At 59.6% G+C, this 41,214-nt stretch carries 36 protein-coding genes; 21 read left to right on the top strand and 15 right to left on the bottom strand.

Annotated elements, in window-relative coordinates:
* Positions 1 to 145: 145 nt before the first annotated feature.
* The 6 genes from msrQ to EJA70_RS13645 form a co-directional block, all read right to left on the bottom strand.
* On the bottom strand, positions 146 to 769 hold the full coding sequence (gene msrQ, locus EJA70_RS13670; protein ID WP_158831331.1) for a protein-methionine-sulfoxide reductase heme-binding subunit MsrQ: 624 nt from the start codon (positions 767 to 769) through the stop codon (positions 146 to 148).
* Positions 769 to 1,782: a protein-methionine-sulfoxide reductase catalytic subunit MsrP gene (gene msrP / locus EJA70_RS13665; RefSeq protein ID WP_158831329.1), complete on the bottom strand. Its 1,014-nt coding sequence runs from the start codon at positions 1,780 to 1,782 to the stop codon at positions 769 to 771. The genes msrQ and msrP overlap by 1 nt, the downstream gene beginning before the upstream one ends.
* Before the next feature lie 63 nt (positions 1,783 to 1,845).
* Complete coding sequence (pssA, locus tag EJA70_RS13660; protein WP_008080822.1) at positions 1,846 to 2,703, bottom strand: CDP-diacylglycerol--serine O-phosphatidyltransferase; 858 nt, start codon at positions 2,701 to 2,703, stop codon at positions 1,846 to 1,848.
* 149 nt (positions 2,704 to 2,852) lie between these two features.
* The gene (gene ilvC / locus EJA70_RS13655; protein ID WP_053123857.1) at positions 2,853 to 3,869 is read right to left on the bottom strand and encodes a ketol-acid reductoisomerase; all 1,017 of its coding nucleotides are present in this window, start codon (positions 3,867 to 3,869) and stop codon (positions 2,853 to 2,855) included.
* Positions 3,870 to 3,917: 48 nt separating this feature from the next.
* Complete coding sequence (gene ilvN, locus EJA70_RS13650; RefSeq protein WP_003176102.1) at positions 3,918 to 4,409, bottom strand: acetolactate synthase small subunit; 492 nt, start codon at positions 4,407 to 4,409, stop codon at positions 3,918 to 3,920.
* Between the two features lie 2 nt (positions 4,410 to 4,411).
* Positions 4,412 to 6,136 carry an acetolactate synthase 3 large subunit gene (locus EJA70_RS13645; protein ID WP_158831327.1) on the bottom strand — a complete coding sequence of 575 codons (1,725 nt, stop codon included), beginning with the start codon at positions 6,134 to 6,136 and terminating at the stop codon, positions 4,412 to 4,414.
* A gap of 399 nt (positions 6,137 to 6,535) precedes the next feature.
* On the opposite strand from EJA70_RS13645, the gene EJA70_RS13640 reads away from it, so the two are divergent.
* Positions 6,536 to 6,952 carry a DUF4124 domain-containing protein gene (locus EJA70_RS13640; RefSeq protein ID WP_158831325.1) on the top strand — a complete coding sequence of 139 codons (417 nt, stop codon included), beginning with the start codon at positions 6,536 to 6,538 and terminating at the stop codon, positions 6,950 to 6,952.
* A 158-nt stretch (positions 6,953 to 7,110) separates the two neighbouring features.
* On the opposite strand, the gene EJA70_RS13635 is transcribed toward EJA70_RS13640, so the two are convergent.
* From EJA70_RS13635 to mrcB, 3 genes are read right to left on the bottom strand one after another with little or no spacing between them, the layout of a single operon-like run.
* A complete protein-coding gene (locus EJA70_RS13635) occupies positions 7,111 to 7,446 on the bottom strand; it encodes a YqcC family protein (protein ID WP_007909947.1) in 336 nt (111 codons plus the stop codon).
* Positions 7,446 to 8,201 (bottom strand): hypothetical protein, encoded by a 756-nt coding sequence (locus EJA70_RS13630; protein ID WP_158831323.1) that lies wholly within the window; start codon positions 8,199 to 8,201, stop codon positions 7,446 to 7,448. The genes EJA70_RS13635 and EJA70_RS13630 overlap by 1 nt, the downstream gene beginning before the upstream one ends.
* Before the next feature lie 16 nt (positions 8,202 to 8,217).
* The gene (mrcB, locus tag EJA70_RS13625; protein ID WP_158831321.1) at positions 8,218 to 10,542 is read right to left on the bottom strand and encodes a penicillin-binding protein 1B; all 2,325 of its coding nucleotides are present in this window, start codon (positions 10,540 to 10,542) and stop codon (positions 8,218 to 8,220) included.
* A 117-nt stretch (positions 10,543 to 10,659) separates the two neighbouring features.
* Between mrcB and EJA70_RS13620 the strand changes: the two genes are divergently transcribed.
* From EJA70_RS13620 to EJA70_RS13605, 4 genes are all read left to right on the top strand, one after another.
* Entirely contained in the window at positions 10,660 to 12,216 is a 1,557-nt protein-coding gene (locus EJA70_RS13620) for a bifunctional aminoglycoside phosphotransferase/ATP-binding protein (RefSeq protein WP_158831319.1), read from the top strand.
* Positions 12,217 to 12,307: 91 nt separating this feature from the next.
* Positions 12,308 to 12,652, top strand: coding sequence for a pentapeptide repeat-containing protein (locus tag EJA70_RS13615; RefSeq protein WP_008080829.1), 345 nt, complete (start codon positions 12,308 to 12,310; stop codon positions 12,650 to 12,652).
* A gap of 277 nt (positions 12,653 to 12,929) precedes the next feature.
* Positions 12,930 to 13,202 carry a TfoX/Sxy family protein gene (locus tag EJA70_RS13610; protein WP_003228231.1) on the top strand — a complete coding sequence of 91 codons (273 nt, stop codon included), beginning with the start codon at positions 12,930 to 12,932 and terminating at the stop codon, positions 13,200 to 13,202.
* Between the two features lie 16 nt (positions 13,203 to 13,218).
* Positions 13,219 to 14,013: a Crp/Fnr family transcriptional regulator gene (locus EJA70_RS13605; protein ID WP_158831317.1), complete on the top strand. Its 795-nt coding sequence runs from the start codon at positions 13,219 to 13,221 to the stop codon at positions 14,011 to 14,013.
* 233 nt (positions 14,014 to 14,246) lie between these two features.
* On the opposite strand, the gene EJA70_RS13600 is transcribed toward EJA70_RS13605, so the two are convergent.
* The 4 genes from EJA70_RS13600 to EJA70_RS13585 are packed head-to-tail and all read right to left on the bottom strand — an operon-like array spanning position 14,247 to position 17,793.
* Entirely contained in the window at positions 14,247 to 15,098 is an 852-nt protein-coding gene (locus EJA70_RS13600) for a ChaN family lipoprotein (RefSeq protein WP_158831315.1), read from the bottom strand.
* 21 nt (positions 15,099 to 15,119) lie between these two features.
* Complete coding sequence (locus tag EJA70_RS13595; RefSeq protein WP_158831313.1) at positions 15,120 to 15,887, bottom strand: heme ABC transporter ATP-binding protein; 768 nt, start codon at positions 15,885 to 15,887, stop codon at positions 15,120 to 15,122.
* On the bottom strand, positions 15,887 to 16,870 hold the full coding sequence (locus EJA70_RS13590; RefSeq protein ID WP_178116859.1) for an iron ABC transporter permease: 984 nt from the start codon (positions 16,868 to 16,870) through the stop codon (positions 15,887 to 15,889). Before EJA70_RS13590 ends, EJA70_RS13595 begins: the two co-directional genes overlap by 1 nt.
* 50 nt (positions 16,871 to 16,920) lie before the next feature.
* Entirely contained in the window at positions 16,921 to 17,793 is an 873-nt protein-coding gene (locus tag EJA70_RS13585; RefSeq protein WP_158831309.1) for a hemin ABC transporter substrate-binding protein, read from the bottom strand.
* Between the two features lie 166 nt (positions 17,794 to 17,959).
* On the opposite strand from EJA70_RS13585, the gene EJA70_RS13580 reads away from it, so the two are divergent.
* Entirely contained in the window at positions 17,960 to 18,277 is a 318-nt protein-coding gene (locus EJA70_RS13580; RefSeq protein WP_158831307.1) for a Rieske (2Fe-2S) protein, read from the top strand.
* Here the strand turns inward: EJA70_RS13580 and sfsA are convergent.
* Both sfsA and EJA70_RS13570 read right to left on the bottom strand, forming a co-directional pair.
* On the bottom strand, positions 18,274 to 18,987 hold the full coding sequence (gene sfsA / locus EJA70_RS13575) for a DNA/RNA nuclease SfsA (RefSeq protein WP_158831305.1): 714 nt from the start codon (positions 18,985 to 18,987) through the stop codon (positions 18,274 to 18,276). The genes EJA70_RS13580 and sfsA overlap by 4 nt on opposite strands.
* On the bottom strand, positions 18,987 to 20,159 hold the full coding sequence (locus EJA70_RS13570) for a pyridoxal phosphate-dependent aminotransferase (RefSeq protein ID WP_158831303.1): 1,173 nt from the start codon (positions 20,157 to 20,159) through the stop codon (positions 18,987 to 18,989). Before EJA70_RS13570 ends, sfsA begins: the two co-directional genes overlap by 1 nt.
* 334 nt (positions 20,160 to 20,493) lie before the next feature.
* Between EJA70_RS13570 and dksA the strand changes: the two genes are divergently transcribed.
* From dksA to EJA70_RS13495, 15 genes are all read left to right on the top strand, one after another.
* Positions 20,494 to 20,937 carry an RNA polymerase-binding protein DksA gene (dksA, locus tag EJA70_RS13565; RefSeq protein WP_008080850.1) on the top strand — a complete coding sequence of 148 codons (444 nt, stop codon included), beginning with the start codon at positions 20,494 to 20,496 and terminating at the stop codon, positions 20,935 to 20,937.
* Between the two features lie 205 nt (positions 20,938 to 21,142).
* Complete coding sequence (gluQRS, locus tag EJA70_RS13560) at positions 21,143 to 22,039, top strand: tRNA glutamyl-Q(34) synthetase GluQRS (protein WP_158831301.1); 897 nt, start codon at positions 21,143 to 21,145, stop codon at positions 22,037 to 22,039.
* A gap of 77 nt (positions 22,040 to 22,116) precedes the next feature.
* Complete coding sequence (locus tag EJA70_RS13555; RefSeq protein ID WP_003176118.1) at positions 22,117 to 22,293, top strand: hypothetical protein; 177 nt, start codon at positions 22,117 to 22,119, stop codon at positions 22,291 to 22,293.
* Entirely contained in the window at positions 22,277 to 25,231 is a 2,955-nt protein-coding gene (locus tag EJA70_RS13550; protein WP_178116858.1) for a sensor histidine kinase, read from the top strand. Before EJA70_RS13555 ends, EJA70_RS13550 begins: the two co-directional genes overlap by 17 nt.
* Before the next feature lie 22 nt (positions 25,232 to 25,253).
* The gene (locus EJA70_RS13545; RefSeq protein WP_158831299.1) at positions 25,254 to 26,690 is read left to right on the top strand and encodes a sigma-54 dependent transcriptional regulator; all 1,437 of its coding nucleotides are present in this window, start codon (positions 25,254 to 25,256) and stop codon (positions 26,688 to 26,690) included.
* Between the two features lie 734 nt (positions 26,691 to 27,424).
* Positions 27,425 to 28,828 (top strand): polynucleotide adenylyltransferase PcnB, encoded by a 1,404-nt coding sequence (locus EJA70_RS13540; RefSeq protein ID WP_008080858.1) that lies wholly within the window; start codon positions 27,425 to 27,427, stop codon positions 28,826 to 28,828.
* Positions 28,829 to 28,832: 4 nt separating this feature from the next.
* Positions 28,833 to 29,318: a 2-amino-4-hydroxy-6-hydroxymethyldihydropteridine diphosphokinase gene (gene folK / locus EJA70_RS13535; RefSeq protein WP_158831297.1), complete on the top strand. Its 486-nt coding sequence runs from the start codon at positions 28,833 to 28,835 to the stop codon at positions 29,316 to 29,318.
* 445 nt (positions 29,319 to 29,763) lie between these two features.
* Positions 29,764 to 30,564 (top strand): 3-methyl-2-oxobutanoate hydroxymethyltransferase, encoded by an 801-nt coding sequence (gene panB, locus EJA70_RS13530; RefSeq protein ID WP_158831295.1) that lies wholly within the window; start codon positions 29,764 to 29,766, stop codon positions 30,562 to 30,564.
* Complete coding sequence (gene panC / locus EJA70_RS13525) at positions 30,561 to 31,421, top strand: pantoate--beta-alanine ligase (protein WP_158831293.1); 861 nt, start codon at positions 30,561 to 30,563, stop codon at positions 31,419 to 31,421. Before panB ends, panC begins: the two co-directional genes overlap by 4 nt.
* Positions 31,422 to 31,795: 374 nt before the next feature.
* On the top strand, positions 31,796 to 33,460 hold the full coding sequence (pgi, locus tag EJA70_RS13520) for a glucose-6-phosphate isomerase (RefSeq protein WP_158831291.1): 1,665 nt from the start codon (positions 31,796 to 31,798) through the stop codon (positions 33,458 to 33,460).
* A gap of 230 nt (positions 33,461 to 33,690) precedes the next feature.
* Complete coding sequence (acs, locus tag EJA70_RS13515) at positions 33,691 to 35,628, top strand: acetate--CoA ligase (RefSeq protein WP_158831289.1); 1,938 nt, start codon at positions 33,691 to 33,693, stop codon at positions 35,626 to 35,628.
* Positions 35,629 to 35,679: 51 nt separating this feature from the next.
* Complete coding sequence (locus EJA70_RS13510) at positions 35,680 to 36,549, top strand: oxygenase MpaB family protein (RefSeq protein ID WP_158831287.1); 870 nt, start codon at positions 35,680 to 35,682, stop codon at positions 36,547 to 36,549.
* Positions 36,550 to 36,680: 131 nt separating this feature from the next.
* The gene (locus EJA70_RS13505) at positions 36,681 to 37,697 is read left to right on the top strand and encodes a class I SAM-dependent rRNA methyltransferase (RefSeq protein WP_158831285.1); all 1,017 of its coding nucleotides are present in this window, start codon (positions 36,681 to 36,683) and stop codon (positions 37,695 to 37,697) included.
* 199 nt (positions 37,698 to 37,896) lie between these two features.
* On the top strand, positions 37,897 to 40,848 hold the full coding sequence (locus EJA70_RS13500) for a DUF748 domain-containing protein (RefSeq protein ID WP_158831283.1): 2,952 nt from the start codon (positions 37,897 to 37,899) through the stop codon (positions 40,846 to 40,848).
* Entirely contained in the window at positions 40,848 to 41,144 is a 297-nt protein-coding gene (locus EJA70_RS13495; protein WP_158831281.1) for a DUF2845 domain-containing protein, read from the top strand. The genes EJA70_RS13500 and EJA70_RS13495 overlap by 1 nt, the downstream gene beginning before the upstream one ends.
* Positions 41,145 to 41,214: the final 70 nt, after the last annotated feature.

Raw genomic sequence — 41,214 nt, 5'->3', positions numbered from 1 at the left:
TCTTTTTCAACTTCTTTCTGCGCTTCGATGAACTGAAGCACCTGCTGCCGAAACCTACATAACTCATTGAATCTCAAGGAGTTTTCCGTTTCGACTGCGCCGGAAGTGGGGCGAATTATAGACATCTGAGATCTGCCGTCAACCGTTAATTTCGCTTTTCTTGCAAAACCGGCTTTTTGGCCAGCAAACGCGGGATACGCCGCGTCACGGGCGGTATACGCAGCAGCATAAGCACTGCACCTATAAAGGCATAGATCGCCCATTCCTCAAGATCAGCGCGCACGATCCACAGCATATGCAGCAAACCCAAACCCAAAATCACGTACGCCAGGCGATGCAGCTTCTTCCAGCGCGAGCCCAAACGACGCTGACTGTAGCGATTGGACGTCACGGCGAGCGCCAACAATCCGAGAAAGCCCAACGCCCCTACTATTATGTAAGGCCGCTTGCGCAACTCGACCGCCAGTTGCGACCAATCGAAACCGAGGATAAACGCCATATAGCTGCACAGATGCAAAACCACGTAGGCGAAACACCAAAGCCCCAACTGACGGCGCACAGCAATCCACCCTGCCCACCCGGTGAGTTTCTGCAGAGGCGTCATGCTCAAGGTGATCAACAGCAGCACTAACGTCCCCAGTCCCAGGCGGTCGACCAATACCTTGCCGGGATCCGGCCCGAGCAAATCCTCAAGCGCCTGATACAACCAGAGCATCGGCCAGACTGCCGCCGCAATAAAAACGCTAATACGCCATAACGGAAATCGCATCAGTAGTTCTTCCGCAGATCGAGCCCTGTATATAAAGAAGCAACTTCATCCGAGTAGCCGTTGAACATCTGCGTATCACGCACGTTCGGCTTGAACAGACTGTTCGGCAAGCGCCGCTCCCGCGCCTGCGTCCAGCGCGGGTGATCAACTGTTGGATTCACATTCGCGTAAAAGCCGTATTCATCCGCCGCGATGCTTTGCCAGGTTGTTTTCGGCTGCTCGCTGACCAGACTGATACGCACGATGGATTTGACGCTCTTGAAACCATACTTCCACGGCACCACCAAACGCAGCGGCGCGCCATTCTGATTCGGCAACTCGCGGCCATACATGCCCACCGCCAGAATCGCCAATGGGTTCATTGCTTCATCCAGTCGCAAGCCCTCTACATAAGGCCAATCGATCAAGGCAAACCCGGAGCGTTGGCCGGGCATGCTCTTGGGATCCTGCAAGGTTTCAAAGCGGATGTACTTGGCCTTGGCATTCGGCTCAACTTGTTTGAGCAAAGCCGATATCGGAAAACCGATCCACGGGATCACCATTGACCACGCCTCGACACAGCGCAGGCGATAGATACGCTCCTCCAACTGGTACGGCTTGATGAAGTCTTCCAGCGCATATCGCCCGGGCTTACCCACCTCCCCGTCTATCACCACACTCCAGGGCTCGGTTTTCAGCGAGCCAGCATTCGCCGCCGGATCGCCTTTGTCGGTACCGAACTCATAGAAGTTGTTGTAGTGGGTCGCGTCTTTATAAGGTGTAACCGCCTCATCCTTGACGTTGACCGCGCCCCATTTAGTAGAAGGCAGTTTTTCAGCGAACCAGGCAGGCGCCTTGCCCGGTTCAACATCGGCATACCGAGCAGCATCGTCGGCATTGGCCCAACGCGGCAGGCTACTGGCGGCGATGCCGGCAGCAGTGGCTCCGAGCAATTGGCGGCGCGAGATATAAATGGATTCAGGCGTGACATCCGACTCATGACAGTCAGACGCTTTGGGGATTTTGATCAGCATGACAACTCCGCAGCTTTGGAGGACAGATGCACCCATAGACTGCGGAGTATGCGGGAAATTACATCACTCGGCTTTTTTGTGCCGACGAAGGCGCAACAGGTACTGCACCGGGCCCGACGCCGCGTAGGCAAGGAACACCAGCAACAGAATGCGCGGTGGATCGCTGAACACCACGGCGAACACCAGCACTACCGCAAGGATCGCCACGAATGGCACGCGCCCTTTCAAGTCCAGCTCCTTGAAGCTGTTGTACTTGATGTTGCTCACCATCAGCATGCCGGCAGCCGCGACCATCAGCGCGACCAGGAAAGACATCTTCGAACCCTGAATACCGTAATCGCTGAACGCCCAGACAATCCCCGCGACAACACCGGCCGCTGCCGGACTGGCCAGACCGATGAAATAGCGCTTGTCCGCCGTACCCACCTGAGTATTGAAACGCGCCAGACGCAATGCCGCGCCCGCGACATAGATGAAGGCAACCATCCAGCCGACCTTGCCCATGTCACCCAGCGCCCAGCCGAAGGCCAGTAACGCCGGTGCAACACCGAACGCAACCATGTCCGACAGCGAGTCGTACTCGGCACCGAAGGCACTTTGCGTATTGGTCATGCGCGCCACACGGCCGTCGAGGCCGTCGAGCACCATGGCGACGAAAATCGCGATCGCGGCAAAGGCGAAATACTTGCTCGCGTTGGCGGAATCTCCCGCGCTCAATGCCGCCTGCGCGCTCATCGAGTTGATGATGGAGTAAAACCCTGCAAACAGGTTTGCAGTGGTGAACAGATTCGGCAGCAGATAGATACCACGATGCCGGACTTTACGACCTTCTGCGTCGTGCCCTTCTTCGATGTGTTCATCGATGGGCAGCAGGCTTTCGGCGTCAGAAGCCTTGTTCGGCTCTTCGGGACGTTCGCTCATGGACATTACCTTGCAACGGTTTGGAGAAAATTCAACAGGTGTCTGAGGACGACAGTTCGGCCACAAACGCTGCAGCTTTATACCAGAACCACCGGCTCAAACGAAAAAACGCGGCCGAGGCCGCGTTTTTTCATACAGAGGACGACGACTTAGTTTTTGGCTTTGTCGACGATCTTGTTGGCACCGATCCACGGCATCATGGAACGCAGTTGCTCGCCGATGATTTCGATACCGTGAGCGGCGTTGTTACGACGCTTGGCGGTCATCGAAGGGTAGCCGGTTGCGCCTTCGCTGATGAACATTTTGGCGTATTCGCCGTCCTGAATACGTTTCAGGGCGTTGCGCATGGCCTGACGGGACTCGGCGTTGATGACTTCCGGGCCAGTCACGTACTCGCCGTATTCGGCGTTGTTGGAGATCGAGTAGTTCATGTTGGCGATACCGCCTTCGTACATGAGGTCAACGATCAGCTTCAGTTCGTGCAGGCATTCGAAGTAGGCCATTTCCGGCGCGTAGCCAGCTTCGACCAGGGTTTCGAAACCGGCTTTAACCAGTTCAACGGTACCGCCGCACAGTACGGCTTGTTCGCCGAACAGGTCGGTTTCAGTCTCGTCCTTGAAGGTGGTTTCGATGATGCCGGTACGACCGCCACCAACGCCAGCAGCGTAGGACAGTGCAACGTTTTTGGCGTTGCCCGAGGCGTCCTGGTAGATCGCGATCAGGTCAGGGATACCGCCGCCTTTCACGAACTCGGAACGTACAGTGTGGCCCGGGGCTTTCGGCGCGATCATGATCACGTCGAGGTCGGCACGCGGAACAACCTGGTTGTAGTGGATCGCGAAGCCGTGGGAGAAGGCCAGGGTGGCGCCTTTCTTGATGTTCGGCTCGATTTCATTCTTGTACAGCGACGACTGGAACTCGTCCGGGGTCAGGATCATGACCAGGTCGGCAGCCGCAACAGCGGAAGCAACGTCGGTCACTTTCAGGCCGTGAGCTTCAGCTTTGGCAACAGTGGCCGAACCTTTACGCAGACCAACGGTAACGTCGACACCGGAATCTTTCAGGTTGCACGCTTGGGCGTGGCCCTGGGAACCGTAACCGATGATGGCAACTTTCTTGCCCTGGATGATCGACAGGTCGCAGTCTTTTTCGTAATAAACTTTCATGAAATTCCCCTATATATCCAGGCCGTTCAGGCCATTCACTAATTTGGTTTAGATGCTGAGTACTTTGTCGCCGCGGGCAATACCGGTTACGCCACTACGGACGGTTTCCAGAATCGATGCGGTGCCGATGGACTGAATGAAGCTGTCGAGCTTGTCGCTGGTACCGGTCAATTGAACGGTATACACGCTGGCGCTGACGTCGACGATCTGTCCACGGTAAATATCGGTGGTGCGTTTGATCTCGGCGCGTTGGGCGCCAGTGGCCTTGACCTTGACCAGCATCAGTTCGCGCTCGATGTGAGCGCTTTCCGACAGGTCCACCAGCTTGACCACTTCGATCAGCTTGTTCAGGTTTTTGGTGATCTGCTCGATGACTTCATCGTGACCAACGGTGGTCAGCGTCAGACGCGACAGGGTCGGGTCTTCGGTCGGGGCCACGGTCAGGCTTTCGATGTTGTAGTTGCGCTGCGAGAACAGGCCGACTACGCGAGACAAAGCGCCGGGTTCGTTTTCCAGAAGCAAGGAAATAATGTGCCGCATGATTAAGTACGCTCCGTCTTGCTCAGCCACATGTCGCGCATCGAGCCGTCTTTGATCTGCATCGGATAGACGTGCTCGCTGGTGTCGACCGAAACGTCGATGATCACCAGACGATCCTTCATGGCAAACGCTTCTGCCATCTTCGACTTCAGATCTTTCGATTCGGTGATGCGTACGCCAACGTGGCCGTAGGCTTCCGCCAACTTGACGAAGTCAGGCAGCGATTCCATGTAGGAGTGCGAGTGACGGCTGCCGTAGCTCATGTCTTGCCACTGACGAACCATCCCCAGAACACCGTTGTTGAGGATGACGATTTTCACTGGCAAACCGTATTGCAGGCAGGTCGACAGTTCCTGGATGTTCATCTGGATACTGCCTTCGCCGGTGACGCAGGCAACGTCGTCATCCGGGAAGCTCAATTTGATACCCATGGCCGCCGGGAAACCGAAGCCCATGGTGCCCAGACCACCGGAGTTGATCCAGCGATTCGGCTTGTTGAACGTGTAGTACTGCGCCGCGAACATCTGGTGCTGACCGACGTCGGAAGTGATGAAGGCATCGCCCTTGGTCACTTCGCAGAGGGTTTCGATCACGGTCTGCGGCTTGATCACGCTGCCGTCGCCCTTGTCGTAAGGGAACAGGCCGCGATCACCGCGCCATTCATCCACCTGCTTCCACCAGCTGGCCACGGACTCCTTGTTCGGGGTCTCGCCGATTTCCTTGAGGATCGCGACCATTTCGGTCAGGACGCTCTCAACCGGACCAACGATAGGCACGTCGGCCTTGATGGTTTTGGAAATCGAAGCCGGGTCGATGTCGATGTGGATGATCTTGGCGTTCGGGCAGAATTTCGCCGGGCCGTTGATCACGCGATCGTCGAAACGCGCGCCGACAGCGAGGATCACGTCAGCGTGGTGCATCGCCAGGTTGGCGGTGTAGCTGCCGTGCATGCCGAGCATGCCGATGAACTGACGATCAGTGCCGGGGAAACCGCCCAGGCCCATCAAAGTGTTGGTCACGGGCAGGTTAAGCATTTTTGCCAGTTCGGTCAGCGGTGCGGAACCGTTGCCGAGAATCACGCCGCCACCGGAATAGAGTACTGGGCGCTTGGCCGCCAGAAGCATTTCTGCTGCCTTGCGGATTTGCCCGGAGTGACCGCGAACGGCCGGGCTGTAGGAACGCAGCTTGGCTTTCTTCGGGAAGATGTATTCGAACTTCTCGGCCGGGTTGGTCATGTCTTTCGGGATATCGACCACGACCGGGCCCGGACGACCGGATTGCGCCAGGTAGAAGGCCTTCTTCATGACTTCCGGGATTTCCGAGGCGTGCTTGATCATGAAGCTGTGCTTCACGATCGGCCGGGAGATGCCGATCATGTCGGTTTCCTGGAACGCGTCGGTGCCGACCATGGTGCTTGGCACCTGACCGGAAATGATCACCATTGGAATCGAATCCATATAGGCCGTGGCGATACCGGTGATGGCGTTTGTGGCGCCTGGACCGGAAGTCACCAATACCACGCCGGCTTTACCGGTGGCACGGGCGTAGCCGTCAGCCATATGGGTTGCCGCTTGTTCGTGACGAACCAGGATGTGATTCACTTCCGGTTCTTTGAACAGGGCATCGTAAACATGCAGGAGAGCACCACCCGGGTACCCGTAGATATATTTGACGCCTTCGTCACGCAAAAAGCGGACGAGCATCTCACCGCCAGATAAAAGCTCCACGTTGTTCACCTCTAAAACGCCAGAATACCGTCCACAAAAAAGGGGCGGGTCTTAATAGGTTTACTTCTCGGCAGAGCATGAGCGACGGTGGTCGCCGACTACGTCAGCACTGACTGAGCAAGTATTGGGATCGTCCCAAGTGTTGCGGGCCTTTCCCACCCAGCGCGAGGTAACGCGTTGCGGGTGTAACAGGTCGGCGCGGATGTGCGCCTCATGATCTACCGAGTGGGTCTGCTTCTGGCAGTCCCTCTACAGCGGACTTTCGATTCTTCTGTTTCGCCCTCTCCAAGTCAAGTCGTCTGTGTGGTTAATTGTGGGTAAGCACATGAGAACGCAAGAAAAAACCTGGAAACCGCTACTCTGTTAGTGTCAATTGCGCAATTTTGCCAAGGAATCAGCATGCGAACGCTCATCCTTACTCTGCTGATCGGCCTCAGCCCATGGTGCATGGCCGCTCAAATCTACAAATGGGTCGATGCACAGGGGGTTACGCATTTCGATGCGCAGCCTCCACCGGGTCAATCTTCCACTACCGTGCAGAGGCCCTCCCCGGCCCCGCCGAAACCTGCGGCGATGTCGGGCAGTGGCGTACTCGGTGATCAGAAGGCAATTGATGACAAGGTGAAGAAACAGGTCGCGGATCAGCAGGCGCAGCTCAAGCAGTTTTGCGAGCAGGCGCGGACGAACCTGGCGCAATTGCAGAACAATCCGCGTTTGAGGGAGGAAGTAGAGGGACAGTTACGCCGGCTGGATGACGCGCAGCGGCAGGAGCGCATCGCTGAAGCGCAGAAACAAATCGCACAGAATTGCGAGTAGACACCTGTAGGAGCTGCCGCAGGCTGCGATCCTTTGATCCTGGTGTTAAAAACAAGATCAAAAGATCGCAGCCTTCGGCAGCTCCTACAGTTTCCGGTGTACACGCCGACAGGATCGGGGTTACCGGGAAAGGTGTCCGCCCCGAAAAGGATCGGGGGTTAGCGCGAGGCGGTGATCAGCAGGTCGAACTCTTTGAGCAGCACCTGCAGTTGACGATCCTTACCACCCAAGTTGCGCTGGGCGAAGACCATTTCTGCCATCTCCTGGATACCCGAAGCATTCGGCAACGGCAGATCCTGTTCGAGGATCATCTTCATGCGCGGCAGGAAGATCCATTGCAGCCATTGTTCGAAGTCCAGCGTATCGACCGAAAACGGCTCGACACTGCTCAGGGCTTCGGCCGACGGCGATACCTCGTCCCACCAGCCTTGTGTGCGCAATTCACGCTCGATCAGTAGCAACTGATCGGCGATTTTCGGGAAACGGGCATCCATCACAGCGAAACCTTGGCCTTCTGACGGGCCTGAGCGGCGCCGGCGGAATCGCCTTGTTTCTCGCGGGACTGAGCGATGATTTCCCACAGACTGGCTTGCAGGTCCGGGCGACCGTTGGCCATGGTCAGCGCACGACGGGCGAACTGCTCGGCTTGCGGCGCATCCCCTTGAGCCATGCGCACTTGCGCCAGACGATAAAGCACTTGCGGCTCACGTGGAGCGACGCGCTGTGCACGTTCCAGGCTGGAAGACGCGCCGTTGAGGTCGCCGCCCGCCTGTTGCTGCTGAGCGGTAGTCAGCAAGGCGAGCACCGGGCCGTCCAGCTGTTCGTCTGCCGACAAGCCGCCGCCACTGCTGGCGGAAGGAATCCCGCTCGGCGTCGAAGGCATGCTGTAGCTGCCGGAATTGATCGGTGCCGATTCAACGGACGGAGGTGTGTACGGCCCCGAGGTGATACCGCCGGACGCCGGGCCCGACTCGATAGGCGAAGAGCTGATCGGCGTCGACACGGCGGCACCGCCACCCGGCACCATCACCACCACGCCGGTATCGCCTTGCGGGATCGCTTGAGTCTGAGCCTGAGCCTGCGCAGGACGCTTTACGGTCGTTTGACGGAAACCGCCATTGGCCGAAATACGTTCGCTGTTGGACACAGCCGTACCGGAGTCGACCACCGGGATCGAACCACGCTGTACGGTAGAGCAGCCGCTGAGCAAAGCCACGGCGGTCACCGCTGGAATCAACCACTTGTTCACTTGAAACCCTCTTTGCTTAATTCATCCAGCCCTTGACCCAATCCATCACCGACTCGCCGGAAGCAGGCGTTTCGCTTGCACAGGCGGCGCCGGGTGGCGGTTCGCTGCCGCGAATATACGGCATCTGTACCGCCCCTGGGCAGTTGGCATCGGAGCCCTGCCCGGTGCGCGAATCGACCCAGGCCTGGACGATGTTGTCCGGCTGCGGCATGTCCAGCGGCAGCGGATCAGCCTTGCGCATGAAACTGGTCCAGACTTGCAACGCGCCGGTGGCCCCGGTGAACGGCGTCTTGCCGTTATCGTCGCGGCCCAGCCACACCACCGCCAGCAGGTCCTGACTGAAACCGGCGAACCAGCTGTCACGGGAATCGTTACTCGTGCCGGTCTTGCCGGCGAGTGTCAGGGTCTTGGGCAGCACGTTATAAACCGAACTGCCGGTACCTTCACGCATCACGCGCTGCATGGCGTTCTGGATCAGATAGATGGACGCCGGGTCGAAACGCTGCTCGATCTGGAACGGATAACGCTTGAGCGGTTCGCCCTCGGCGGTCAGCACGCTGCGAATCCCGCGCATCGGCGTGTTGAAACCACCGTTGGCGAGGGTCTGGTACATGGTCGCCACTTCGATCGGGGTCATGCCGCCGGCACCCAGCAGCATCGACGGGAAGGCCGGGAATTCACGCGTAACGCCCAGACGACCCAGTGTTTTCAACACATTCGGCACGCCCACTTCCAGACCCAGACGCGAGGTCGACAGGTTGTAGGAGTGCGCCAGGCCCTGATAGAGGAAGACCGTGCCGTGGGAGCGGCGATCATAATTCTGCGGTTTCCACACCTGACCGTTCGCGCCTTTGACCGACAACGGATCGTCGGACAGCCAACTGGTCAGCGTGTACTGGCTCGGTTTCTCCAGCGCGGTGAGATAAACCGCCGGTTTGATCAACGAACCCACCGGCCGCACCGCATCGAGTGCCCGGTTGAAGCCGGCAAAACTGGCCTGACGGCTGCCGATCATCGCCTGCACTTCGCCGGTTTCCGGGTTGGTCACGACCATCGCTGCTTCGACATCGTCGGAGCCCTTGCGCCCGGACAGACGCTTGAAGGTGTCGTTGACCGAGGCTTCGGCCTTCATCTGCAGAATCGGGTCGAAACTGGTGAAGATCCGCAGGCCTTCTTCGGTCAAGTCTTCGTCGCGGTAATCTTCGCGCAACTGCCGTTTGACCAGATCGATAAAGCCCGGGAAGGAACTGTCGGCGAGCTTGCCGCGCGTGGTCACGCCCAGCGGCATTTTCTTCGCTGCTTCGACCTGCTCGGCCGTCGCCACGCCCTGCTGCTCAAGCACGTCGAGCACCAGGTTACGCCGCTCCAACGCGCGCTCCGGGTTGCGTCGCGGGTTGTAGTAGGACGGACCTTTGACCATACCGACCAGTAACGCGACCTGATGCAGTTTCAATTCGGACAATGGCTGACCGAAGAAGAACTGGCTGGCCAGACCGAAACCGTGCACTGCGCGCTGACCGTCCTGCCCGACGAAGACTTCATTGAGGTAGGCCTCAAGGATTTCTTTCTTGTCGTAATGCATTTCCAGCAACAGCGCCATCATCGCTTCGGTGAGCTTGCGGGTCAGGCTGCGTTCGTTGGTCAGGTAGAAGTTTTTCACCAACTGCTGGGTCAGCGTACTGCCGCCCTGGGTCATCTTGCCGCCAGAGGTGTTGACCCAGATAGCCCGGGCAATCGACTTCGGCGACACGCCCCAGTGGCTGTAGTAATCGCGGTCTTCTACAGCGACCAGGGTCTCGAGCAGGTACGGCGGCACCTGATCGAGTTTGATCAGAATGCGGTCTTCGAGATTCTTTGGATAAATGCCGCCGATCATCAACGGTTCAAGGCGTACCACGGACAGTTTCGAACCGTTGGTCGCCGACAACTCAGCCACGTAATCGCCGGAGAAACGCACGCGCACCGGCTGCGGCTTCTCCAGGCCTTCATAGAACTGGAAGCCACGGGTATTCAGATCGACCGTATTACCGTTGACGGCTGCGGCGCCGGGACCATTGCTCACGGCTTCGCGGCGATAGCCAAGGGCATCGAGTTCGGTGAGGAAATCGTCCTTGCTGAGCTTTTGTCCGACGAACAGCTCAAGCGGCCGCGCGTAGACCTTCGCCGGGATGGTCCAGCGCTTGCCGGAGAACTTCTCCTGCACCACGGCATCGAGGTAAACGGCGAAGCCGGCCAGCACGACAAGGCCGACCAGACTGAGTTTAATGGCCCAGCTCAACCACGGGCTAAGGCCCTTGGAAGGTGGTTTTTTCTTGGTACGGGGGGATCGAGTTCGAGTCATGGCGGCGGATTATACGCACTTTATTCATACTCAACAGGAGCGCTCCGAGGTTTGCGTCAGGCTGGCGAGCGGCCATAATGGCCGCCTTGAATTTCCCCCCTCTCTGAAGGATCGCCCGTGAGCCAGTCACTGATCGCTGCCCTGCAAAACCCGGCCCTCTACCCGCACCCTGTCGAAGGGTTTCAGGTCATCGAAACCCATATCTCGTGGGTGATCCTCACCGGCCCCTTTGCTTATAAAGTAAAGAAACCGGTCAATTTCGGTTTCCTCGACTTCACCGGCCTCGAGTCGCGTGCACATTTCTGTGCAGAAGAACTGCGTCTGAACCAGCGCCTGACCGACGATTTGTACCTGGAAGTATTGCCAGTGACCGGCAGCGTCGAAGCACCGCAACTCGGCGGTGAAGGCCCGGCGATCGAATATCTGCTGAAAATGCGCCAATTCCCACAGACCGGTCTGCTCAGCACTTTGCAAGCCAACGGCGAACTCACCACCCAGCACATCGACGAGATGGCCGAGCAAATCGCCCGCTTCCACCTCACCGCGCCAAAAGTCCCGGCCGAACACGACGCCGGTACCCCGGACAGCGTGATGGCGCCGGTGTCGCAAAACTTTGAGCAGATCCTGCCGTTCCTCAGCGACAAAAACGATCTGCTGCAACTCGACGCACTGAAAGCCTGGGCCGAAAGCAGCTTCGAACGTCTCAAGCCACTGTTCGCCCAGCGCAAAACCGAAGGCTTTACCCGTGAATGCCACGGCGACATCCACTTGGGCAACGCCACGGTCATCGACGGCAAAGTGGTGATCTTCGACTGCATCGAGTTCAACGAACCGTTCCGTTTCACCGACGTCTGGGCCGACACCGGCTTCCTCGCGATGGACCTTGAAGACCGTGGCCTGAAATCCCTGGCGCGCCGCTTCATCAGCCAATACCTGGAATTGACCGGCGACTATCAAGGCCTCGAAGTGCTGAACTTCTATAAAGCCTACCGTGCACTGGTTCGCGCCAAGGTTGCGTTGTTCAGCATGCCCGCGGACGCGACGCCAGTGCAGCGCGCCACCACCCTGCGCCAGTACCGCAACTACGCCAACCTGGCCGAAAGCTACAGCACCATTCCTTCGCGCTTCATGGCGATTACCCACGGCGTTTCCGCGGTCGGCAAGAGCCACGTGGCCATGCGCCTGGTCGAAGCACTGGGCGCGATCCGCCTGCGTTCCGATGTTGAACGCAAGCGCCTGTTCGGTGAGCAAACCGTCGCCAACGACGTGCAGGCCGGCATCTATAGCGCCGACGCCAGTGTGGCGACCTACGCACGCCTGCATGAAATTGCTGAAATCATTCTGCACGCCGGTTTCCCGGTGGTGATCGACGCGACTTACCTTAAACGCGAGCAACGCGACAACGCGGCGAAAATTGCTGAAGCCACCGGCACACCGTTCCTGATCCTCGACTGCAACGCGCCACAAGCGGTGATCGAGAGCTGGCTGGCGATTCGTCAGGCGGATAAACAGGATCCGTCCGACGCCACGCTGGCCGTGATCGAAGCACAGCAAGCCAATCGTGAAGCGCTGACGCCGGAAGAAATTCTGCGCAGCAAACGCGTGCAGACCAACGAATCCGGCACGCTGGACACCGTGGTCGCGCAGATTCGTCAGCGCCTGCCAGGCCTGTAAGAAACTATTTCGGCCGTGAAGCCCTCGCTTGCTTCACGGCCGTCAAATAGTGGCACTATACTGGCGTCATAAAACCAACAGGTGATCTGACATGAGCCAGCCGAAACTGCTCGACTCCCCGCTGTATGCCTTGCTGCACAAGGATGACATCACAGGTTTCAACAACGAGCGCCCGCAAGACGGCCCGATCGACATGGTCGGTGGCGACTTCCGAGGCCTTGACCTGCGTGAATTGAACGCCGATGGCGTGGATTTCCGGGACGCGTATTTCCGCTCGGCCGATTTACGTGGCATCGATTTTCGTAATGCGTCGCTTGAAGGCGCCAGCCTGGCGCACGCGCAGATTTCCGGGGCGTACTTCCCGCCGGAGCTGAGTGCCGACGAGATTCTGATGTCGATGAATTTCGGTACGCGCCTGCGTTATCGCACCCGCTGAAATAACCATCCAGCGCCTACCCTGCAGGAGTGAGCCTGCTCGCGATAGCGGTTTAACATTCAACATATGTGTGCCTGCCAGCCCGCTATCGCGAGCAGGCTCACTCCTACATTGATATGTGTGTTTTCTCCCTCCCTTCTGCGCTCGCAGCCCGTTCAAGCTCCTTTTCTTAGAAGCATTTGCGTCGAATCCGACCAAACAACCACGCTTTTCCTACTGATGGCTACACTCCTGAGAAGCTCGCCCACGCACCATTCGGCCGTCGCAAGGAGGCTTGATGAATGATGAACTGCAACACCTGAAGAATCTTGGCAAGACGTCGGCGCAATGGCTGCATGCCGTGGGCATCCACAGCGCCTCGGACTTGCGTCGCCTGGGCGCGGTGGACGCCTACCGGGCCGTGCGTACCCGCGGGTTTCGCGCATCGAAGGTGTTGCTGTATGCGATCGAAGGCGCGCTGATGGACGTGCACTGGAACGACATCCCCGCCGAACGCAAGGACGCCCTGAACAAACAGCTCGAAGCCATTTCCTCGCGCCACAAGAACTGAACGGACGCTGACCGTCATGTATTTGCTGGGGGAACAATCGGCATATGCCGATGCACTGATCAATCGCCTACAGAGTTTGCCCGCGCAGTGGCTGCTCGGCCTGGTGCCGTGCGGGCCGGATCTGCAACTGGACGCGACGGATGATTTGCTCGCGCAGTTACCCGGCGATCAGTTGTTTCTGTTGGCTGAAGGTGTGATCAACGGCTGCATCGCTGCCCGTCCGCTGTTTTATTGGCAAGAAGGCGACCTGATCGGCCTGCAGCGTGGCGATGAATGGGACGATTGCCGCCTGTACAGTGACGGGCCACTGCGCTTGACGCCTTATCGACGCCATGAGGTGTTTCAGCATCTGTACGCCGACGCCGGCCGGGCGGATCAATTTCTTGCGTATCTGCTGGGGCAAATGGCAATTCTCGCCCACACCGTCGCCGAGCTGAAACCACGCGAGTTTCGCAGCACAAATGGTTTCAAACGGGTTGAGGCCGGCGAGATTCTAATCAAGCAGGGCGACGTCGCCGATCATGTGTTCGTGATCATCGACGGCCATGCCGAGGCCTTTGTCGAAGGGCACAAGGTCGGCGATGTGCCCAAGGACGAGATTTTCGGTGCCATGGCGGTCTTCACCGGCGAACCGCGCAATGCCACGGTCATCGCCCGAGAAGCGAGCACAGTGATGCTGATTCCCGGTGAGCAGTTTTTGAGCATGACCCGCACCAATCCGAAGATTGCCCACAGCCTGATCGAAAGCATGGCGCGGCGTATCGGCCAACTGAATAAACAAGTCAGCCAAATGACCGAAATCAGAAATTAATTCCCAGCCCCCTTTTTTTGGGGCATCCCGGCCATTTTTGAGCCTGAATCAAAGAAATGAGAAAACAGTTGTTGACGCGGTAATGAGAATCGCTATGATTATCACAACTGGTCGCGATATCAGTCGATATTCTGAAAAGCCCTTGGTTCGGACTCTCAGATTATCTCCTCATCAGGCTAATCACGGTTATTTGACCCGGTTTTTTACCGGGTCTTTTTTTGCCTGTGGAAAAGTCATTTGCCGAATTGTTCACGCATCTGTTCGCAGTAATCCTGCTTGGGCGTCGGGGCGGTGTACCAGACGAAATCGGCCATCGCGGCAGTCACCGCTGCGCCCCGCTCTGCCAGCATCAACACCGTTGGCTCTTGAGTGGCGCCCAGATCCACGACATGCAACGGCACTCCGACATCCTTGCGCGCATGCCACGCGCCAGCCAGCAAGATCGAAGGCGTGGGCGCCGCCAGCATGCGCTCAGCCATGCGTCGGTCACGCTGCTGCTGCACGGCCAGCATCGCGGGCATCTGTGCTGCGGGCAGCAACCCGCAATGGGATTCACTGATCTGCGCCAGCAACGTGCTTTTCACCGACGCCGCATTACTGCGCGCACCGCTCAGCACCGGCGGGTTGCGGTAGAAGGTACGGATTTCATTGTTTTCAAGATTGGCCGCCAGCAGCGGATATGGCTGGCTGAGAGCAAAGCGCACGATCGGCCCATAGAGATTCCAGTCCCAGCCATCCTGCCAGGTCAGCGCCTCTGAAAGATTGGCGGACGGCGACGTTGCCTGGCGAACGGCATCTACCTTGGGCTGCTGATCCGGCGTGAGCATTTCCAGCAACAGACTGCCCTGCGGCCGTTGCTCGCCGAGCGACTGCAACAGCCACAATTGCGCGGCGTGATGATCAGCATTGTCATGCTGCTCGCCAATGATCAGTCGCTCGGGTCCAGCAAGGCGTTTCACCAGTTGCTGCGCCGTCAGCTCCTCACCGCTGCGCAGGTCACGAATCTGGCCACTGATCGGCGGTGGCGCAACAACATGCTGACACCCCGCAAGCAACACCACTGCCAACAGCCACAACCCACGCATGCCATCACCTCGATGATTCAGTCAGCGGGCAATGATCAGCGGATGCCCGCGCTCCGGGTGCGGCTGCACCAACACTTCAAGACCGAACACAGCCTTCAGCGAGTCCGGCCGCAACACCTGCTCCGGGGTGTCCAGCGCTACCGGACGCCCGCCTTCGAGCAGCAGAATACGATCACAATAGCGCGCCGCCAGATTCAGATCATGCAGGATCACCAGCACCGCCGCCCCGCGATCGGCAAACTCACGCACCGCTTGCAGCGTGGTGTGTTGATGCAACGGATCAAGCATCGACGTCGGTTCGTCCAGCAGCAGCGTTTGCCCGGCTTGTCCCGGCCAGAGCTGCGCCAACACCCGCGCCAGATGCACGCGCTGGCGCTCACCACCGGACAGTGCCAGATAACTGCGACCGCTTAAATGCCCGGCATCCGCCGCCGCCAACGCTGCGGCGATGATTTCGTCATCACGCACGCGACCGCTTTGATAGGGCAGGCGGCCCATGCCGACCACTTCTTCGACACGAAAGGCAAAGTCCAGGGTCGACACTTGAGGCAACACAGCCAAGCGTTGCGCGCGCTGCTGTCCGGTCCAGTGACTCAACACTTGCCCGTCGAGCGAAACGCCGCCCGCGCTGGGCGCCAACTCACCGCACAGCGCACCGAGCAAGGTACTTTTGCCGGCACCGTTCGGCCCGAGTACGCCAAGCACTTCGCCCGGTTCGAGTTGCAGCGTGACATCGCTGAGCACTGCCTTGCGCCCGCGCTGAATGTGCAGATCTTGCGCACGCAGCATCAGGCACGTCCTCGCAACAGCAGAAATAGAAAGAACGGCGCACCGATAAACGCGGTGACAATACCGATCGGCAACTCGGCAGGCGCCAGCGCCAACCGCGCGACCAGGTCAGCCAAGAGCAAAAGGCTCGCCCCCGCCAACACCGATGCCGGCAGTAACACTTTGTGATCCGGGCCCGCCAGCAAACGCACCAGATGCGGAACCACCAAACCGACGAAGCCGATCATCCCCGCCGCTGCCACCGCAGCGCCGACACCCAGCGCGGTGCAAAACACCAACTCGCGCTTCAGTCGCTCGACATCGATGCCCAGATGCCCGGCTTCCGACTCACCGAGCAGCAAGGCATTCAGCGCCTTGGCCCGACGCGGTAACCACAACGCCACACCAACGCTGATGATCAGCAACGGCCACAACCGCGCGTAACTGGCGCCATTGAGGCTGCCAAGGTTCCAGAACGTCAGCGTCCGCAGGGTTGCGTCATCTGCCAGATAAGTGAACAGGCCGACGGCCGAACCGGCCAGCGCGGTCAGCGCGATACCCGCCAGCAACATGGTCGCGACATTGGTCTGGCCGTTGCGCCGACCGAGTCGATAGACCAGTGCCGTGACCCCGAGCCCGCCGAGAAACGCGCAGACCGACAACAGATAAGGCCCGAACCACTCCGGTAAACCGCCAAAAAACGAGCCCCCGACAATCGCGATCGCCGCACCCAACGCCGCGCCACTGGAAACACCCACCAGTCCGGGGTCTGCCAAGGGGTTACGAAACAATCCCTGCATCGCCACGCCAGACAATGCCAGCACACCGCCGACCGCCAACCCGAGCAAGGTACGCGGCAGACGAATCTGCCCGAGAATCAGCTCGGCCTGCTCCAGCCCTTCTGGCGCCAGCGGTACACCAAGCATGCGCAACGCTGCGCGCAACGTATCGATCAGCGGCAGGCTCACCGGCCCCAGCGCCAATGACAGCCAGATCGCCAGCAAACACAGGAGCGTCAGGCCGATGAACAAGGCACGGGGTTTGACCAGTGTGGTCATTGGCCGCTCTGGGCCGGATAGAAACCGTCAGACAGGGTTTTCAGCGCCGCAGGCAAACGTGGCCCGAGGCCGCCGACCAGCAGGGTCGGGTCCAGCTCGATCACCCGGCCTGCTTTGGCGGCGCGGCTTGAATCGAGAATCGGGTTTTCCTTGAACAGCGCGGCTTTCGCCGCCTCACCGGTCAGCGCACGGTCGGCGAATACCAACACTTCAGGGTCGAGACTGGCCAGAGATTCCACGGAAAAAGGTTTGTAACCGGTATGCGTCGCCAGGTTATGCCCACCCGCCTGTTGCAGCAGCCAATCGGCGGCGGTGTCCTTACCGGCAATCAACGGTTTGCCGCCAGCATGTCCGAGCAATAAAAGCACGCCTGGCGCTTTCTGTTGGGTCTGCGCATCGGTCACTCGTGCTTGCTGCGCATCGAGTTGTTGTTGATAACGTTGCAGCAGTTGCGCAGCCTGTGGCTCGGCGCCCAGCAACTGGCCCAAGTGAGTCACGTTTTTCTCCAGCGTCGGCAGATCCGGCTGCGCCGAGAACAACTCCACCTGAACCTTGGCCGCTTTCACCTGTGACAGCACCGGCGGCGGGCCCATTTCCTCGGTGCCGATCAGGATGTCCGGGCGCAGACTGAGAATGCCTTCAGCGGAAAGACTGCGCTGATAACCGATGCTCGGCAGCGCCTTCAGCGACTCGGGATGCTGGCTGGTGGTGTCGACGCCAACCAGCTTCGACTCGCCCCCCAAGGCGCTGACCCACTCCGACAGCGCGCCGCCGGCACTGACCCAACGTTGCGGCAAATCAGCCGCTGCCGCCTGGTGACTGACGAAAAGTCCGGCACACAGCACAGCAACGCGGGTACTCAGGCGCATATCCAGCTTCCTTGAATAAGGTTTTTCCCGGGCGTCAGAATGGCAGGCCAAGTATCCTCGGCATCTGCCAGCCGCCCTGCGGACGAAGGCCGTCATTTGATAATTGTTTGCATTTAAACGTCAAGCTCGGACATATCCGGACACGAGCGGACACTAGAGGATAGTCATGAAGTTTCTCTGCGCAGGCGCCGATCTGGCCGAAGCCGCCAGTCGTGGTTTTGAAGTCGACGGGAAAAAGCTCTTTGCCGTGCGCCGCAGCGGCCAGGCCTATGTCTACCTCAATCGCTGCCCGCACCGCGGCGTCGGGCTGGAATGGCAGCCCGACCAGTTTCTTGACCCCAGCAACAGTCTGATCCAGTGCGCCACCCACGGCGCACTGTTTCTCATCGAGGACGGCGAATGCGTGGCCGGGCCTTGCGCCGGGCAGTCACTCAACGCCATCCCCTGCCGCGAAGACGCGCAAGGCTTGTGGATCGATATTTAACCGTTGAGCAAGACGTCGAGACGCCGGTCGATGACCATTTCTTCATGACTCAAGCGCACGCCGTACGCCAGCACCTCAACGCCACAGGCAACGGCTTCGAGAAGCGCATCGGCGTACGCCGAATCGATTTCCTTCGCAGGCCGCACCGCTTCAATCCCGCCCAGATTGACGCAATACAACTGCACCGCCCGAATCCCGTCGCGAGCCAAATGCGCCAGCTCACGCAGATGCTTGGCGCCACGCTGGGTCACGGCATCCGGAAACGCCGCCACCGCCGTGCCATCGAAGCCCAGGGTGACGCTTTTCACTTCCACATACGCCGGGCCGCTCGGGTATTCGAGGCGGAAATCGATACGGCTTTTTTCCTGCCCATAGGCGACTTCTCGCTTCAACGCGGTAAACCCGTTCAACTCGCTGATCACGCCAGCCTGCAAGGCTTCCTCGACCAACCCGTTGGCGCGTCCGGTGTTCACACAAAACAGCCGCGCTTGCGGGGTTTCGCCAATCTCCCAAGTGCCGGGCAATTTGCGTTTGGGATCGTTGGAGCGGCTGAACCAGACCTGCCCGCCCTCGACCTGACAATTGAGCATGGAGCCGGTGTTCGGGCAGTGAATCGTTAGCAACTCGCCGCTAACGGTCTCGATATCGGCGAGAAAGCGTTTGTATCGACGAATCAACCGCGCTTCTTCAAGAGGGGGATAAAAGCGCATCAGCCTTGCCAACTCTTCAAGCCACGGGCGATGCGCTCCACCGCTTCTTGTAAGCGAGGGAGGTTTTGCGTGTAGGCAAAACGCACATGATGACTGGCTTGATAACGACCAAAATCCAGCCCCGGCGTAAAGGCGACGTGCTCGGTTTCGAGGAAATGACGGCAGAACGCGAAGGCATCGCCGCCGAACTGGCTGATATCGGCGTACAAATAGAACGCGCCTTCCGGCTCCACGGCGATGTTGAATCCGAGCGCGCGCAGGGCGGGCAGCAAGAAATCGCGACGACGACCAAATTCGGCGCGACGCTCCTCCAGAATGGCGATGGTGTCCGGCTCGAAACACGCCAATGCAGCGTATTGCGCCATGCTCGGGGCGCTGATGTAGAGATTTTGCGCGAGCTTTTCCAGATCACCGACCGCCGCTTCCGGCGCGACCAGCCAGCCCAGGCGCCAGCCGGTCATGCCGAAGTACTTGGAGAAACTGTTCAGGACAAAAGCGCTGTCATCGACTTCCAGCACGCTGGCGGCATCGGTGCCGTAAGTCAGACCGTGATAGATCTCATCCACCACCAGATGCCCGTGTTTCGCCTTGATGGCTGTGGATAACCCGGCCAGCTCATCGCGGGTCAGGATCGTCCCGGTCGGGTTGGCCGGCGAGGCAACCAGCGCGCCGACGCTGTCGTGGTCCCAATGACGCTGGACCAGATCCGGGGTCAGTTGATAGCGCACGTCCGGGCCCACTGGGACAAGCTGCGCGGCACCTTCGACCAATCGCAGGAAGTGCCGGTTGCACGGATAGCCTGGGTCCGCCAACAGCCAGTGTTTACCGGGGTCGACCAGCAGCGCACTGGCCAGCAACAGCGCACCAGAACCACCCGGCGTGATCAGAATCCGCCGCGGATCAATGTTCAAGCCGTAACGCGATTGGTAAAAACCGGCGATCGCCTCGCGCAACTCGGGAATCCCGCGCGCAGCGGTGTAACGGGTCTTGCCCGCCGTCAGCGCCGCTTGCCCGGCCCGAATGATCGGTTCGGCCGTGGTGAAGTCCGGCTCGCCGATCTCCAGATGGATCACGTCGTGGCCTTCAGCCTGCAATTCATTGGCCCGCGCCAGCAGCGCCATTACATGGAACGGTTCGATCGCACGACTGCGCGCACTGTACGGCTGAGCCATTGGTTTTCCTTCGAAAGGGAAAAAGAGACGATTCTACCCATCTGCCGGAACGAGCGAGAACCCGCAGCGGTCACAGCCTCAAGAACGCTGGACTGTAACGATATGAGCGTACGCTCCAGGATTGACTAAAATCAGTGATTGAACAGGTCTCCAACACCGCCAGACACGGCTTGTCAGACTTTTGCAAGCGCCACCCGCCGGGGCCTCGACATCCGGGAGTAGCGCAGGCTGAATTGATCTGGTAAGTTCGCCCGCTTGCAGCCGCAGGGCCGGCAGGTGTCGGTGATGGAGCAATCCTGCGCAATGGATTACAAGAGTAGAGGCGGTCCATTTCATGCCCACCCAAGCAAAGCAACAGCAGAATCAGACGATCAGCGGTTTCGAACCTTATGTTCCGGCGAAAGGTGAAGAGTACATGGGCGCCCCAATGCGCGCGCACTTCACCAAGGTCTTGAACAAGTGGAAACAGGAGTTGATGCAGGAAGTCGACCGCACCGTTGACCATATGAAGGACGAAGCTGCCAATTTCCCGGACCCGGCCGACCGTGCCAGCCAGGAAGAAGAATTCGCCCTCGAGCTGCGCGCCCGCGACCGCGAACGCAAGCTGATCAAGAAAATCGACAAGACACTGCAACTGATCGAAGACGAAGAGTACGGTTGGTGCGATTCGTGCGGCGTCGAGATTGGTGTGAAGCGCCTTGAAGCACGCCCTACAGCCGACATGTGCGTCGACTGCAAGACGCTGGCGGAAATCAAGGAAAAGCAGGTCGGCAAGTAATCTCGACCTGAACGAAAAACGGAGCGTGCGAACGCTCCGTTTTTGTTTCTGCCTTTTGTCGTTTGCCTTTGCCTTTTGTAGGAGTGAGCCTGCTCACGATAGCGGTGGGTCAGTCAATATCGGTGTTGAATGTCACACCGCTATCGCGAGCAGGCTCACTCCTACAGGTTGACCTGCGTATAGCCTGAAAAGTAGCTTCGTTTCCATGACTGCCAAAAAATCCCCCGCCTACATCGGCCGCTTCGCCCCAACCCCCAGTGGCCACCTGCACTTCGGCTCGTTGGTAGCCGCCCTCGCCTCCTACCTCGACGCCCGTTCGGTCGGCGGTCGCTGGCTGGTGCGCATGGAAGATCTCGATCCGCCCCGTGAAGAACCCGGTGCGCAAACCGCGATTCTCAAAGCGCTGGAAAGCTACGGCTTCGAATGGGACGGCGACATGGTGCGCCAGAGCGATCGGCACGACGCCTACGCCGACGTCCTCAATAGCCTGTTCAATCACGGCCTGGCCTACGCCTGTACCTGCTCGCGCAAACAGCTCGAAGCGTACAACGGCATTTATCCGGGTCTGTGCCGCAATCTCGGCCACGCTCAGCAAGACGCCGCCATTCGCCTACGCGTGCCGGAACTGGAATACCACTTCATCGACCGCGTGCAAGGCGAATACCGTCAGCACCTAGGCCGCGATGTCGGCGACTTCGTCATCCGTCGCCGTGACGGCCTCTACGCCTATCAACTGGCCGTGGTGCTCGATGATGCGTGGCAAGGCATCACCGATATCGTCCGTGGCGCCGACCTGCTCGACTCGACACCGCGCCAGCTCTACCTGCAAGAACTGTTGGGCATGCGCCAGCCGCGATATCTGCACTTGCCGCTGATTACCCAGCCAGACGGCAACAAACTCGGCAAGTCCTACCGCTCGCCGCCGCTTGAAGCGGATCAAGCCACGCCGTTGTTATTGCGCGCTTTGCGCGCTCTGGGGCAAAACCCCGGCGCCGAACTGGCCCACGCCTCACCTCAAGAGTTGCTCAACTGGGGCAGCGCGCACTGGGATGCCAGCAAGATCCCGCGCACACTGACCCTGCCCGAAGCGCAACTGCTATGACGACACTTGCAGTCGCGCGCCCATCCGTTACCATCGCCGCACGTTTTCGGGCACGCGCATAAAAAAGAGAGGCCGGGATGTACATCTATCGCTTGGTCCTGCTTTTAGTCGTCGGGATCTACCTGTTTTCCCCCGCCATCATGGATTGGTGGATCGACGCGACGGGCGCCTGGTATCGCCCTTATCTGCTCTGGCTGATCCTGATTGTTGTGACCTTCATCCTGCAGAGCCAAAAAGATGCCGATGAGCTTTAGCCTGACCCAGATGATCCTGATCAGCGCCGCGTACCTGGCGGTGCTATTCGGCGTTGCCTGGGTCAGCGAACGGGGCATGATCCCGCGCGCGATCATTCGCCACCCGCTGACGTACACCTTGTCGCTTGGGGTTTACGCCAGTGCGTGGGCGTTCTACGGCACGGTGGGCCTCGCGTATCAGTACGGCTACGGTTTTCTGTCCAGTTACCTCGGCGTTTCCGGCGCATTTCTGCTGGCGCCGGTGCTGCTCTATCCGATCCTGAAAATCACCCGCACCTATCAACTGTCGTCGCTGGCAGATCTGTTTGCGTTCCGTTTCCGCAGCACCTGGGCCGGCGCGCTGACCACGATTTTCATGCTGATTGGCGTGTTGCCGTTGCTGGCGTTGCAGATTCAAGCGGTGGCCGACTCCATCGGCATCCTCACCGGCGAACCGGTGCAGAGCCGCGTGGCGCTGGCGTTCTGTGCGCTGATCATTCTGTTCACGATTTTCTTCGGCTCCCGCCATATCGCCACCCGTGAGAAACACGAAGGGCTGGTGTTCGCGATTGCCTTTGAATCGGTGATCAAACTGGTTGCCCTCGGCGGCGTCGGTTTGTATGCGCTTTACGGCGTGTTCGACGGCCCGCAACAACTTGAGGTGTGGCTGCTGCAAAACCAGACCGCCCTCGCCGCGCTGCACACGCCATTGCAGGAAGGCCCGTGGCGCACGCTGTTGCTGGTGTTCTTCGCTTCGGCGATCGTGATGCCGCACATGTACCACATGACGTTTACCGAAAACCTCAACCCGCGCTCACTGGTCAGTGCGAGTTGGGGTTTGCCGCTGTTCCTGCTGCTGATGAGCTTGGCAGTGCCGCTGATCCTCTGGGCCGGCCTCAAGCTCGGCGCCACGACCAATCCGGAATATTTCACCCTCGGCATCGGCATCGCCGCCAACAGCAAGCCGCTGGCGTTGCTCGCCTACGTCGGTGGTCTATCGGCGGCCAGCGGCCTGATCATCGTCACCACGCTGGCGCTGTCGGGCATGGCGCTGAACCACCTGGTGCTGCCGCTTTATCAGCCGCCGGCCGAAGGCAATATCTACCGTTGGCTGAAGTGGACGCGCCGCGCGCTGATCGTCGCGATCATCATGGCCGGTTTCGGTTTCTATCTGATGCTCGGCGCCGAGCAGGATCTGGCCAACCTCGGCATTGTTGCTTTCGTGGCGACCCTGCAATTCCTCCCGGGCGTGCTGTCCGTACTGTACTGGCCAACCGCTAACCGCCGAGGCTTTATCGCCGGTCTGCTGGCGGGGATTCTGGTTTGGGTGGTGACCATGCTGTTGCCGCTGGTCGGCAATCTGCAGGGTTTCTACATCCCGCTGCTGAACATGATTTACGTGCTCGACGACACCAGCTGGCACATGGCGGCCATCGCCTCGCTCGCCGCCAACGTATTGATGTTCACGCTGATCTCGCTGTTCACCAACGCCAGTCCGGAAGAAGCCAGCGCCGCCGAAGCCTGCGCCGTGGATAACGTCCGTCGCCCGCAACGGCGCGAACTGCACGCTGCTTCTCCGCAGGAGTTCGCCACACAACTGGCGAAACCGCTAGGCGCCAAGGCTGCGCAGAAAGAAGTCGAGCAAGCCCTGCGTGACCTTTACCTTCCTTTCGACGAACGCCGCCCTTACGCCTTGCGCCGTTTGCGCGACCGCATCGAAGCCAACCTCTCCGGCCTGATGGGCCCGAGTGTGGCGCAGGACATGGTTGAAACTTTCCTGCCGTACAAGGCTGGCGGTGAAAACTATGTGACCGAAGACATCCACTTCATCGAAAGCCGCCTCGAGGATTACCACTCGCGCCTCACAGGTCTGGCTGCCGAACTCGATGCCCTGCGCCGTTACCACCGCCAGACCTTGCAGGAACTGCCGATGGGCGTCTGCTCGCTGGCCAAGGATCAAGAGATCCTGATGTGGAACAAAGCCATGGAAGAACTCACCGGGATTGCCGCGCAGCGCGTGGTCGGTTCGCGCCTGAGCACCATCGGCGAGCCGTGGAAAGAATTGCTCCAGGGCTTCATCAATCTGCCCGACGAGCATTTGCACAAACAGCATCTGGCCCTCGACGGCCAGACCCGCTGGCTGAACCTGCACAAAGCGGCCATCGATGAGCCGCTCGCTCCGGGTAACAGTGGTCTGGTGTTACTGGTCGAGGATTTGACCGAAACGCAGATGCTCGAAGACAAACTGGTGCACTCCGAGCGCCTGGCGAGCATTGGTCGCCTCGCGGCGGGTGTCGCCCACGAAATCGGCAACCCGGTCACCGGCATCGCCTGTCTGGCGCAAAACCTGCGCGAGGAGCGCGAAGAAGACGACGAGCTGACGGAAATCAGCGGGCAGATTCTCGAACAAACCAAACGCATATCGCGCATCGTCCAGTCGCTGATGAGTTTCGCCCACGCCGGCAGCCATCAGCACAGCGACGAGCCCGTGTGTCTGGCCGAAGTGGCGCAGGACGCGATTGGCCTGCTGGCGCTGAACCGACGCAATTTCGAAGTGCAGTTCTACAACCTGTGCGATCCCGATCACTGGGTCGAAGGCGATCCGCAGCGGCTCGCGCAGGTGTTGATCAATCTGCTCTCCAACGCCCGCGACGCCTCGCCGCCGCACAGCGCGGTACGGGTCAAGAGCGAAGCCGGCGAACACACGGTCGATCTGATCGTCGAAGACGAAGGCAGCGGTATTCCGAAGAACATCATGGACAGATTGTTCGAACCCTTCTTCACCACCAAGGATCCTGGCGAAGGCACCGGTCTGGGCCTTGCACTGGTCTATTCCATCGTTGAAGAGCATTATGGACAAATCACCATCGACAGCCCGGCTGATGTACAAAGCCAACGCGGCACCCGTATCCGGGTGACCTTACCGCGTCATGTCGAAGCGACGTCCGCTGTGAACTGAGACCGTCGAGAGTATCGAATCAATGCCGCACATTTTGATCGTCGAAGACGAAACAATTATCCGCTCCGCCTTGCGCCGCCTGCTGGAACGTAATCAGTACCAGGTCAGCGAAGCCGGTTCAGTGCAGGAAGCACAAGAACGCTTCACCATTCCTACGTTCGACCTGATCGTCAGCGATCTGCGTTTGCCGGGCGCTCCGGGCACCGAGCTGATCAAGCTCGGCCAGGGCACGCCGGTGCTGATCATGACCAGTTACGCCAGCCTGCGCTCGGCGGTCGACTCGATGAAGATGGGCGCGGTGGATTACATCGCCAAGCCTTTCGACCACGATGAAATGCTCCAGGCCGTCGCGCGGATCCTGCGTGATCGCCAATCGGCTCCGGCTGCCGGCGAAGCGGTTGCCAGCAAACCGGCCAATGGCAGCGGCAAACCCGCCGCTGACAACAGCAACGGCGAAATCGGCATCATTGGTTCGTGCCCGCCGATGCAGGATCTGTACAGCAAGATCCGCAAAGTCGCGCCGACCGATTCCAATGTCCTGATCCAGGGCGAGTCTGGCACCGGTAAAGAACTCGTGGCCCGCGCCCTGCACAACCTGTCGAAACGCGCCAAGGCACCGATGATCTCGGTGAACTGTGCAGCTATCCCGGAAAGCCTGATCGAGTCCGAACTGTTCGGCCACGAGAAAGGCGCATTCACTGGCGCCAGCGCCGGGCGTGCCGGGCTGGTCGAAGCGGCGGATGGCGGCACCTTGTTCCTCGACGAAATCGGCGAACTGCCGCTGGAAGCTCAGGCCCGCCTGCTGCGCGTGTTGCAGGAAGGTGAAATTCGCCGTGTTGGTTCCGTGCAGTCGCAGAAGGTCGATGTGCGCCTGATCGCGGCCACGCACCGGGACCTGAAAAGTCTGGCGAAAATCGGCCAGTTCCGTGAAGACCTTTATTACCGTCTGCACGTGATCGCCCTGAAACTGCCGGCTCTGCGCGAGCGCGGTGCCGACGTCAACGAAATCGCCACGGCTTTCCTCGCTCGCCAGAGCGCGCGCATCAATCGTACCGACCTCAAGTTTGCTGCGGATGCCGAACAGGCCATTCGTCACTATTCCTGGCCGGGTAACGTGCGGGAGCTGGAGAACGCAGTCGAGCGCGCAGTGATTCTCAGCGAAAGCCCGGAAATCTCCGCCGATTTGCTGGGCATCGACATCGAGCTGAGCGATCTGGAAGACGACGAGTTCATCGGTCTGCCGCCGCAAACGGGCGGTAACGCCAGCAACAGCAGCCACGAGCCGACCGAAGACTTGTCGCTGGAAGACTATTTCCAGCACTTCGTCCTTGAGCATCAGGACCACATGACCGAGACCGAACTGGCGCGCAAATTGGGCGTCAGCCGTAAATGTCTGTGGGAGCGTCGTCAGCGTCTGGGCATTCCACGGCGCAAGACCGGGGTCGCCAGCGAGAGCTGAACGTTACCTGTCGAGTGTGCGGGTAACGCTTGAAGATGTGAAAAAACTGTTACCTCAGTCGATTCACGTAACAGAAGCCGGGGTTATCGGTAACGAAACCCCGGCTTTTTTTCGCCCCGAGAAAACGGTTATATCGACCTAACCCTTTGTTTTACGGGGCTTCGCAAAAGTTGGCACGCCCCCTGCTATATGTTTGGTACAAGAACAATAACAAGCAATGCACAAGACAATAAAAATAAGACGAATCGACTCACGCACAATAAAAACAAGACGGCGAGAGGCGCAGCTAACTGATTCTTTTGGAGAGGCGTTGTATTTGGGGCTTGCCCCACGACCAGGCCGAGAACAACAAAAACTGTCCTAAGACAGAGCCTGTACTGGTTGGATCGTAAGATCACTGCAATTCAGCGACCAAAGCAATCCGTTTGCTCTTGGCTCCCGATTGGGAGGGTCACGAAGGAAACGCTTCGTGGCGAGGGCACTCAACAAAAACAAGAAGCCCGAATCAATAATAAAAAGAGCACGCAACTACTTCTTGGGGAGCTTCGGCTCCCCTTGTAGTTTCTCCCTCCCGGCAAAATCCCCTGTTTTTATCGCGCGCGACGCCTGTAGCCTGCGGCTTGCAGCTCAAATCTGCCGTGTCCTACACCATCCCCCGACTAAATGCTAGAATCTGCGCCCATCATGCGGTCATTCTTTGGTATGGCCGAACATTCCTTCAAACAGTGCATCCCATGCTGAAGAAGTTGTTCCAGTCATTCCGAACTCCCGTGCGTCGTACGCAACACATCCGCAGCACCCCTGAAGTGCTCAACAGCGGTCAACATTCGCTGCAGAAAACGCAGTTCAGCCGCTATGCGGTGAATATCGTCGAACGCCTGCAAGGTGCCGGTTACCAGGCTTATCTGGTCGGCGGTTGCGTGCGTGACATGCTGCTGGGCATCACGCCCAAGGATTTCGACGTCGCCACCAGCGCCACGCCCGAGCAAGTCCGTGCCGAATTCCGCAATGCGCGGATCATCGGCCGTCGCTTCAAACTGGTGCATATCCATTTCGGTCGCGAAATCATTGAAGTCGCGACCTTCCGCGCCAATCACCCGGTCAACGAAGACGACGAAGACAGCAATCAGTCTTCGCGTAACGAGAGCGGGCGGATTCTGCGCGACAACGTTTACGGCACCCTGGAAGAAGACGCGCAACGCCGCGACTTCACCATCAACGCCCTGTATTACGATCCGGTCAGCGAGCGCATTCTCGATTACGCCAACGGCGTACACGACATCCGCAATCACCTGATCCGTCTGATCGGCGATCCGAAGCAGCGCTACCAGGAAGACCCGGTGCGTATGCTGCGGGCCGTGCGTTTCGCCGCCAAGCTCAACTTCGGCATCGAGAAGCACACCGTGCAGCCGATCCGTGAACTGGCGCCGATGCTGCGCGAGATTCCATCGGCGCGCTTGTTCGAAGAAGTGCTCAAGCTGTTCCTCTCGGGACACGGCGCGATCACCTTCGAAATGCTCGTCGATCTGCAACTGTTCGCCCCGCTGTTCCCGGCCAGTGCCGATGCACTGGAACACAACCCGGAATACACCCACACGCTGATCAGCGAAGCGCTGACCAACACCGACCTGCGTATCAAGCAGAACAAACCGGTGACCCCGGCGTTCCTGTTTGCCGCGCTGTTGTGGCCTGCCCTGCCGGCCCGCGTGTTGCGCTTGCAGGAACGTGGCATGCCGCCAATCCCTGCGATGCAGGAAGGCGCACACGAGCTGATCGCCGAACAGTGCCAGCGCATTGCGATTCCAAAACGCTTCACCATGCCGATCCGCGAGATCTGGGACATGCAGGAACGCTTGCCACGCCGCAGCGGCAAACGTGCCGACCTGTTGCTGGACAATCCGCGTTTCCGCGCCGGTTACGACTTCCTGCTGCTGCGTGAAAGCGCTGGCGAGGAGACTGATGGCCTCGGCGAATGGTGGACGGACTATCAGGACGCCAACGAAAGTGAGCGCCGCGACATGATCCGCGACCTCAGCGGCAAAGGTGATGACGCCAGCGGCGCGCCACGCAAACGTCGTCGCAGCAGCGGCTCCAAGCGCAAACGCGCCGGTGCCCCGAGCGCTTCGACAGGCGAGTAAAGGCATGGAACGCATCTACATCGGCATGGGCAGCAACCTCGCTGACCCGGCCGAACAATTGCGCAGCGCCGTCGAGGCGCTGGGGCAATTGCCGCAGACTTCCCTCGCCGGTGTTTCAGCTTTCTATCAAAGCGATTCCCTGTTGCCGGGCCAACCGCGTTACACCAACGCGGTGGCGGCGCTCGACAGCTCCCTCGCCCCACTGGAACTGCTCGATGCGTTGCAAGCGATCGAGAATGATCAGGGCCGCGAACGCCTTGAGCGCTGGGGTCCGCGTACACTGGATCTGGACATTCTGCTGTTCGGCGATCGACTGATCGACGAACCACGGCTGAAAGTCCCGCATTACCAGATTCAGGAACGCGCCTTCGTGCTGTATCCCCTCGCCGAACTGGCCACGCCGGCTCTTCATCTGCCCGATGGCCGCGCCCTCGCCGAGATGCTGGCCGCGTGCCCGTTCATCGGCCTCGAACGCCTCCCCCACCCCTGACACTGCGTCGGCCCTTTGTGGCGAGGGGATTTATCCCCGATCGGCTGCGCAGCAGTCATAAAACCAGCAAATGCGCTGTGACAGAATTGTCGCGTTCTGCTGTTTTGGGGCTGCTTCGCAGCCCATCGGGGATAAATCCCCTCGCCACAAAAGCGGTTTTCCCAAATGGATTTTGTCGGACAAAAAATCGTCTAATCAGACCCGCCGCGCCGCTGAATCGCATCAGTAACGCCGGTAACACTCCCCTCGTAACATTGCGGTAACACACGCAATTGACTTCCGCTTGGCTCATCACGACTATAGGCGTCCCGCTGCCGCCAACCCGGCACACACGGGCGCAAGCCAGGCCTTATAAGCACGACAAAAGACCGTGCGCCTGAGTAGATGACGAATCACGCGCGTTACTCGCAGTAGTTTCCAGAGCGCCTGAACGAGGATTTTTTACATGCCAGCCATCACCCTGACCACGCTCCAGAGCCTCAAGCAGAAAGGTGAAAAAATCACCATGCTGACCTGCTATGACGCGACCTTCGCCCACGCCTGTAATGAGGCCGGTGTTGAAGTGCTGCTGGTGGGCGACTCCCTTGGCATGGTCCTGCAAGGTCACGACAGCACGCTGCCGGTGACCACCGCAGAAATGGCCTACCACACCGCCTGCGTCAAACGCGGCAACAGCGACGCGTTGATCCTTGCCGATCTGCCGTTCATGGCCAACGCCACCCTCGAACAAACCATGAACAACAGCGCCATGCTGATGCAGGCTGGTGCGCACATGATCAAGGTCGAAGGTCAGCTGTGGCTCGCGGAGTCGATCCGTCTGCTCGCCGAACGCGGTGTGCCAGTGTGCGCGCACATGGGCTTGACCCCGCAAGCGGTGAACATTCTCGGTGGCTATAAAGTGCAGGGCCGTAACGAGAACCAGGCGCGGCAGATGCGTGCCGACGCGATCTCGCTGGAGCAGGCCGGCGCGGCGATGCTGCTGCTGGAATGCGTACCGAGCGAACTGGCGGCCGAAATCAGCCAGGCCGTGAAGATTCCGGTCATTGGCATCGGCGCCGGTAACGCCACCGACGGTCAAGTGCTGGTGTTGCACGACATGCTCGGCCTGTCGATCACCGGCCGCGTACCGAAATTCGTCAAGAACTTCATGCACGGCCAGGACAGCATTCAGTCCGCGCTGAAGGCTTACGTCAGCGAAGTCAAAGCCACCACGTTCCCAGGCATCGAACACGGATTCTCGGCATGAATACTGTTAAAACCGTACGCGAGCTGCGCGCCGCTGTAGCCCGCGCCCGCAGTGAAGGCAAGCGCATCGGCTTCGTGCCGACCATGGGCAACCTACACAGCGGCCATGTCGCGCTGGTGACCAAAGCCACGCAACGCGTGGATTTTGTGGTCGCGAGCATTTTCGTCAACCCGCTGCAATTCGGCGCCGGCGAAGACCTCGACAAGTACCCGCGCACCCTCGCCGCCGATCAGGAAAAACTGCTGGAGGCCGGTTGCTCGCTACTGTTCGCACCGACGGTCGAAGAAATGTACCCCGACGGCATGGCCGGGCAGACTCGCGTCAGCGTGCCGCAACTTTCTGAAGGCCTGTGCGGCGCCAGCCGTCCGGGGCACTTCGAAGGTGTCGCGACCGTGGTCAGCAAACTGTTCAACATGGTCCAGCCGGATCTGGCGATTTTCGGCCAGAAGGATTACCAGCAACTGGCGGTGATCCGTGCGCTGGTGCATGACCTGAACATGCCGATCCAGATCATCGGCGAGCCGACCGTACGCGCCGCCGACGGCCTGGCATTGTCCTCACGCAATGGTTTCCTCAGCGAAGAACAGCGCGCGGTGGCGCCGGTGGTCTATCGCGCCCTGAGCAACATCGCCGAGTCGATCAAACAAGGCGAACGGGATTTCCCGGCGCTGATCAGCGCTCAGGCGCAACAACTGGAAGCGGCTGGGTTGCGTCCGGATTATCTGGAAATCCGCCATGCCCTGACCTTGCGTCCGGCGACGGCTGAAGACCGTGATCTGGTGATTCTGGTGGCGGCGTTCCTTGGCACCACACGGTTGATCGACAACTTGCACCTGAATCTCGATAGCCCGGTTTAACAGCAAAATCAAAAGATCGCAGCCTGCGGCAGCTCCTACATAACCCGGTAGAAGCTGCCGCAGGCTGCGATCTTTTGCGTTGTATTGCCGCTCATAAAGCCTTCGGGCACACTGCCGGCCGTTCGATTCCAGCCCGGGAGGTTCAGCTTGCCTCAGCGCCCCCTCCCCTCCGTTTGTCGGCCATTCCCGGTATTAATGTTAAAAAAGTACAGGGATCTGGTCAGACAAAGTCAAGACAGATCGCAGCGCGAGGTTTACTGTATTCGCCCTGCGCCAATAAATCGTGTCGACGCAGTTTGACCCCGCGCCTAAACAGGGTGCGCCGGTCTGTTCAGTGTTCAAAAGCCGTTCAAGTAAAAAGGAAAACCGCAGCGATGGCGTATTACCTCACTCCTAAAGACGTTACCGCTCTGCCCGCCTGGCAAGCGTTGAAAGAACACCGCCAGGCCATGCAGGATTTCAGCATGCGCGAGGCCTTCAACGCCGATCCGCAGCGCTTCAATCAGTTCACCCTCAGCAGCTGCGGCCTGTTTCTCGATTATTCGAAGAATTTGATCAACGCCCAGACCCGCAACCTGCTGGTGGGCCTGGCCAATGAAGTTGATCTGAAAGGCGCGATCAAAGCGCTGTTCGATGGCGAAATCGTCAACACCTCCGAAGGCCGCCCGGCGCTGCACACCGCCCTGCGCCGTCCGGTGGGCGACAAGTTGTCGGTCAATGGTGTCAACGTGATGCCGGAAGTCCACAAGGTGTTGAACCAGATCACCGACCTCGTGGGCCGCATTCACGACGGTCTGTGGCGCGGTTACACCGAGAAGCCGATCACTGACGTGGTCAACATCGGCATCGGTGGCTCGTTCCTCGGCCCTGAACTGGTTTCCGAAGCGCTGCTGTCCTACGCGCAGAAAGGCGTGCGTTGCCACTATCTGGCGAACATCGACGGCAGTGAGTTCCACGAGCTGACGCAAAAACTGCGTGCCGAAACCACTTTGTTCATCGTTTCGTCGAAGTCGTTCAACACCCTCGAAACCCTGAAGAATGCGCAGGCCGCACGTGCCTGGTACCTGGCGCAGGGCGGTTCGGAAGCCGAACTGTATCGTCACTTCATCGCCGTATCGAGCAACAACGCCGCCGCCGTGGCGTTCGGTATCCGCGAAGAAAACATCTTCCCGATGTGGGACTGGGTGGGCGGTCGTTACTCGCTGTGGTCGGCGATCGGTTTGCCAATCGCTTTGGCCATCGGCATGTCCAACTTCAAGGAATTGCTGTCCGGTGCCTACACCATGGACCAGCACTTCCAGACCGCGCCGTTCGAACAGAATATGCCGGTGCTGCTGGCCCTGCTCGGCGTGTGGTACGGCAACTTCTGGGGCGCGCAAAGTCACGCGATCCTGCCGTACGACCACTACCTGCGCAACATCACCAAGCACTTGCAACAGCTGGACATGGAATCCAATGGCAAGAGCGTGCGTCAGGACGGCACCCCGGTGTCGACCGATACCGGCCCGGTGATCTGGGGCGGCGTCGGCTGCAACGGTCAGCACGCTTACCACCAGTTGCTGCACCAAGGTTCGCAGTTGATCCCGGCCGATTTCATCGTACCGATCGTCAGCTTCAATCCGGTCTCCGACCATCACCAGTGGCTGTACGCCAACTGCCTGTCGCAGAGCCAGGCGCTGATGCTCGGCAAGACCTTGCCGGAAGCCGAGCAAGAGTTGCGCGACAAGGGCATGAGTGAAGAGCAGGTGCACAAACTGGCGCCGCACAAGGTGATCCCGGGCAACCGCCCGAGCAACACCATTGTGGTTGAACGCATCAGCCCGCGCCGTCTCGGCGCACTGGTGGCGATGTATGAACACAAAGTGTTCGTGCAAAGCGTGGTCTGGGGCATCAACGCCTTCGACCAGTGGGGCGTCGAGCTGGGCAAGGAACTGGGCAAAGGCGTTTACAACCGCCTGGTTGGCAGCGATGAAACCAATGCTGATGACCCTTCCACCCAAGGCCTGATCAACTACTTCCGCGGTCGTCACCGCGGGTGATAGGCTGAAGGGGCGGTTTGCCTGCCCCTTCAGCTTGCAACATCGACAGTTCCACGGCACCGGGCTAATCGCAGAATCGGTGGCGTACACGATCCCTGTAGGAGCTGCCGAAGGCTGCGATCTTTTGATCTTGACCTTAAAAAACAAGATCAAAATATCGCAGCCTTCGGCAGCTCCTACGAGGGTCGTACAGCTCCCCTCTTGTCGCACAACAAGAATAAGGAACCGTCATGTTCGATATCAGCACGTTCCCCAAAGCCGATGCCGTCCGCCGGGCTGCGCAGTTGAGTCAGGAAGACTATCGGCGTCTGTACCGCGAATCCATTGAACACCCCACGGCCTTCTGGGCCGAACAGGCCACGCGCTTTCTCGACTGGAGCACACCGTGGCAGACCGTTCAGCGCTATGACCTGAAAACCGGAGAGGCCGCCTGGTTTGCCGGGGGCAAACTGAATGTCAGCTACAACTGCATCGACCGCCATCTCGAACAACGCGGCGATCAAACCGCCCTGCTCTGGGAAGGCGACGACCCCGCCGAATCGGCACAAATCACCTACGAAAAACTCCATCACCATGTCTGCCGACTGGCCAATGTGCTGAAAAGCCGTGGCGTGAAGAAAGGCGACCGGGTGTGCATCTACATGCCGATGATCCCCGAAGCCGCTTACGCGATGCTTGCCTGCTCGCGGATCGGCGCGGTCCATTCGGTGGTGTTCGGCGGTTTCTCCCCGGACTCCCTGCGCGACCGCATTCTAGACGCCGACTGCCGCACCGTGATCACTGCCGACGAAGGCGTGCGCGGCGGCAAGTTCGTGCCACTGAAACAGAACGTCGACAAAGCCCTGCAGAGTTGCCCGGACGTCAGCACCGTTGTAGTGGTCGAGCGTACGCAGGGCAAAGTCGAATGGGTCGAGGGCCGCGATCTCTGGTATCACCAGGCCGTGCGCGACGTCAGCGACGATTGCCCGCCGGAGCCGATGGACGCCGAAGATCCGCTGTTCATCCTCTACACCTCCGGCAGCACCGGCAAACCCAAAGGCGTGCTGCACACCACCGGCGGCTATTTGCTGCAAGCGGCGATGACCTTCAAGTACGTGCTCGATTACCGCGACGGCGAAGTGTTCTGGTGCACCGCCGACGTCGGCTGGGTCACCGGCCACAGTTACATCGTCTACGGCCCGCTGGCCAATGGCGCGACCACATTGATGTTCGAAGGCGTGCCGAGCTACCCGAGCAGTTCGCGATTCTGGCAGATCATCGATAAACACAAGGTCAACATTTTCTACACCGCACCGACCGCCCTGCGCGCGTTGATGCGCGAAGGTGCCGAACCGTTGCAGGAAACGTCGCGCGCCAGCCTCAGATTACTCGGCAGTGTCGGTGAGCCGATCAACCCGGAAGCGTGGGAATGGTATTTCAACGTGGTCGGCGAACAGCGTTGCCCGATCGTCGATACCTGGTGGCAGACCGAAACCGGCGGCATCATGCTCAGCCCGCTGGTCAGCGCCCAGCGGATCAAACCGGGCTGCGCAACACAGCCGATGTTCGGCGTGCAACCGGTGCTGCTCGACGAGCAAGGCAAGGAAATCAAAGGCGCCGGCAGCGGCGTGCTGGCGATCAAATCGAGTTGGCCGGCGCAGATTCGCAGCGTCTATGGCGATCCGCAGCGGATGGTCGACACCTATTTCAAACCTTACCCCGGCTATTACTTCACCGGCGACGGCGCACGCCGCGATGAGGACGGCGATTACTGGATCACCGGGCGCATCGACGACGTGATCAACGTCTCCGGCCACCGCATCGGCACTGCCGAAGTGGAGAGCGCACTGGTGCTGCACGACAGCATTGCCGAGGCCGCCGTGGTCGGTTACCCGCACGACGTCAAAGGTCAGGGCATCTACGCTTTCGTCACGCCGATGAACGGTACCGAACCGAACGACGAGTTGAAGAAAGAACTACTCGCCCACGTCAGCAAGGAAATTGGCAGCTTCGCCAAACCGGACCTGATCCAGTGGGCCCCGGCCTTGCCGAAAACCCGTTCAGGCAAGATCATGCGGCGCATTCTGCGCAAGATTGCCTGCAACGAACTCGACAGCCTCGGCGACACCTCGACCCTGGCCGATCCGAGCGTGGTACAAGGCCTGATCGACAAGCGCCTCAATCAGTAACCCGTCGAGCGCGGTCAACCGGCCGCGCCCGCCCTCCTTCACTGAGTGCTCATGGAATTCATCCGCAGTCGCATTGAACACCAACTCATGAGCCTGACCGGGTTGTCGCTCGGTCAGCTCGACCTGGAGAACCCCAAGGGTGACCCCGGCCTGTTCGGCCCCGACTCGGTCAGTTGGCAAGTACACGGCGATTTCAGCAGCATGTTGATCGGCGGCATCAGCGCATTGTTGTTACAGGCGCTGCACCCCTTGGCGCTGGCCGGGGTTTGGGATCACTCCAACTTTCGTCAGGACATGCTCGGGCGTTTGCGCCGCACCAGTCAGTTTGTCTCCGGCACCACGTTTGGCTCCAGGCGTGATGCCGACTGGCTGATCGAGAAAGTGCGCACCATTCACCTGCAAGTGGTCGGCACCGCGCCGGATGGTCGGCCTTACGCCGCGAGCGATCCGGACTTGCTGACGTGGGTGCATGTTGCGGAGGTCAGCAACTTCCTCGCGGCGCATTTGCGCTATCGCAATCCGCAGTTGTCCGTTTCGGATCAGGATCGTTACTACGCGGAAATCGCCGTGGTCGCCGAACGTCTGGGCGCACGCGATGTGCCCAAGTCGCGGCTGGCTGTGGCCGAATATCTGCAAGGCATGCGCCCACAGTTGCTGTGCGATGGCCGCAGCCGTGAAGTCTTGCGCCTGTTACTGGCCGCGCCGGCGCCGAGTGTTCTGGCGCGACCTTTTGGCGATATGATGATGAAGGCGGGGATTGATCTGCTGCCGGACTGGGCCAGCGACATGCTCGACATCCGCCAGAGTTCGCTGCAACGCCAACTGATTCGCGCCAGCGTCAGACGCAGCGCGCCAATGCTGCGCTGGGCAATGCGCAACGGCTCGGTACAACGGGCCAAACGCCGCATGGGGCTGAGCTGATGCTCAGAGCTGCAAGCTGCAAGTTTTGAGCTTGAAGCTTGAAGCTTGAAGCTTGAAGCTTGAAGCTTGGAGCTTGCAGCTCAGTAACTGCTAAACTCCCGCGCCCCCATTCTCTCCAGCAAGGCGCATGCATGTCTTCCTTGAATCAGGCGCTGCGCGCCGCCCTCGATCAACGCCAGGATTTGCTGGCCGAGCTGCACCGCCAGGGCACCGATTGCTATCGGCTGTTCCACGGCAGTCAGGAAGGCGCCGGCGGTCTGACCATCGACCGCTACGGGCCGCAACTGCTGGTGCAGAGTTTCCACCAGACGCTGGAGCGTGACCACCTGCTGCAACTGCATGCCATGGTCAATCAAACGTTGGGCCTGGAAACCCTGCTGGTCTACAACGATCGCTCGCGCGGCAATTCGCGCATCGACCGCGAAGACAGCGTGTATAAAGCCGACGACGCCGCACTGGTTGATCTGGTTGGCCATGAGTGGGGCTTGAACTACCGCGTACGCGGGCGACATGCCGGCCAGGATCCATTGCTGTTCCTCGATCTGCGCAACACCCGCGGTTGGGTCAAGGAGCACGCCAAGGGCAAATCCGTGCTCAATCTGTTCGCCTACACCTGTGGCGTGGGCCTCAGTGCCGCAGCCGGTGGCGCCAGCGAAGTGTGCAACCTGGATTTCGCCGAAGGCAATCTGGCGGTCGGTCGCGAAAACGGTCTGCTCAATCCGCAGTTGCCCGAGATGCAATTCATCCAGTCCGACTACTTCCCGGCGATCCGCCAGTTGGCCGGCCTGCCAATCAGCCAGCGCCGTGGGCAGAAACTGCCGAGTTATCAGCGCCTCGATCAGCGTCAATACGATCTGGTGCTGCTCGACCCACCTGCCTGGGCCAAGAGCGCCTTTGGCACCGTCGACCTGCTACGCGATTATCAAAGCCTGCTCAAACCAGCCCTGCTGACCACCGCCGACAACGGCGTGCTGATCTGCTGCAATAACCTGGCGAAAGTCAGCATGGACGACTGGCGCGAGCAAGTGCTGCGCTGTGCCGAGAAGGCTGGCCGCCCAGTGCGCGAATGGAGCGTGATGACCCCAGGCGCCGACTTCCCGTCCCTCGACCAGCAACCGCCACTGAAAACCCTGATCCTGCAGCTATAAGGAGATCCCTGTAGGAGCTGCCGAAGGCTGCGATCTTTTGATTTTGTCTTTTTTTAAAACAAGATCAAAAGATCGCAGCCTTCGGCAGCTCCTACACAGTCGTGCATATTTCCAGACAAATCTGAACAATCCTGACCCATGCGATGTACTTCGGAACCAGAATCGCGTGCCATACTCCAAGGCACTCCGATTCAGACAGATGAAGCCGCACATGCCCAAAGGATTGATTCGCGCGATTGGCGCCTTGTTGACTGCTCTGGCCCTCTACAGCCTGCTGGGGTTTCTGATTTTGCCGGGCATTGCCCTGCGCGTGGCCAACCAGCAACTGGCCAACTACGCGACCGTGCCTGCGCATATCCAGCGCATTGAGCTCAATCCGTTCAGCCTTGAGGTCACCCTGTGGGGCCTGGTCATTGGCGAGCCGGGCAAGGAACAGGTCGGCTTCGATCGTCTGTACGCCGACTTGCAAATCGACAGTCTGTGGACCAAAGCACTGCATCTGGCCAACATCGAACTGGACAAACCCAAGAGCGAGATCCTTTTCGCCAAAGACGGCAAGCTCAATCTGCTCGGCCTGTTCAAGGTTCCGGCCAGCGAGCCCACTCCCGCCGACCCGAACGCCAAGCCTTTCCCGCTGCGCATCGACAACATCAAACTGGCCGGCGGCGTCGTGCATTTTCAAGATGTACGTCCCAGCGAGCCCATCGAATTCCTTTACGACGACTTGAGCTTCGAGCTGAAGAACCTCAGCACCCTGCCCGAAGACAGCGCCGACATGACCCTGGTCGCCATCGGCCCGGCCGGCGGTCGAATCGACTGGAGCGGTAATTTCAGCCTGATCCCATTCACCTCCGAAGGCACGCTGAAAGTCACCGACGGCAAGATGAAAGCCTTCTGGCCGTACGTGCGTGACTCGATGCCGCTGGTACTCGAAGACGGCGTGATCAGCCTCAGCACCGAATACAAACTCAATCTGTCGAAAGAAACCGAACTGCTGCTCAACAACGTCGCCGTCAGTATTGCGCCGTTCGCTATCAAGGCCCCAGACGGGCGTCCGTTGGCGAAACTCGAACGCCTGGACGTCAGCGAAACCTCCGTGGACCTGGCCAAACAGCAAGTGGTAGTCGGCAAGATCCGCAGCCAGAAACTCGAAACCTGGGCCGCACTGGAAGCCGACGGCCAACTGGACTGGCAGAAACTCTTCGCCAGCCAGCCATCGAAACCGGCTGCCAAAGCCGCTGCCGAACCGGCCAGCACGCCGGCAGCCGCGGACTCGCCGAAGGCTGAACCGAACGCCCCGAGCAAGCCTTGGCAAGTGCTGCTCAAAGACGTGCAATTGCGCAACTACACCGTCCATTTGGCTGACCGCTCGGCGAATCCGCCTGTGGCGCTGGATATCACGCCGCTGAACGTCGATCTGGAGGGTTTCGACAGCCTCAACGGCTCGCCCTTCAAGCTCAAGCTCGACAGCGGCCTGGGCAAGCAAGGCAAGATCAGCGCCGACGGCACGGTCAACCTCGCCCCGGTCAACGCTCAGCTCAATGTCAAAACCCAGGACATCGACCTGCGTGTCGCGCAGTCCTACATAAACCCGTTCATTCGCCTCGAACTGCGCAGCGGCATGCTCGGCAGTGACTTGAAGGTCAACCTCAAGAGCACCGCCCCGCTGGCCCTCAGCGTCACCGGGCGGGCGCAGATCGATCAACTGCACACCCTCGACACCCTGAAAACCCGCGACTTCCTCAAGTGGCAGCAAGTGGTGGTCGAAGGCCTGAACTATCAACACGGCGACAGCCTGTCGATCGACAAGGTCAATCTGTTCCAGCCGTATGTGCGGTTCATGATCAACGATGATCGCACCACCAACATCGACGACCTGCTGATCCCGCAACCGGCCGACAGCGGTGCGAAAACCACGGCGGCAAAACCGGCCAGCAACGACAAACCGCTGGGCATTCACATCGGCGGCATCGCTATCAATGACGGCTCGGCCAACTTCGCCGACTTCAGCCTGACACCGAATTTCGCCACCGCCGTGCAGCAACTCAACGGTCAGATCGGTACCATCGACAGCCGTCAGGCAAAACCGGCCAGCGTCGACATCAAGGGCAAGGTTGACCGTTATGCGCCCGTGACCATCAAGGGTGCGGTCAATCCGTTCGATCCGATGGCCAGCCTCGACATCGCCACCAGTTTCAAACGCGTCGAGCTGACCACCCTGACCCCGTATTCCGGCAAGTTCGCCGGTTACCGCATCCGCAAGGGCCGGCTCAATCTCGACCTGCATTACCTGATCACCAAGGGCCAGCTCAAAGCCGAAAACAAAGTGGTGGTCGAGCAATTGCAGCTCGGCGAAAAAGTCGACAGCCCGGATGCCGTGAGCCTGCCGCTGAAACTGGCGATTGCCCTGCTCAAGGACGTCGACGGCAAGATCTCCATCGAACTGCCAGTGACCGGCGACTTGAACAATCCGCAGTTCAGCGTGATGCCGATTGTCTGGCAGACCCTGCGCAACCTCATCGTCAAAGCCGCAGCCGCCCCTTTCAAAATGATTGGCGGACTGATCAGTGGCGGTGGGTCGGAAGACCTTGGCACCGTGTCGTTTGCCCCGGGCTCCAGTGAACTGAGCAAGGATGCCGAAGCCGCGCTGGTCAAACTGTCCCAGGCACTCAAGGAGCGTCCGGCGCTGCGCCTGGAAATCGAAGGCACCGCTGCCAAGAGCAGCGACGGCCCATTGCTCGCCGAGCAACGTCTGGAGCGTGAATACCAGTACAACTACTACAAAATGCTCCAGCGTCGCGGCGATAAGGTGCCGGCCCAGGCGTCCCTGATTCAAGTACCGGACGGTGAGAAAGGTCCGCTGCTCGAAGGCATCTACCGCACCCGCCTGAAAACCCAGCCACCGGCCGAATGGAAGGATCTGGGCAAGGAGGAACGCACGGCGAAGATGCGCGAAGGCGTGATCCAGTTCTGGAGCAGCAGCGATGTGTTGTTACGTCAGTTGGGTCAGGACCGTGCCAGCAGCATCAAGGATTATCTGGTCGACAAAGGCCAATTGGCAGACGACCGCGTGTACTTCATCGACGCCAACCTTGGCGAGGCCGAAAGCGATGGCCGCGTGGTGACGCAAATGCATCTGGATGCCGAATGATGAAACGCCATTGGCTGGCCGCGCTGACACTGACCTTCGCTACCGGCCATGCCGTGGCGTCCGACACGCTGCGCTGTGGCAGCCAATTGATCAGCCTCGGCGATCGCTCCAGCGAAGTCCTGCAAAAGTGTGGCGAACCGGTCAGCCGCGATGTGTTGGGCTACAAGCGCAGCGCCAATCGCCGCGAGGAGTTCCAGGTCGAGGAATGGACGTACGGGCCGAGCAACGGCATGTACCAATACCTGCGCTTTGAAGGCAATCGCCTGCGGCAGATCAACAGCAAACGCGGTCACTGAAAAGATCAAAAGATCGCAGCCTGCGGCAGCTCCTACAGGAAACGCATTCCAATGTAGGAGCTGCCGCAGG

This window comes from Pseudomonas sp. PB103 (assembly GCF_009764635.1).
In the GTDB taxonomy this organism is placed as follows: domain Bacteria; phylum Pseudomonadota; class Gammaproteobacteria; order Pseudomonadales; family Pseudomonadaceae; genus Aquipseudomonas.
The sequence above is the reverse complement of the archived record's forward strand: the minus strand, read 5'-3'. Positions and strand labels throughout refer to the sequence as shown.

Bases quoted from the DNA above. Each gene is read 5' to 3' on its own strand.
- acs (WP_158831289.1), top strand. From the start codon at position 33,691: ATGTTCGATATCAGCACGTTCCCCAAAGCCGATGCCGTCCGCCGGGCT.
- msrQ (WP_158831331.1), bottom strand. From the start codon at position 769: ATGCGATTTCCGTTATGGCGTATTAGCGTTTTTATTGCGGCGGCAGTC.
- ilvC (WP_053123857.1), bottom strand. From the start codon at position 3,869: ATGAAAGTTTATTACGAAAAAGACTGCGACCTGTCGATCATCCAGGGC.
- EJA70_RS13500 (WP_158831283.1), top strand. From the start codon at position 37,897: ATGAAGCCGCACATGCCCAAAGGATTGATTCGCGCGATTGGCGCCTTG.
- msrP (WP_158831329.1), bottom strand. From the start codon at position 1,782: ATGCTGATCAAAATCCCCAAAGCGTCTGACTGTCATGAGTCGGATGTC.
- EJA70_RS13610 (WP_003228231.1), top strand. From the start codon at position 12,930: ATGAATGATGAACTGCAACACCTGAAGAATCTTGGCAAGACGTCGGCG.
- EJA70_RS13605 (WP_158831317.1), top strand. From the start codon at position 13,219: ATGTATTTGCTGGGGGAACAATCGGCATATGCCGATGCACTGATCAAT.
- panC (WP_158831293.1), top strand. From the start codon at position 30,561: ATGAATACTGTTAAAACCGTACGCGAGCTGCGCGCCGCTGTAGCCCGC.
- pgi (WP_158831291.1), top strand. From the start codon at position 31,796: ATGGCGTATTACCTCACTCCTAAAGACGTTACCGCTCTGCCCGCCTGG.
- EJA70_RS13540 (WP_008080858.1), top strand. From the start codon at position 27,425: ATGCTGAAGAAGTTGTTCCAGTCATTCCGAACTCCCGTGCGTCGTACG.
- gluQRS (WP_158831301.1), top strand. From the start codon at position 21,143: ATGACTGCCAAAAAATCCCCCGCCTACATCGGCCGCTTCGCCCCAACC.
- EJA70_RS13555 (WP_003176118.1), top strand. From the start codon at position 22,117: ATGTACATCTATCGCTTGGTCCTGCTTTTAGTCGTCGGGATCTACCTG.
- ilvN (WP_003176102.1), bottom strand. From the start codon at position 4,409: ATGCGGCACATTATTTCCTTGCTTCTGGAAAACGAACCCGGCGCTTTG.
- EJA70_RS13545 (WP_158831299.1), top strand. From the start codon at position 25,254: ATGCCGCACATTTTGATCGTCGAAGACGAAACAATTATCCGCTCCGCC.
- pssA (WP_008080822.1), bottom strand. From the start codon at position 2,703: ATGAGCGAACGTCCCGAAGAGCCGAACAAGGCTTCTGACGCCGAAAGC.
- EJA70_RS13495 (WP_158831281.1), top strand. From the start codon at position 40,848: ATGAAACGCCATTGGCTGGCCGCGCTGACACTGACCTTCGCTACCGGC.
- EJA70_RS13640 (WP_158831325.1), top strand. From the start codon at position 6,536: ATGCGAACGCTCATCCTTACTCTGCTGATCGGCCTCAGCCCATGGTGC.
- EJA70_RS13635 (WP_007909947.1), bottom strand. From the start codon at position 7,446: ATGGATGCCCGTTTCCCGAAAATCGCCGATCAGTTGCTACTGATCGAG.
- sfsA (WP_158831305.1), bottom strand. From the start codon at position 18,987: ATGCGCTTTTATCCCCCTCTTGAAGAAGCGCGGTTGATTCGTCGATAC.
- dksA (WP_008080850.1), top strand. From the start codon at position 20,494: ATGCCCACCCAAGCAAAGCAACAGCAGAATCAGACGATCAGCGGTTTC.
- panB (WP_158831295.1), top strand. From the start codon at position 29,764: ATGCCAGCCATCACCCTGACCACGCTCCAGAGCCTCAAGCAGAAAGGT.
- EJA70_RS13615 (WP_008080829.1), top strand. From the start codon at position 12,308: ATGAGCCAGCCGAAACTGCTCGACTCCCCGCTGTATGCCTTGCTGCAC.
- EJA70_RS13585 (WP_158831309.1), bottom strand. From the start codon at position 17,793: ATGCGCCTGAGTACCCGCGTTGCTGTGCTGTGTGCCGGACTTTTCGTC.
- mrcB (WP_158831321.1), bottom strand. From the start codon at position 10,542: ATGACTCGAACTCGATCCCCCCGTACCAAGAAAAAACCACCTTCCAAG.
- folK (WP_158831297.1), top strand. From the start codon at position 28,833: ATGGAACGCATCTACATCGGCATGGGCAGCAACCTCGCTGACCCGGCC.
- EJA70_RS13550 (WP_178116858.1), top strand. From the start codon at position 22,277: ATGCCGATGAGCTTTAGCCTGACCCAGATGATCCTGATCAGCGCCGCG.
- EJA70_RS13595 (WP_158831313.1), bottom strand. From the start codon at position 15,887: ATGCTGCGTGCGCAAGATCTGCACATTCAGCGCGGGCGCAAGGCAGTG.
- EJA70_RS13570 (WP_158831303.1), bottom strand. From the start codon at position 20,159: ATGGCTCAGCCGTACAGTGCGCGCAGTCGTGCGATCGAACCGTTCCAT.
- EJA70_RS13510 (WP_158831287.1), top strand. From the start codon at position 35,680: ATGGAATTCATCCGCAGTCGCATTGAACACCAACTCATGAGCCTGACC.
- EJA70_RS13505 (WP_158831285.1), top strand. From the start codon at position 36,681: ATGTCTTCCTTGAATCAGGCGCTGCGCGCCGCCCTCGATCAACGCCAG.
- EJA70_RS13580 (WP_158831307.1), top strand. From the start codon at position 17,960: ATGAAGTTTCTCTGCGCAGGCGCCGATCTGGCCGAAGCCGCCAGTCGT.
- EJA70_RS13600 (WP_158831315.1), bottom strand. From the start codon at position 15,098: ATGCGTGGGTTGTGGCTGTTGGCAGTGGTGTTGCTTGCGGGGTGTCAG.